Annotated in this window: 50 protein-coding genes and 2 pseudogenes (2 of these 52 running past the window's edge); 20 read left to right on the top strand and 32 right to left on the bottom strand. The window is 60.7% G+C overall.

Annotated elements, in window-relative coordinates:
* The 5 genes and pseudogenes from CCGE531_RS25600 to CCGE531_RS34915 form a co-directional block, all read left to right on the top strand.
* Positions 1–1,302, top strand: partial view of an ABC transporter ATP-binding protein gene (locus CCGE531_RS25600; RefSeq protein ID WP_120668963.1) — the 3' portion only. It extends 402 nt beyond the left edge of the window; 1,302 of the gene's 1,704 nt are visible here — the last part of the coding sequence; its start codon lies beyond the left edge, outside the window; the stop codon is at positions 1,300–1,302.
* Positions 1,299–2,390 carry an LLM class flavin-dependent oxidoreductase gene (locus CCGE531_RS25605; RefSeq protein ID WP_120668965.1) on the top strand — a complete coding sequence of 364 codons (1,092 nt, stop codon included), beginning with the start codon at positions 1,299–1,301 and terminating at the stop codon, positions 2,388–2,390. Before CCGE531_RS25600 ends, CCGE531_RS25605 begins: the two co-directional genes overlap by 4 nt.
* A 144-nt stretch (positions 2,391–2,534) precedes the next feature.
* Positions 2,535–3,638 (top strand): LLM class flavin-dependent oxidoreductase, encoded by a 1,104-nt coding sequence (locus tag CCGE531_RS25610; protein ID WP_120668967.1) that lies wholly within the window; start codon positions 2,535–2,537, stop codon positions 3,636–3,638.
* Positions 3,638–4,834, top strand: a complete 1,197-nt coding sequence (locus tag CCGE531_RS25615; protein ID WP_120668969.1) for an acyl-CoA dehydrogenase family protein — start codon at positions 3,638–3,640, stop codon at positions 4,832–4,834. The genes CCGE531_RS25610 and CCGE531_RS25615 overlap by 1 nt, the downstream gene beginning before the upstream one ends.
* 2 nt (positions 4,835–4,836) lie before the next feature.
* Positions 4,837–5,098 (top strand): annotated as a pseudogene (locus CCGE531_RS34915) (2-dehydropantoate 2-reductase N-terminal domain-containing protein); the annotation flags it as partial.
* Positions 5,099–5,424: 326 nt separating this feature from the next.
* On the opposite strand, the gene CCGE531_RS25625 reads toward CCGE531_RS34915, so the two are convergent.
* Positions 5,425–5,997 carry a TetR/AcrR family transcriptional regulator gene (locus tag CCGE531_RS25625; protein WP_120668971.1) on the bottom strand — a complete coding sequence of 191 codons (573 nt, stop codon included), beginning with the start codon at positions 5,995–5,997 and terminating at the stop codon, positions 5,425–5,427.
* A gap of 108 nt (positions 5,998–6,105) precedes the next feature.
* On the opposite strand from CCGE531_RS25625, the gene CCGE531_RS25630 reads away from it, so the two are divergent.
* The 3 genes from CCGE531_RS25630 (at position 6,106) to CCGE531_RS25645 (ending at position 8,633) form a co-directional block, all read left to right on the top strand.
* Entirely contained in the window at positions 6,106–6,792 is a 687-nt protein-coding gene (locus CCGE531_RS25630) for a glutathione S-transferase (RefSeq protein WP_120668973.1), read from the top strand.
* A 377-nt stretch (positions 6,793–7,169) separates the two neighbouring features.
* Complete coding sequence (locus tag CCGE531_RS34405; protein WP_162944006.1) at positions 7,170–7,937, top strand: hypothetical protein; 768 nt, start codon at positions 7,170–7,172, stop codon at positions 7,935–7,937.
* A gap of 255 nt (positions 7,938–8,192) precedes the next feature.
* Positions 8,193–8,633: a DUF4189 domain-containing protein gene (locus CCGE531_RS25645; protein ID WP_120669443.1), complete on the top strand. Its 441-nt coding sequence runs from the start codon at positions 8,193–8,195 to the stop codon at positions 8,631–8,633.
* 87 nt (positions 8,634–8,720) lie between these two features.
* On the opposite strand, the gene CCGE531_RS25650 is transcribed toward CCGE531_RS25645, so the two are convergent.
* The 13 genes and pseudogenes from CCGE531_RS25650 to CCGE531_RS25710 all read right to left on the bottom strand — a co-directional run bounded on the left by CCGE531_RS25650 (position 8,721) and on the right by CCGE531_RS25710 (position 26,984).
* Entirely contained in the window at positions 8,721–9,116 is a 396-nt protein-coding gene (locus CCGE531_RS25650; RefSeq protein ID WP_120668977.1) for a DUF805 domain-containing protein, read from the bottom strand.
* 431 nt (positions 9,117–9,547) lie between these two features.
* Positions 9,548–10,275 (bottom strand): annotated as a pseudogene (locus CCGE531_RS25655) (IS6 family transposase).
* Between the two features lie 459 nt (positions 10,276–10,734).
* Positions 10,735–11,211: a Crp/Fnr family transcriptional regulator gene (locus CCGE531_RS25660; protein ID WP_120668979.1), complete on the bottom strand. Its 477-nt coding sequence runs from the start codon at positions 11,209–11,211 to the stop codon at positions 10,735–10,737.
* Between the two features lie 53 nt (positions 11,212–11,264).
* A complete protein-coding gene (locus CCGE531_RS25665; RefSeq protein ID WP_120668981.1) occupies positions 11,265–13,979 on the bottom strand; it encodes an ABC transporter ATP-binding protein in 2,715 nt (904 codons plus the stop codon).
* A gap of 243 nt (positions 13,980–14,222) precedes the next feature.
* Positions 14,223–15,368, bottom strand: a complete 1,146-nt coding sequence (locus CCGE531_RS25670; protein WP_120669445.1) for a glycosyltransferase — start codon at positions 15,366–15,368, stop codon at positions 14,223–14,225.
* Positions 15,365–16,630 (bottom strand): glycosyltransferase family 4 protein, encoded by a 1,266-nt coding sequence (locus tag CCGE531_RS25675; RefSeq protein WP_205586517.1) that lies wholly within the window; start codon positions 16,628–16,630, stop codon positions 15,365–15,367. Before CCGE531_RS25675 ends, CCGE531_RS25670 begins: the two co-directional genes overlap by 4 nt.
* A gap of 11 nt (positions 16,631–16,641) precedes the next feature.
* Complete coding sequence (locus tag CCGE531_RS25680) at positions 16,642–17,856, bottom strand: glycosyltransferase family protein (RefSeq protein ID WP_120668985.1); 1,215 nt, start codon at positions 17,854–17,856, stop codon at positions 16,642–16,644.
* 99 nt (positions 17,857–17,955) lie between these two features.
* Positions 17,956–19,131 (bottom strand): ABC transporter permease, encoded by a 1,176-nt coding sequence (locus CCGE531_RS25685; RefSeq protein WP_120668987.1) that lies wholly within the window; start codon positions 19,129–19,131, stop codon positions 17,956–17,958.
* Positions 19,128–20,126, bottom strand: coding sequence for an ABC transporter permease (locus CCGE531_RS25690; RefSeq protein WP_120668989.1), 999 nt, complete (start codon positions 20,124–20,126; stop codon positions 19,128–19,130). The genes CCGE531_RS25685 and CCGE531_RS25690 overlap by 4 nt, the downstream gene beginning before the upstream one ends.
* Positions 20,119–22,041, bottom strand: a complete 1,923-nt coding sequence (locus CCGE531_RS25695; protein ID WP_120668991.1) for an ABC transporter substrate-binding protein — start codon at positions 22,039–22,041, stop codon at positions 20,119–20,121. Before CCGE531_RS25695 ends, CCGE531_RS25690 begins: the two co-directional genes overlap by 8 nt.
* Positions 22,035–23,945 carry an ABC transporter ATP-binding protein gene (locus CCGE531_RS25700; protein ID WP_120668993.1) on the bottom strand — a complete coding sequence of 637 codons (1,911 nt, stop codon included), beginning with the start codon at positions 23,943–23,945 and terminating at the stop codon, positions 22,035–22,037. Before CCGE531_RS25700 ends, CCGE531_RS25695 begins: the two co-directional genes overlap by 7 nt.
* Before the next feature lie 160 nt (positions 23,946–24,105).
* Positions 24,106–25,446: an adenylate/guanylate cyclase domain-containing protein gene (locus CCGE531_RS25705; RefSeq protein WP_205586999.1), complete on the bottom strand. Its 1,341-nt coding sequence runs from the start codon at positions 25,444–25,446 to the stop codon at positions 24,106–24,108.
* A gap of 362 nt (positions 25,447–25,808) precedes the next feature.
* Positions 25,809–26,984, bottom strand: coding sequence for a DUF3095 domain-containing protein (locus tag CCGE531_RS25710; RefSeq protein ID WP_120668997.1), 1,176 nt, complete (start codon positions 26,982–26,984; stop codon positions 25,809–25,811).
* 143 nt (positions 26,985–27,127) lie between these two features.
* Here CCGE531_RS25710 and CCGE531_RS25715 point away from each other — a divergent pair, with 143 nt between their 5' ends.
* Complete coding sequence (locus tag CCGE531_RS25715) at positions 27,128–27,607, top strand: class I SAM-dependent methyltransferase (RefSeq protein WP_120668999.1); 480 nt, start codon at positions 27,128–27,130, stop codon at positions 27,605–27,607.
* A gap of 33 nt (positions 27,608–27,640) precedes the next feature.
* Here CCGE531_RS25715 and CCGE531_RS25720 read toward each other — a convergent pair whose 3' ends face one another.
* Both CCGE531_RS25720 and CCGE531_RS25725 read right to left on the bottom strand, forming a co-directional pair.
* Complete coding sequence (locus CCGE531_RS25720) at positions 27,641–28,519, bottom strand: FkbM family methyltransferase (RefSeq protein WP_120669447.1); 879 nt, start codon at positions 28,517–28,519, stop codon at positions 27,641–27,643.
* A gap of 81 nt (positions 28,520–28,600) precedes the next feature.
* Complete coding sequence (locus CCGE531_RS25725) at positions 28,601–30,325, bottom strand: adenylate/guanylate cyclase domain-containing protein (protein WP_120669001.1); 1,725 nt, start codon at positions 30,323–30,325, stop codon at positions 28,601–28,603.
* A 200-nt stretch (positions 30,326–30,525) separates the two neighbouring features.
* Here CCGE531_RS25725 and CCGE531_RS25730 point away from each other — a divergent pair, with 200 nt between their 5' ends.
* The 6 genes from CCGE531_RS25730 (at position 30,526) to CCGE531_RS25755 (ending at position 37,052) form a co-directional block, all read left to right on the top strand.
* Positions 30,526–31,623, top strand: coding sequence for a glycosyltransferase family 4 protein (locus CCGE531_RS25730; RefSeq protein ID WP_120669003.1), 1,098 nt, complete (start codon positions 30,526–30,528; stop codon positions 31,621–31,623).
* Positions 31,613–32,359, top strand: coding sequence for a polysaccharide deacetylase family protein (locus tag CCGE531_RS25735; protein WP_120669005.1), 747 nt, complete (start codon positions 31,613–31,615; stop codon positions 32,357–32,359). Before CCGE531_RS25730 ends, CCGE531_RS25735 begins: the two co-directional genes overlap by 11 nt.
* A gap of 135 nt (positions 32,360–32,494) precedes the next feature.
* Positions 32,495–33,358 (top strand): tyrosine-type recombinase/integrase, encoded by an 864-nt coding sequence (locus CCGE531_RS25740; RefSeq protein WP_120662595.1) that lies wholly within the window; start codon positions 32,495–32,497, stop codon positions 33,356–33,358.
* A 5-nt stretch (positions 33,359–33,363) separates the two neighbouring features.
* Complete coding sequence (locus CCGE531_RS25745; protein WP_120662594.1) at positions 33,364–34,551, top strand: IS91 family transposase; 1,188 nt, start codon at positions 33,364–33,366, stop codon at positions 34,549–34,551.
* Positions 34,552–34,944: 393 nt separating this feature from the next.
* A protein-coding gene (locus CCGE531_RS25750; protein ID WP_120669007.1) for an IS630 family transposase occupies positions 34,945–35,893 on the top strand; the annotation gives its coding sequence in 2 pieces (ribosomal slippage) (positions 34,945–35,280 and positions 35,282–35,893; 948 coding nt in all).
* Between the two features lie 211 nt (positions 35,894–36,104).
* Positions 36,105–37,052 carry a transposase gene (locus CCGE531_RS25755; RefSeq protein WP_120669009.1) on the top strand — a complete coding sequence of 316 codons (948 nt, stop codon included), beginning with the start codon at positions 36,105–36,107 and terminating at the stop codon, positions 37,050–37,052.
* Between the two features lie 53 nt (positions 37,053–37,105).
* Here CCGE531_RS25755 and CCGE531_RS25760 read toward each other — a convergent pair whose 3' ends face one another.
* The 14 genes from CCGE531_RS25760 to pcaD form a co-directional block, all read right to left on the bottom strand.
* Positions 37,106–37,936, bottom strand: coding sequence for an MBL fold metallo-hydrolase (locus CCGE531_RS25760; protein ID WP_120669011.1), 831 nt, complete (start codon positions 37,934–37,936; stop codon positions 37,106–37,108).
* A 308-nt stretch (positions 37,937–38,244) separates the two neighbouring features.
* Complete coding sequence (locus CCGE531_RS25765; protein WP_120669013.1) at positions 38,245–38,772, bottom strand: winged helix DNA-binding protein; 528 nt, start codon at positions 38,770–38,772, stop codon at positions 38,245–38,247.
* An 86-nt stretch (positions 38,773–38,858) separates the two neighbouring features.
* On the bottom strand, positions 38,859–42,485 hold the full coding sequence (locus CCGE531_RS25770; protein ID WP_120669449.1) for a hydantoinase B/oxoprolinase family protein: 3,627 nt from the start codon (positions 42,483–42,485) through the stop codon (positions 38,859–38,861).
* A gap of 137 nt (positions 42,486–42,622) precedes the next feature.
* On the bottom strand, positions 42,623–43,015 hold the full coding sequence (locus tag CCGE531_RS25775; RefSeq protein ID WP_120669015.1) for a GFA family protein: 393 nt from the start codon (positions 43,013–43,015) through the stop codon (positions 42,623–42,625).
* 138 nt (positions 43,016–43,153) lie between these two features.
* Positions 43,154–43,870: an ABC transporter ATP-binding protein gene (locus CCGE531_RS25780; RefSeq protein WP_120669017.1), complete on the bottom strand. Its 717-nt coding sequence runs from the start codon at positions 43,868–43,870 to the stop codon at positions 43,154–43,156.
* Positions 43,851–44,615 carry an ABC transporter ATP-binding protein gene (locus tag CCGE531_RS25785; RefSeq protein WP_120669019.1) on the bottom strand — a complete coding sequence of 255 codons (765 nt, stop codon included), beginning with the start codon at positions 44,613–44,615 and terminating at the stop codon, positions 43,851–43,853. Before CCGE531_RS25785 ends, CCGE531_RS25780 begins: the two co-directional genes overlap by 20 nt.
* Positions 44,612–45,616 carry a branched-chain amino acid ABC transporter permease gene (locus CCGE531_RS25790; protein WP_120669021.1) on the bottom strand — a complete coding sequence of 335 codons (1,005 nt, stop codon included), beginning with the start codon at positions 45,614–45,616 and terminating at the stop codon, positions 44,612–44,614. Before CCGE531_RS25790 ends, CCGE531_RS25785 begins: the two co-directional genes overlap by 4 nt.
* A gap of 1 nt (position 45,617) precedes the next feature.
* Positions 45,618–46,481: a branched-chain amino acid ABC transporter permease gene (locus tag CCGE531_RS25795; protein WP_120669023.1), complete on the bottom strand. Its 864-nt coding sequence runs from the start codon at positions 46,479–46,481 to the stop codon at positions 45,618–45,620.
* Between the two features lie 91 nt (positions 46,482–46,572).
* On the bottom strand, positions 46,573–47,745 hold the full coding sequence (locus CCGE531_RS25800; protein ID WP_120669025.1) for an ABC transporter substrate-binding protein: 1,173 nt from the start codon (positions 47,743–47,745) through the stop codon (positions 46,573–46,575).
* 145 nt (positions 47,746–47,890) lie between these two features.
* Positions 47,891–48,943 carry a 3-carboxy-cis,cis-muconate cycloisomerase gene (locus CCGE531_RS25805; protein WP_120669027.1) on the bottom strand — a complete coding sequence of 351 codons (1,053 nt, stop codon included), beginning with the start codon at positions 48,941–48,943 and terminating at the stop codon, positions 47,891–47,893.
* A 3-nt stretch (positions 48,944–48,946) separates the two neighbouring features.
* Positions 48,947–49,561, bottom strand: coding sequence for a protocatechuate 3,4-dioxygenase subunit alpha (gene pcaG, locus CCGE531_RS25810; protein WP_120669029.1), 615 nt, complete (start codon positions 49,559–49,561; stop codon positions 48,947–48,949).
* Positions 49,561–50,310, bottom strand: a complete 750-nt coding sequence (gene pcaH, locus CCGE531_RS25815) for a protocatechuate 3,4-dioxygenase subunit beta (RefSeq protein WP_120669031.1) — start codon at positions 50,308–50,310, stop codon at positions 49,561–49,563. Before pcaH ends, pcaG begins: the two co-directional genes overlap by 1 nt.
* Before the next feature lie 12 nt (positions 50,311–50,322).
* Positions 50,323–50,727: a 4-carboxymuconolactone decarboxylase gene (pcaC, locus tag CCGE531_RS25820; RefSeq protein ID WP_120669032.1), complete on the bottom strand. Its 405-nt coding sequence runs from the start codon at positions 50,725–50,727 to the stop codon at positions 50,323–50,325.
* On the bottom strand, positions 50,727–51,533 hold the full coding sequence (gene pcaD / locus CCGE531_RS25825) for a 3-oxoadipate enol-lactonase (RefSeq protein ID WP_120669034.1): 807 nt from the start codon (positions 51,531–51,533) through the stop codon (positions 50,727–50,729). The genes pcaC and pcaD overlap by 1 nt, the downstream gene beginning before the upstream one ends.
* Positions 51,534–51,627: 94 nt before the next feature.
* Between pcaD and pcaQ the strand changes: the two genes are divergently transcribed.
* Positions 51,628–52,554 carry a pca operon transcription factor PcaQ gene (gene pcaQ / locus CCGE531_RS25830; protein ID WP_120669036.1) on the top strand — a complete coding sequence of 309 codons (927 nt, stop codon included), beginning with the start codon at positions 51,628–51,630 and terminating at the stop codon, positions 52,552–52,554.
* 7 nt (positions 52,555–52,561) lie between these two features.
* Here the strand turns inward: pcaQ and pobA are convergent, their stop codons facing one another.
* A complete protein-coding gene (gene pobA / locus CCGE531_RS25835) occupies positions 52,562–53,734 on the bottom strand; it encodes a 4-hydroxybenzoate 3-monooxygenase (RefSeq protein ID WP_120669038.1) in 1,173 nt (390 codons plus the stop codon).
* 113 nt (positions 53,735–53,847) lie between these two features.
* Between pobA and CCGE531_RS25840 the strand changes: the two genes are divergently transcribed.
* On the top strand, positions 53,848–54,735 hold the full coding sequence (locus tag CCGE531_RS25840) for a helix-turn-helix domain-containing protein (RefSeq protein ID WP_120669040.1): 888 nt from the start codon (positions 53,848–53,850) through the stop codon (positions 54,733–54,735).
* 182 nt (positions 54,736–54,917) lie between these two features.
* Here CCGE531_RS25840 and CCGE531_RS25845 read toward each other — a convergent pair whose 3' ends face one another.
* Positions 54,918–55,673: an IclR family transcriptional regulator gene (locus CCGE531_RS25845; protein ID WP_120669042.1), complete on the bottom strand. Its 756-nt coding sequence runs from the start codon at positions 55,671–55,673 to the stop codon at positions 54,918–54,920.
* Positions 55,674–55,825: 152 nt separating this feature from the next.
* Here CCGE531_RS25845 and CCGE531_RS25850 point away from each other — a divergent pair, with 152 nt between their 5' ends.
* The 3 genes from CCGE531_RS25850 to pcaF form a co-directional block, all read left to right on the top strand.
* Positions 55,826–56,533, top strand: a complete 708-nt coding sequence (locus CCGE531_RS25850) for a 3-oxoacid CoA-transferase subunit A (RefSeq protein WP_120669044.1) — start codon at positions 55,826–55,828, stop codon at positions 56,531–56,533.
* Positions 56,530–57,219 carry a CoA transferase subunit B gene (locus tag CCGE531_RS25855; RefSeq protein ID WP_120669046.1) on the top strand — a complete coding sequence of 230 codons (690 nt, stop codon included), beginning with the start codon at positions 56,530–56,532 and terminating at the stop codon, positions 57,217–57,219. The genes CCGE531_RS25850 and CCGE531_RS25855 overlap by 4 nt, the downstream gene beginning before the upstream one ends.
* Positions 57,220–57,333: 114 nt before the next feature.
* Positions 57,334–57,671 carry the 5' portion of a 3-oxoadipyl-CoA thiolase gene (gene pcaF / locus CCGE531_RS25860; protein WP_120669048.1) on the top strand. It continues 868 nt past the right edge of the window, so 338 of the gene's 1,206 nt are visible here — the first part of the coding sequence; its start codon is at positions 57,334–57,336; its stop codon lies beyond the right edge, outside the window.

Consider the following 57,671-nt stretch of genomic DNA (forward strand, 5'->3'; position numbering starts at 1 on the left):
GTGGTACGCAAGGCGCTCGTCCTGGAGACATTCGCTGAGGTCGGGCTCGACAATCCCCAGCGCGTCTACGATTCCTACCCCCATCAGCTCTCCGGCGGCATGCTCCAGCGCGTCTTGATCGGCCTTGCGGTTCTGCCGCGTCCGTCGCTGCTCGTCGCAGACGAGCCGACCTCTGCGCTCGATGTGACGATCCAGAAGCGCATTCTCGACCTCCTGTCGAAGTTGCAGGAGGAGCTGCAGATCAGCCTTCTCCTGATCACGCATGACCTGGCGATCGCCGCCGAGCGCGCCGATGCTCTCGTCGTTCTCAAGGACGGCGCCATCAAGGAAGCCGGCAGTACTGCTGCGGTATTTGCAGCCCCCTCCTCGTCCTATGCCAAAAAGCTCCATGGCGATGTGCCGTCACTCAATCCGGACCGCTACCGGCCATTGCGGGAGCCTGGCTTCCGGCTTCTTGGCGACGCGCGCAAGAAGACACCGAAGATCGAGGTCAGCGGGGTGACGAAAAGTTTCACCGTCGACGGCAAGGTTCTGACAGCCGTCAACGACGTATCATTCGATGTTCAGGCCGGCACGACCCATGCGCTCGTCGGCGAATCCGGATCTGGAAAGACGACGGCGATCCGGCTTCTGCTCGGGCTGGAGCAACCCGACACTGGAAGGATCGCGGTCGGCGGCGAGCAGGTCAACGGCCGCTCGCCCGGGCAATTGCGGGCTGTCTGGCGGCACCTGCAGCTCGTCTACCAGAACCCCTTCACATCGCTTGATCCGACCTGGAATGTCGAGAAACTCGTGCGCGAGCCGCTGGACCGCTTCAAGATCGGAACACATCAGGAGCGGGCGCTCGCGGTGCGCAAGGCGTTTGCGGACGTCGGGTTGGCGGAGCATCTTTTGTCCCGCAAGCCCGCCGCCTTGTCCGGCGGCCAGCGCCAGCGCGTCGCCATTGCCCGGTCGCTTGTCCTGAAACCCGATGTGATCGTCCTCGACGAGCCGACCTCCGCGCTCGACGTCAGTGTTCAGGCCGACATTGTCGAGGTGCTGCTGTCGCTGCAGGTCAAGCTCGGCCTTACCTATATCTTTGTTTCGCACGATCTGGCTCTCGTGCGCCAGCTTGCCCACACGGTATCGGTGATGCAGCACGGATGCATCGTCGAGCATGGCACCGTCGGTGAGATCTTCGACACGCCCCGCCAGCCCTATACGCGCTCGCTGCTGGAATCGATCCCGTCGGGAGCGGCACGTTTTGCACGCTCCCAGCATCAGCAACACCGGCAGATCTTCCACGAGGAAAAGATCGCATGAACCTCATTGCCCCCGCCATGACGCAGTCGGCATCATTCCGCCCGAAGAAGCGGCTTGGTTTCAACACACGCGTGTCGTTCAACGACGAGACCGGCGCGGCCCACGCCTTGCGGGAGGGGATCGAGCTTTTCAAGGCAGCTGAAGGCCTGGGCTATCAGTCGGGCTGGGCCTATCAACGGCATTTCGACCACTATCTGTCCTCGCCGCTCCCCTTCTTCGCTGCGGCGGGCCAGCATACCAGCCATATCGTGCTGGGGTCGGCTGTTATTCCGATGCGCTATCAGGATCCGATCCTGCTGGCGGAAGCCGCAGGCACGACTGATCTCCTGATCGGCGGCCGGCTGGAACTGGCGATCTCGACCGGCTCCAATGCGGCCTTCGATGCCGTCTTCGGTACGGTCGAAACCGATGCCCGGACAGAGGCCAAGCGCCGTCAGGCTCGATTTCTTTCGGCGATCTCGGGCGAGGTCCTACACACCGTCGCAGGATCCGGCCAGGGTGCTGCGCAAGGCAGCGAGCTCAGGGTGACGCCGCACAGTCCGACCCTTCGCTCGCGCATTCGCCAAGGCTCCGCCAGCCTTGGATCGGCAATACAGGCCGCCGAACTCGGCATCGGACTGATCGCCGGAACCGTACAGCACGACCACGACGAGGGCGAGAGCTTCGGAGACTATCAGGCCCGCTGCATCGAGGCCTTTCGCGCCGCCTGGCGCAACCAGCGCACAACCGAGCCGCCGCCTGTTGCCGTGGCGGCCTCGATCCTGGTCGGCACCACGCCGGAGCTTCGCGAAAAATACGCCGCCTATGATCTGGAGCGCCGTACACAGGGGATTGCCGCATCGCGGCCGAAAGGCGCGCTCGAACCGAGCGCGCGGACCAACCAGCCGCCGGGAAGCCAGATCTCGCCGGTTTTTCACGGCACGCCCGATCAGGTTATCGAGGCCGTCCTGAACGACCGTGGCCTTGCCGCCGCCGACGAGGTCGTCCTCTTCCTGCCGCCGGCCTTCGGCCTTGCCGACAATATCCGGCTGCTGGCCGATCTTGCCGGAACTATAGCTCCGAACCTCGGCTGGTCCCCCGGCTGGTAAGGCTTCCGCCGCACTTTGAACCTTCCGCAACCTGCGATTAGAGAATATTTTCTATAGTTTCAATAGAAATAGAAAGACCTGTCTTCCTTACCCCGAGGCCGCCGCCTAACTTTTGTCCATCATTCGACAATCAGAGGAGCTCCCATGTCCGCGGAATTCATCAGCGTCAGCTTTCCCAACGCCTCGAACGATCTCAACCCCATCCCGGACGCTCCGGTCGATCCCCGCTACCTTGAGCGTTATTCACGAGCACTCGATGATTACGGCTTCAACTACACGCTGATCCCCTACTCGTCCTCCTCCTTTGACCCCTTCACCCTTGGCGCCACCGTCCTTGCGCATACCAAGAATATCAAGATCATCGTCGCGCTGCGGCCCAACACCGTCTACCCGACGGTCGCGGCCAAATCGCTTGCCACGCTTGATCAATTGAGCGGCGGGCGTGTCGTCGTCCACTTCATTGCCGGCGGCAGCGATGATGAACAGGCCCGTGAAGGCGACTTCCTCAACAAGGAGCAGCGCTACGAGCGCCAGGAAGAGTATATCCGCATCCTGCGCCTCGCATGGACATCGACAGAGCCCTTCGATTTCGATGGGAAATACTACCAGTTCAAGCAGTTCCGCAGCGCCGTTCGCCCGACGAATGGGCTGATCCCCATCTCGCTCGGTGGATCGTCGGACGCCGCCTACCGGATCGGTGGTTCGCTGTGCGACATCTTCGGACTGTGGGGTGAGCCCTTGGCGGAAACCAAACAGCAGATCGAGCGGGTTTATGCCGAAGCCGCTAAAGCCGGCAGGACCGACCGGCCGCGGATCTGGGTCACCTTCCGACCGATCGTTGCCGAAACCGACGAGCTCGCATGGCAAAAGGCCCACCGGGTGCTCGACCAGCTCAAGGGCAACCGAGAAAAGGGCCTCCATCGGGCTCCGCCCTCGGCCCCTCGCCCCGCCAATATCGGATCGCAGCGACTCCTCGACATCGCTGCGCGCGGCGACGTCCACGATCGTGCCCTTTGGTATCCGACGGTCACGGCGACCAATGCCTCCGGCGCCACCACCGCGCTCGTCGGATCGCCGCGCACGATTGCCGATTCGATCCTGGATTATATCGATCTCGGTGCCGATCTCATCTCCATCCGCGGCTACGACAACTTCAACGATGCCGTCGACTACGGCCGCTACATCCTGCCGCTGGTGCGCGAGGGGATACGCGAACGGGAAGAGGCAAAGAAGAAGGCTGCGGCCTGATGCTTACGGGTAACACGCCTTTCGATCCAAGCTTGTTGATCGCCACGAGCCGCGCTCTTGCAGACTCGGCCCCCGAGGCAGACCGGACGGGGGATTTCCCATGGGTAGGCATTCGTGCGGTTCATCAAAGCGGCCTGCTCGAAAGCACCGTCGCCTCGAGATATGGGGGCGCCGGCGCAACCCTCCACGAGGCTGCAACGATACTGGCGGCACTAGGCAAAGGCGATCCATCGGTCGCGCTCATCAGTGCGATGACGATCTTCAACCATCTCGGACAGGCAACAAAAGGCCATTGGCCTGACGATCTCTACATGAGCTTGCTTTCGCAGGCCAAGCAGCATCCGCTGCTTCTCAACGCCGCGCGCGTCGAACCGGAACTCGGTTCGCCCGCGCGCGGCGGCCTGCCGGCCACTGTTGCCCGTCGTGCCGCCTCCGGCTGGTCGATCACCGGCGCTAAGCGTTTCGTCACCGGCGCGCGCGGTCTGACACATTTCCTGGTCTGGGCGCACACGGACGAAGCGCCCGCCCGCGTTGGGACATTCGTCGTGCCGAACAAGCTCCCGGGCATTCGCGTCATCGAGAACTGGAACAGCCTTGGCATGCGCGCCTCCGGCTCTCACGATGTCGAATATGCCGATGTCGAAATCCCGCTCGAGAATGTCATCGATCTCGTCGATCCATCCATTGCCCAGCAGGACAACCGCGCCCATGCGGCAATCACGCTCGCGCTGACCGCACTCTATCTGGGGGTAGCCGAAGCTGCACAGGACGCGTTCATCCGCTTCGCTCACGAGCGAGTTCCGACGAACCTCGGCCATCCGATCGCGCGCACCGAGCGCTTCGTGACGCTCTCCGGCGAAATCGACCTGCTGGTCTCCGGTGCCCGACAGATCATCTTCGGCGCCCTGAGCGACAAGCATGCCGATGCCGAAACGCACATGAGGGCCCGGCTGATCGCCGGGCGGCAACTGCGCGACGCAGTCCAGGTTGCTGTCCGCGGCATCGGCAATCCCGGCCTCGGGAGCGAGCTGGGGCTGGAGCGCCACTTCCGCGACATTCAGTCGGTGCTCGTCCATGCCCCGCAGGAAGACACATCCATTTCCATTCTCGGGCGCGCAGCCTTCGAACATTGGAAGAGCGAAAAGGACACGCCGTCGGCCCCTCCGGTCAATCTCACCGTATTGAAAACGGCCTGACCATGACACGCTACATTATCATCGGTGCCGGTGCAGTCGGCGCGAGCCTTGCCGCTGAGTTCGAAACGCATGGCATTCCCTATGTGCTCGTTGGGCGCGGCGCTCAGATCGCACATATTGCCGCCTACGGTCTCGTATCGCCGCTCGGCAATAAACAAGATTGTTCGGCTCAAGACTGCCGACACGGCCACACCGCCGGTGCCTCAGCGAGGCGATATCCTCATCCTTGCGGTCAAGGCGCAGGACGTCGAGGCGGCGACGGAACAGTTGCCGTGGGCACGGCGGCTGAGTAGGACGCTCTCCGCGATAATCTTCACTTCATCTATAGCAAGGCCGTCAGAGCCAATTCTCGATGAAAATATCCGGCAATTCCGGGTGAAATCAAGCGCATTCTGCCGATCAGACAAAGCGCTAAAAGTGCAATACACAAAATGGAAGCGGGATGATTGTGCAATTGCACACTGTCAAGTCTGTTTCAATGTAGCCGCTCGCTGGAAATGTGCCCGCACGGAGGTCGGCCGGCAGTTCAAATAAACCGCCGCGGGCACTCGATCAGCCGCGACCGCCGTCGTATTCGGTGCCGTAACCAATCACGGGATAAGACCTGCCGCCCGATAGGATCGGATCGTCCGGTCATAGATGCCGATATCCCTGCAGCCGCGCGCGACCAGCTGGGCGCCCTCGATGGCTGCGAAAATTGCCATCGCATGCTCCTGCAGGTCCTGGTCGCTCGCTGAAGGCTTTACCCGCGAGAGCACCTTGGCAAGCCAACCGACGTTCATGACGGCGAATTTGTCAACCTCGGTCCGAACCTCTGTGGGAAGATCGTCAAGTTCGGCACTCATGATGCCACACAGACACATGCGATTGTCGTTGGCCAGGGCAGAGCGGAAGATCGCCGTGTATTTGTCCATGCACCACGTCGCATCTTCGGGCGTCGCCAGGAGCTCAGCGAGATAGGCTGCCCCTTCCTCGGTATAGCGACGCGCCAAGGCGGCGCCAAGGTCACCCTTGGTCGGAAAATGATAGTGCACGCTCGCACTTTTGATCCCGACCTCTTTGGCAAGCTCACGAAAGCTGAGTGCATTGTAGCCGCGCGCCTGCACCGTCGCCTTTGCGGCGGTCATCAGCGCCTCGTGCATATCAGTTTTGGTTTTAGCCATCGTCGTTCCCTACCTATCACCCGATAGATAGTTGTTGACGCCGGAAAATGGAAGGGATAAACGGCATAGCGTTATCTATCTATCGATAGACAGTTAAAGGAGTCTTTGATGAAAATCTTCGATCGCCCCGGCTTTCCCAATCCGGCTCGCATCCGCATCGTCCTCGCCGAGAAGGGGCTCGAACAGCAGGTCGAGTTCGTCTCCGTCGACCTCATCGCCGCCGAACACAAGCGGTCGGCCTTTCTTGAAAAGAACCCGTCCGGCGTGCTGCCGGTCCTTCAGCTCGACGATGGGACCTACATCAGTGAAGCAACGGCCATCACCGAGTATCTCGACAATCTCGATGGCGATCCGCGGCTCACGGGCAAGACGCCGAAGGAAAAGGCCGTTATCCACATGATGCAGAAGCGGGCGGAAACCGAGCTGCTCGATGCGGTCGGCAACTACTTCCATCACGCGACGCCGGGCCTCGGCGCCGAGCTGCAGGCGTTCAAGAGCCCGGAATGGGCCGGCCGTCAGAACTGGGGCAATCGCCAGCGCGATAAAGCGCTAGCCGGCATGAGGTATTTCGACGGGGTGTTGCAGGACCAGTCGTTCGTTGCCGGCGATGTGTTCTCGATGGCCGACATCACGGTGTTTGCCGGGCTGATGTTCGCCGACGCCGCCGGCATTGCCATCCCTGAAGATCATTCCGCGCTCAATTCCTGGCGCGCAAAGGTCTCTGAGTTGCCGAGCGTCAAGAATCGCAGCGGGCAGATGTTCGTCGCCGAGGATCTGCGTAGGCTTGGCTTCTAATCCCCCGAACGAAACCGGTCTGAACACGCACCGACACGCCCAACCTTGAACGCGGATCTGCTGACGTTCCTTCGCGGCTGATGGCGTGCGAAAGGCCGGGGGCCGGCCATAGCTCGGCCCCCGGCGCCTTTGCGTGCGATCGCATGCGGGGGCTGGCAATCAGGACGCCGCGATCTCGTTCACCAACGTTGTGTAAAAGAGATTGTCCCCAAACCCCTTCCCGACGATGTCGCCCAGTCCTGCCGACAGTGACACCGCGGCATCCAAAGGCGCAAACGTCATCGTCACGCGCCGCACGAGCTCGGTCTCGTCGCGCTCGATGACCTCACTGCTTCCAGATCGAGGCCGGAGCGAAGTGTTGCCTTGTATTGCAGAAAATGGCGCTGATCGATCGCCCCGTAGAACGTGGGCGTCTGAGAGGCGTAGACCGTGCCGACCGCCTCCACCAGGCGCTTGATGTTGTCGCGACCGGAAACCGGACGGCGCAGAACTGTCCCACTCAGTTCGGAGGCTATTACACCGAGGCAGCTCTCCAGCATATCGAAGTTGACCGGCAAATTGCTGCATTCGGCTCGCGGCCTATCGATCGCCTCAAATTCGATGCCAAGGATACTGCCATCAACGTGGATCTTTCAGGTGACGAAATCGGAGACAATCTCCTCACACGCTACAATGTACCCACCGTCATACGTGGCGGGATCGGCAAAGACGGACTTGCCGATGTCTATCGATTGAAACCAGAATGCACACTCGATCAAGAAGGCATGTCTTCCAGACCTGGCCGTAATGAGTTTCAACGACGCTCCCTCATCTTCGATCCCTGTATCGCGCACCTCAGAGAGGCCTATATCGGACCGATCGTGAGCATCAGATCAAGCGAGGATGCAAGGGCAGGAAACAACACCGTGGCGGAGGATCGGATCGTCCTGACCGATCCCGACGGAAATCACGTCGCGATAGACAATGACTGGTATTCTCCGCTCTCGTGGTTTCCGATGCCGATCATCGGCTGTGGGCTGAATGACCAGCCACCGGCGTGGAAATGTGTCGTGAATTTCAATCACGATCGGATACCCGTGCCGACGTCGGCAGACGGCGTTCGGGATCCGACAGCTGCGGTTGCTCGGGCGCTTGGGCTCGAATGAGGATAACAGCGCCGCTTGAGGGGTCGCTCCGCGCTCCAAATTCCATGGGTTCTCGCATTGCCGATGATCCGGTGATCACAGGACGTGTGAAATTCGATGGCCCTCCGCTCCCAGGGAGTCGATGAGAATCGAACCAACAGTGCACCACACGACCTAGTCGCTGCTGGGTGAAAATTCCGTGGCAGGTCACTCTTCCTATTGCGCGAAAAGACGTCCCAAAAATATTCATCCGGACACCATTGAAGACGGCGAAGTATGGGCTATCAGATATGCTTTCCATCGGTCATGTGGCGGGTGGAACGTGTTCAAGGGATCGTCACCATTATGAAAAGCATCGTTAGAATCGTCCTTCTTACCGCCTTCGCCACGACCGCTATTGCCGGTGGCGCGCTCGCTGGCGACAGCAAGTGGGGCGCATTTGCAGTTGATTCATCGGACAAGACCAAGGAGCCCTATTACGGCGTCGGTGGTGGTGACACGGAAAAGGAAGCTTCCGACTATGCCATGAAGTTCTGCAACGAAGAAGGTGGCAAAGACTGCACACTCGCCATGACCTACGAACAGTGCGGGGCGCTAGCGTCGGACGGTAAGTCGATCGGCTGGGGTAAGGCTCCGACGAAGAAGAAAGCAGAGGAGCAGTCGATCCAGGGCTGCGATGGCGACAGCTGCAAGATTGTGGCCTCGGACTGCAACTGAAAGCAAAAGCGGTGCCGGGCACGTCCCGGCACCGTTTCTGGCGTGAGTTTCACTTCGTTCGAATACTCTAATTGTGCTCTGGGCGTATCAGGCGGCGATCGCGTCCTCGCCAAAACGGTTCGAGCCCGTGGTGCCCTTTAGAAGCAGGACCTCCACCAGATACCAGACGCTACCAATCAGCGGGACGAACTGGATTAAGAAGAACCAGCCAGACTTGTTACGGTCATGTAGTCGCTTGACGGCGACGGCAAGACCCGACCAAACGCTGAAGATGACATAGGCAAGGCCAAGCACGATATAGGGAACGGCTGCGGCCCCTTCAACGTGGTACGTGCCATCCTCGCTGATGGAGCCGGGAATCACGGACCAAAGGAGCGTGAAAACAAGGCCAACAACGGCAGCGGCGATAATGTGAATAAGCACCGCGAGCCACATCTTCTTGCGGGTGATGCGGCCCTGGAATGTAAAAAGAAGTTTTTTCATGATGTCACTCGATTGCAATATTTTCAAACTACTGACAGTTACTCGATAATTGTCAAAAAATAGATAACATGGTTCTTCGGGGCAGAAACCACTTCTGTTTTGAGTTCATCCAGACCAGATTTATCACATTTCCTTTAGATAAGCGCAGACGAGAAGACACCGACCTCGCTTCCATTTACATCATTGATACTATCAATTAGTATCTTATCTTGTTCACCAAACATAAAATACTGCTAAATCCGCAGGAGGCCGGCCGTGCGATCCTGCGGCAACATGATCATCGTCCCTGCGATGGTATCGGACATCGTGGTGGTTGTCCCGACCACTCCATTAAATGGAGGAAGGCTTCCGCAAGGTCGCTGCCGGGCAAGGCCTAGGCGGCTCTGTTGCAAAAATTCCGGTTGGTTGGAGAGATCCTGAGTTCTCCGCCGTCACGCGGCCTGGCCTTCGGAATTCGAAGCGAGCAGGGCTATGGCTTCTGTCAAGGCGCTCGGTCCGGTTCCGAAAGACCGTTCAACGATGCGTGCTTCTCCACGGACGTCCCCCGTCAGGTTGAAAATTGCAGTCTGGCCCTTGCGTAGAGCGCGCATGACCTCGAATCCTTTGATTGTCGCATAAGCCGTTTTCAAGGTTTTAAACCCTCTCACCGGACGGATCAGCTGTTTCAGCTTGCCGTGATCTGCTTCGGCGACGTTGTTCAGATATTTGACCTGCCGATGCACAAGCGCTGCGGGGCATTTGCCATCGGTCTTCAGTTCCGAAATCGCGATGCCGTAAGTCGGCGCTTTGTCGGTGTTGATCACGGTTGGCTTCTCCCAGTCCTTCAGGCCATTCAGGGCCTTGCCGAGAAAGCGCTTGGCCGCTTTGGCGTTGCGCGTCGGGGACAGATAGAAATCGATGGTGTTACCGAATTTGTCGACGGCCCGGCACAGGTATGTCCATTGACCACGAACCTTCACATAGGTTTCGTCAACGCGCCAACTCGTCGACTGTGGCCGGCGCCAGTGCCAACGCAGCCGTTTTTCTATCTCCGGTGCATATTTCTGGACCCAGCGGTAAATCGTCGATCTACGGGCACACCCCGCTCACCCATCATTTGTTCAAGATCGCGGTAGCTGACCCCATAGCGGCAGTACCAACGGACCGCTCAAAGGATAATCTCGCCCTGGAAATGCCGCTACTTAAAATCATTCATCAAAAGTCTCGCTGAAAATTGCCGGCACTCTAAAATTGCCGGCACTCTTTCGGCTATCAACGGAATTTTTGCAACAGAGCCGATAGTTATCAAGTACCGATAGTAACAGATTTGAAACCGAGAATGCGGCGCGTCGGTTTGGGCTGGATCGGTGGATTTAACCGGGAATTTGGCCTTTCTTGTCAGCCTTCCTCCAAGTTCAACGAATTCCCTCGCCCGATCGAGTGTCCTGACATGTTCCAGCCAACTGGATCAAAGCCCCTTTTTGATCCACTCTATCGCGTTGTTCTCACACTATTCCGGACGGAAAGCCGTTGCGCACTTTTCCTGAAATTGCCTCAGAGACTTGACGGCGACCACCCGTCCAAATTTCAATGGTTTGTTCGGCCCTGCCTGAAAGCACAGACACCGAGCGTTGCGATCTCAATGCGTGGACATCGACTGCGGCTGGTTGAGGCGGCTGCGGACGGCGGTCAGTTCGGAGGTCGTATGGTTGAGGCGGTCGGCAAGCACGCGCATGATCTCGACGGCCATTTCCGGAAAATCGCTAAGCAGCTTCAGGAAATGCTCCTTGCTGATCTTCAATGCTTCAAGCCTGGAAGTGGCCTTTACCGTGGCGGTACGGGAGACGTCACAGAGAATGGCGATTTCGCCGACGATGGAGTTTACGTCGACTTCGGCAACCTTGATCTCCCCGGCCGGGCTATCGACTAGAATATCAGCGGTTCCGGAAAGAACAACATAGGCCGCATCACCCTGATCCCCCTGATGAAACAGGGTTTGACCAGCATTATAGCTGACACGATCGGACGTAAACGCCAAGAGTTTCAATTTCGCGGGCGCAATGCGCGAAAAAATCGGCACTCGCTTCAGCATTTCAACTTCGTCTTTCAGAAGCATGAGCTTCGGTACCCCCAGTGTTCGGCCCCAGACGCCACTGTCGAGATAGGATATTACGATAACAGTTCTTTGAACATACCGTTTTTCTCTAAAAGATCCGTGCTTGATCCGCTTTCGACAAGACTCCCGTGGTCGAAGACCAGGACACGGTCGAACAATTCGGCAAAACTCGGATTGGACAACACCCAGATGATTGCCGGCGCGTATCCGTCGCTGTCGAATTCGCCCAGGATGGCTCTCGCAATCTGGTCCTGGACGCGATGATCGAGCGCCGGCAGCGGGCGGTTGCAGATAATGTAGTCCGCGCGTTTCAAAAGCGCGCGGCCGAGATTGAGCTTCTGGCGCTGCACGTTGGTCAGACGCTTGCCGCCCGAGCCGACATCGAAATCCAGGCCGATCGACAGGACGCTGTCATGCATGCCAAGGCGGCCGAAGACATCGTACATGATCTGATGGATGCTCTCCGGCGCATTGGCCTGCTGATGGGCGATACGGCCGAACAGCACATTGTCCATCAAGGTCGCCGACGCGGTAAAGCGTTCCGGATCATAACGTTCGATGACGCTGGTAAGATCGGCCGGTATGTTCTCGTAGAATTTCGCCCGCGCCTGGACGATCTTTTCCATCAGCATCTGGGTCAGAAGGCCGAAGCGGTGACGCGGCTCGATATAGGAAAAGCTCAGGCGGATGATGGCCGCGCGTTCATCGTCGCTCGCCGCCTCATATCCCTTGCCGTTCAGCTTCTGCAGCAACGCCTCGTAGGTCGGAATATCTTCCGCCGTCATGAAGGTCAGCTGCTGGAAGAACGGATGGTCCGGCGGCAGGTCGGTGAAAAGCTCGACCGCGTTTTCGGCGATCTCCAAGCCCATGTCGTAAAGATCGGACACGAGCCCGGTTTCGGCGAATATCTGCCGGAAATAAGGATGCGCGGCGAGCTTGCGATTGGTCATCTGCGGCCGCTTCAGCGTGCCGAACAGCAGATTTTCGCCGACCGTCGCCTGCAGGTTATAGACATCGAACTGGAAGGGAACGACGAGGTCCTCCAGCTTCTCCTCCTCAAGCCGCAATCGCAGAGCCTGACGCAACTCGACGATGCGCGACGTCAGATCCTCGTGCGCGGCCGCATCGACATTCGAGCGCAGCGCCATGTCGAAGATATCCTGCGACATGGCAACGGCATCGAGAACCGGGCGGATCACCGAGTAGATATCATCCGGCCCCGTGGCCCCCGCGGCCGCATAATCGACCCAGTCGCTGTTGAGATCGAATTCCGGATTGGCCGCGCGCCGCGCTTCCGTCACACGCCATTTGGCCTTGGTGGCCTCGTCGTCGGTGTAGACGGGCGCAATGAACGGCGCATGCTTGAGGCCATAGAGCAGATTGCTGCGCAAGGTGCCATGGAAGAAGAAGGTTTCGGACGAAGCGTAAGCGATGCGTCGCCCGGTCATCGATTCCGGCAATTCCAGGATATCGCGACCGTCGATCGAGATGCGGCCGCTATCCGGCCAGGTCAGGCGCCCGAATGCCTCGGCGAGATATTCACCACCCGCGCCGCTGTCGCCAACGATCGCCACTCTTTCCCCGGGATGGATTTCGGTCGAGACGTGATCGAGCACGCGCGCGCCGCTGTCGTCGAGGACGGTCACATTGGTCGCAACCAGGGCATGGGTGATGCGTCCTGCCGGCGCATGCGAGACGACCTGGATTTTCGGATCGATCAGATGGTCGACGCTGAACTGCTCGACCACCTGATTGTATTTGACCTGCACATCCTGACGCGACTGGTCCCAATCGATCAGTTCCTTCAGCGGTCCCGGGAGGTCCTTGTAGGCATTGATGACGGCGACGAGCTGACCGATGTCCAAGCGGCCCTGCAAGGCAAGGAAACCACCGATCAGATAGAACAGGAAGGGCGTGACCTGCGCGAGGAAATTATTGATGAATTTCACCAAAAACTTCCACTGATAGAGATCGTAGCGGATCGAAAAGATCAATCCGAGCCGATGGGCGATATCGGCGCGCTCCAAGTTCGTGGTGTCGTTGGCGTGGATAGTGCCGATGCCGTCGACGATCTCGCCGACGCGGCCGGAAAGCTCGCGCGCCGTCAGCTGACGCTGGCGACCAAGCTCCAGAAGCCGCTTGCGCATGCGGGGAATGATGATCGCCTGCACGGCGACGATGGCGGCGGCGATCATGCCGAGCCAGAAATTCTGCATGACGATAAAGACGAGCGCCGTCACCGCCTGGCCGCCGAGAAGGGCGGGCTGCACGAAGGCATCGCCGGTGAAGCCGCCCATCGGCTCCACCTCGTCCTTGATCATGGTGGCGATTTCCGCGGGCTTCACGCGTTTGAAATGGATCGGGGGAAACCGCAGCACGCGATCGATCAGTTCGAAACGGATGCGTCGCAGCATGCGCTCGCCCAGCCGCCCCTTATAGGTATTGATATAGAGCTTGAAGAGGCCGTTGAGGACGACAAGCGCCAGGAACACCATGCTCAGCGCGACGAGCATCCACATGCGGGTCAGCTGGATGCCCTGAAAGGCCTCGATATGACCGATCAGCGGCACGTTGAACGCGATGTGCATAAATGTCTGGGTATCGCCAGGATGCTCGAAACCCTTGCCCTGGATCGGCCCGTTGACGATCTGCTTGGGCAGGTCGAAGGACAGAAAGTATGGGATCATCGAAGCCGCAACGACCAGCAGTATCCAGATCTGCTCCAGCCGGGTGTTCGACCAAATGTAACGCGCTAGGCTTTTTTCCATTGCTTACTGCAGGCTTTCAGATTCAACGCCCCGCGCCGGTCCGACGCCGGCACCTATGTTGCAGAGATGCGGGAAGATTTCGTTGCGGATACGTGGCCCCATTTGTGAAAAGGGAAACCGCCTGGTCTTTCGTCCACGCTCCCCCCCCCCCCGAGTCATCGATTTTTCGATTTATATCACAAGATTGCAGGAATCCAGGAGGATAAAACGACGGCATGTCTCCGATAGCCGCCGCGCCTTCCTCTATGTGACTTGGCGCAGAATAGCCGAGGTTCTGGCGGCACCGCCGAGATCGATGTCCGGGTTGCTCGGCTTGGGCCGCGACAGCGCGGACTTGACGGCTCCGGCCAGCAATTCGGTCGTCAATCCTGCCTCCGGCAGGGTCAATGCCAAGCCCAGTCTTTCCAGCCGCTCGGCCCTGACCGACTGCTCTGTTTCGCCGCCGGCCGTGAAGGGAACCAGAATGGCGCGGCAGCCGGCGACGAGAAGATCGCCGACGGTATTGTAGCCGGCTTGCGAGATCGATAGCTCCGCTCCCCGCAGGAGAGATGGAAAATCCTTGCGAAAGCGAACAAGCCCGACATTGCCGGGCGCGTCCTTGGCGAGATCGGCATAGTCCTGTTCGGGCAGGTTCGGCCCGGCGATCAAAAGCCAGCGGCGATCGGTCGCCACGCGGCTTGCCGCCTCCAGCGATGCGCGGATGAGATGGCGCCCGACAGCGCCACCGCCCGCCGATACGACGATATCGAAGGTTTCGGCAGGCTCCGGCGGCAAGGCTGGCGCGACGAGGCCCGTATAGGCGATCTTGTCGACGATCGCCCCGGTCAAGGGAAAGGTTTCCTCCAGCCGGACGAAATGCGGGTCGCCATGAACGAGCACGCCATCGAAGTGATCGCGAAGCAGGCCCACGGTCTCCTCGTCACGGCCCGGCTTCTTCTGCTGCTGCAGGATATCGCGCACCGAGGTGTAAAGTTTCGGCTTCGGATTTGCCTTCGAAACGGCATCGAGCAGCGGCAGAAGCTCGAAACGCATCTGCCTGCGGCCGAAGGGAAATGCCTCGATGACGACGACATCGGGCGCAGCCTGCCGGAAAGCATCGATCAGCAGATCGCGGCGGCGCGACAGAAAATCCTCGCCGACGGGATTGCCAGCCTGATCGGCCAGGCCGGAAAACCCGGCGCTGCTGGCGACCACGGCAGGCAATGTGACCGAGGTGACATCCGCCCCGGGGAAGCCATTCACCGGTATGCCGCCGGTGACAATAGTCACCTGGCAGCCATCCTTCGCCAAGGCACTGGCAATGCGGCTCGCGCGCGCCAGGTGGCCGATGCCGAGCAGATGCTGAACGTAGAAGAAGACGCGCAAGGGCTGGGAATGCGAGGCCGTCATGCGGATTTCCGCCATTGATCTTCCCTTTGCCATTGCTCCTCGAACAGCCGCGTCAATTGCCGGATGCTGGCATGATAATCAAAGTGCTCGCGCACCCGCGTTTCGGCCGCCTCCCCGAGCCTGTGGCGTAGCGCCGGGTTGCGAATGGCAGATTCCAGCACTGCTGCGAGCGCCTGCGGATCCTCGGATGGAACGACAAGACCATTCTCGCCATCCTCGAGCAACTCGGGAACACCGGAGATATTGGTGGAAACACAGACGAGACGCTGGCTCGATGCTTCCACGAGCACGTTCGGCAGGCCGTCGCGATCGCCATCGGCGGCCACGCGGCAAGCGAGCGCGAAGATATCGGCCTGACGATAATGGGAAAGCACATCCTCCTGTGCCAGCGCTCCCTTCCAGGTGATGCGATCGGCAATGCCGAGCGTATCGGCCAATGGCTTCAGCTTTGCCAGCCCATCGCCACCGCCGATATGGGTAAAGCGCCAGTTGAGATCGCCAGGCAACCGCGCCAGCGCCTTCAGCAATACGTCGTATCCCTTCTTTTCCACCGCGCGCCCGACGCTGAGAATGAGGGCGGGATTGGAAGCATCCGTGCCATCCCGATCGGAATGTTCGCCGGCGAAGGGGGCGAAGCGATCGAGATCCAGGCCGTGATAGCTCAGATAAACCTTATCATCCGCCTGGATCAGATCGCGCATGTGCTCGAAGCCGGTGCGCGTGCAGGTTACCGTCCAGCGGGCTCGGCCGAGCTTTTCCGAAAGCTCCCAGTCCGGCGACGTCCAGATATCCTTGGCATGCGCCGAGCAGGTCCAGGGGACGCCGGTCATGATGCTGGCATAGGAGGTCACGGAAGCCGGCGTATGGATGAAATGCGCATGCAGCCATTCGCCGCCATCAGGCCATTCATGCGCCAGAACCAATGCCTGGCCGAAACGCCGCACGCGGTTTGGGGCGATATCCCGCTTCAGGTCGGCCCAGAATTGCTTCAGGAGCGGTTTGAAGCCCGGCTTGCCGATGCCTGCAAAGAAGGCCCGCAGCACCCTCAGCGGTTCGTTGTGCAGATATTCCGGCAGATAGACCACGCGCGCCCTGATCTCGTCATGGACGGGATGGCGCTTCTTGTCCGTCGGCTTGCGCATCGAAATCAGCGTCAGGTCGAAGCCGGCCTTTTCCAGGCCAAGCAGCTCCTGCGCAATGAAGGTTTCCGACAGGCGAGGATAGCCCTTGAGGACCACCAGTATTTTCTTCCGCATCGACAGCTTCCGACGATCTATTCGGCAACGATAGACAGCGGCGTGTAGCGCTCGCGATCATCGAACCACTCGCCGATGGTGCGCGAAATATGCACCAGTCCTTCAAGGCGCATATTGCTGCTGCTCGCCGAGGGCGGCGCACGGTTCGGCAGGCGCTTCAAGGCGGCGGCAAGCTGCTTCGGATCGGCGGATTCTTCCGGCAGCAGCATGTCGACAAGGCCGAGCTCGCTGGCGCGCTGAGCGCGGATCAACTGCTCCTCACGCGGGCGGGTGCGCGGAATGATCAGCGCCGGCTTGTCGAAAGACAGGATTTCGCAATAGGTGTTGTAACCGCCCATGGCGACGACAGCCTTGGCGCCGGCGATCAGCTCTTCCATCTTGTTGTCGAACTCGATCACCTGCAGACAGTCGATCTTGCTGGCGCGCTCCAAGAGCTGGCTGCGCTCCTTGGCCGGCATGTAGGGGCCGAGGACGATCAGCGTCTTCTGCGTCAGGGAGCTGTCCTGCTCGAAAGCGCCGACGACATCGCTGACGAGATCGGCGCCATCGCCGCCGCCGCCGGTCGTCACCAGGATATAGTCTTCGTCGGGCACATGCTCGGACTTCGTCCCCAGAGTGGAAACGCTGCGCTGCAGGAAGCCGACAAACTCCATCTTCCGGCGCACGCCCGCGGGCACGTCGAGGCCGATAAGCGGGTCATGGAAATCCGGCGGACCGTAGACCCAGACACGATCATAGAATTGGTCGATCTTCTGCAGCACGTTGTTCTTCTTCCACTCCGCTTCCAGCAGGTGCGGCGCGTCCATGACATCGCGCATGCCCAGCACGAGCGTCGTGCCGCGCGCCTTGAGATAGGTCAGCGTCTCCTCGACCTCGCCCTTGAGGCCCAGCGGTTCCTTGTCGACGATGAAAACATCGGGCTGAAAGGTTTCCGCCGTATGGCGGATGATCGATTGACGCATCTTCAGCGTTTCCTGCAGGGCGACATGGCTCGCCATCGACGTATACTCGCCGTCACGCAGCTTGATCACGCTCGGCACTTTGACAAAATCCACGCGGGATCGATAGTCGAACGCCCCGGCAATCGTCGCGCCCGAGATAATCAGCACGTTCAGTCCGCGATAATCCTCCACGAGCGCATGCGCGATCGTCCGGCACCGCCGCAGGTGGCCGAGACCGAACGTGTCGTGGCTGTACATGAGGATTCGGGCATCTTCTAAGCGCCGCTTCATTGGCAAAACCTCTGGGGTAAAAGTCATAACGCGGTGTGTCGGCAAACGACATCCGCGGCCGCTCGTCGAATTTGCAACCTGTCTTCGCTATTCACCCTGCTATTTGTAGGGATCGGCGGCATCGCGCAAGCCGTCTCCTAAAAAGTTGAACGCCAGAATAACCAATATCACGGGGACCATCGGAAAAAGAAGCCACGGATAGAAGGCGATCACGCTGACGTTCTTGGCTTCGGTCAACAGGATGCCCCAGCTCGTGATCGGCGGTCGAAGGCCCAATCCGAGGAAACTTAGGGCAGTTTCACCGAGAATCATGCTCGGAACCGAAATCGTCGCGGTCGCGATCAGATGCGACATGAAGCCGGGGACGAGGTGACGTCCGATGACGCGCGGCGTGCTTGCGCCCATCAGCTGCGCGGCAAGCACATAGTCCTCCTCGCGCAAGGATAGAAGCTTGGAGCGCACGGCGCGCGCAAGCCCGGTCCAGTCCAGGATGCCGAGGATGATGGTGATGCCGAAGTAGACGATGATCGGGCTCCAGCTCACCGGCATGATTGCCGCAAGCGCCATCCACAGGGGTAGGCTCGGCAGCGACTGCAGCACCTCGATCACGCGTTGCACGAGAAGATCGAAAAGGCCGCCATGATAGCCGGCCAGACCGCCGATGACGATGCCGAGCACGAAGCTGATTGAAATACCGATCAAACCGATCGTCAGGGATATGCGTGCGCCATAAATGATGCGCGACAAGACGTCACGACCCAGCCGATCGGTTCCGAGCAGATACATCTGGCCGCCGGCGGCCGGGCAAACCAAATGAGCGTTCGAATCCACCAGCCCCCAGAAGCGATAGGCGTCGCCGCGACAAAAGAAGCGGATCGGCTGCACGTCAGCGGGATTGTCGACATAGATCCGGCGCAGCGTATCGATATCGAGCGTCATCTTGCGGCCGTAGACGAACGGTCCGACGAAATTACCCTTGTCGAAGAGGTGGATCATCTGCGGCGGCGAATGAATATAGTCGACATTGCGGGTATGCAGCCCGTAAGGCGCCAGGAACTCGGCAATCACGATCATGCCATAGGCCAGCAGCAGGAAAATGCCGGACGCAAGCGCAAGTTTGTGCTTCTTGAACTTCCACCACATCAGCTTCTTTTGCGAAGCCATATAGTAGCGTTGCTGGCCGGCGGACATGGCCTCGAACTGATTCGGATCGAAATCCGCATTCGAGACATAGTGCTCCAGAGGGGCACCGGGCTTTGGCAGGGATACGCTCACTTTGTGCTCCTGCCTTGCAAGCGGATGCGGGGATCGAGAAAGCCAAGGGCGATATCGGAGATCAGCACGCCGATGACGTTGAGAAACGCCAGGAACATCAGGAAGGAGCCGGCAAGATACATATCCTGGCTCTGCAACGCCCTGATCAGCATCGGGCCGGTCGTCTCCAGAGACAGCACGATGGCGGTGATCTCGGCGCCGGAAATGATCGACGGCAGGATCGATCCGATATCGGCGACGAAGAAATTCAGCGCCATGCGCAACGGATATTTCACAAGCACCCTCAATGGATGCAACCCCTTGGCGCGCGCGGTGACGACATATTGCTTCTGCATCTCGTCAAGCAGGTTGGCGCGAAGGCGGCGGATCATGCCCGCCGTGCCGGCCGTGCCGACGATGATGACCGGAATCCAAAGATGCGACAGGATCGAGCGCGCCTTTTCCCAGCTCATCGGCTGCGACAGATATTTCTGATCCATCAGATGGCCGATCGATACGCCGAACCAGACATTGGCGAAATACATCAGGATCAGCGCCAGCATGAAATTCGGGATGGCGATGCCGAGCAGCCCAAGGAAGGTCAGCCCGTAATCGCCCCAGCTATATTGATGGGTGGCGGAATAGATGCCGATCGGGAAGGCGATCAACCAGGTCAAAAGGATCGTCGTCATCGACACGAGGATGGTCAGCCAGAGCCGGTCGCCGACGACTTCCGACACCGGCAGCTGATATTCGAAGGAATAGCCGAAATCGCCGTGCAGCATACCCCCAGCCCAGTGCAGATATTGAAGCGGCAACGGCTTGTCGAGCCCGTATTCGTGGCGAAGATTCTCCATGTCCTGAAGATTGGCGGTGTCGCCCTGAGCGCGCAGTTCTGCGATCTGGCTATCGAAGAAGTCGCCAGGCGGCAGCTGGATGATCGTAAAGACCAGCATCGAGATGACGACGAGGGTCGGAAGCATCACCGCAGTGCGCCAGAGAATATATCTAAGCATTGGGGCGATCCTCCTTCATCCAGAAGGTGTCCGGCATATAGACGCCGAGCAGGCAGGTCGGATCGAAGCCGTAGAGTGCCTTTTCCGGAACATTCTGCATGCGGGCCGAATGCACGATGGGCTGGAAAGTGCCGTTGATCAGACCGATGGAGAAAACCTGGTCCGTATAAATCTTCAGCATCTTGTGCCAGACCTCGGCCCGCTCGAAGGAGGAGGCAGCCTCTTCCCATTCGCCCAGCAGCCTGACCAGCTCGGCGGCTTCCGGCACGTCCGGCGCCACCCCTTGCGTCTGACGCGACAGATAGTACATGCCCCAAAGCGGCCATTGCATCTGGTCATTGGCCGTCGGCGCCAATTCGCCCGGATTCATGTCGGCCGTTGCCACCCCATTGTCGAGGCCGTACCACAGCGACATCAGAATGCGGCCGCCCATGGCGCGGCTGCGGAAAATATCACGCTGGGACACGCGAATATAAAGTGCAATGCCAATCTTGCGCCAGTGATCGGTGACCAGCTCCAGCACGTCGGAATCGAGCGTACTTTCGCCCGGTGTCTCCACGGTGATTTCCATTCGCCGACCGTCTGGCAACAAGCGGACGCCGTCTTCATCCCGCTTGTCAAGACCGACAGCGTCCAGAAGAGCATTGGCCTGATCCGGATCGTGCTCGATCCAGGCAGAGGCATATTCAGGTTTGAAAAGCGGGCTATCGGGCAACACCGTGTTGGCGCTTGCCGTTCCGAGACCGTAGAAGACAGCCATATTGATCTCGTGACGATCGATCGCAAGCGACAACGCTCTGCGCACCCGAATATCGCGCAAGAGGTCGCGCCAGACGGCGTCGGCGCTGTTCAGATTGGGGTACAGGGCAACACGCGACCCGCGCGCCGCTTTCCAGAGATTGACCTTGATCTTGCTTGGGTCGCGCTTCTCCGCCTCCTTCAGGAAGGTATAGTCGTTGAAGTCTATGCCGGTTGCCTGCAGGTCGCTCTCTCCCGCGCCGGTCTTGGCCGGAATGATCGACGAGGAACTGATGTTCAGGATCATACGATCGATATAGGGCAGTTGCCGGCCGTTCTCGTCGACGCGATGGAAATAGGGATTGCGCTCGAACACGAACTGCTCGGCCGGCGGTGCCGTCATGTTTCGCCAGGGATCGAGCACCGGCAGATTGGGATTTTCAGGGCGGTACGAGCGGCCCATCTTGATATGCAGATCCTGCCATTTCTTCGTCCGGTTTTCCTGCATCAGCGAGGAAAGACGGATCTTGTCCTGATATTTCTTGTGGAACTGCTTTAGGTAGTGGGCGGGCCCGGCAATGACGAGCGGCTGCGGAGCGGCGAGGATCGGCAGGAAATTCGGATTGGGGTCATCCCAGGAGTAACGCACCGTCAGTTCGTCGAGCATCTCGAAACGCGGCAGGCTTCCGTGCGGACGCAGTTCGAGCGCTCCGCCGCCTGGTGTCAATTCCTTGTTGAGAATGACATCCTCCCACCAGTAGCGGAAGTCGTTGGCGGTAAACGGATGTCCATCGGACCATTTGTGTCCGTCACGCAGCTTGAAAGTGAAGACTGAGTCGTTGACGGCGGAATAGGATTCCAGAATATCCGCCTGCAGTGTCAGCGTGCGATCATAACCCACAAGGCGCGCATAACCGTAGATCGTCATGAAACGGATATCGTTCTGAGTGCCGATGATCGTGCGAATGGAACCGCCGTAGCGGCCGGGCGTGCGCCCCATGGCGGCGACGTTGACAACGCGCGGAAATTTCGGCAGCCGCTTCGCAAGATGCGGCATCTGACCGGCCCGCAGCCAATCGGCGAGATAATCCGGTTCGTTATCGACCTCCGCCGCGGCAAGAGGCGGCGCCAACATGGTGGAAGCCAGCAGGCTCAGGAAGGTTCGACGCGTTACCATTTGCGCAGCTCCTGGGCTTCGACGCCCCGGCGAGCGCGGACGAAATGGCCGCCCCCCAGATCAGCATAGGCAAGTTCTCCGTCCGCACCTTCAGAGAATTGCGGTCCCCATTTCTGTTTGGCTGCCGGTCCCTCGCTGTTCAAGGCGGAGAAATCCAGCGGCCGGTCGAGATCGGGGAACGGGACGGCGGCGAGCAACGAGCGCGTATAGGGGTGGACAGGATCACGCAGAATGATTTCGCGCGGCGCGATTTCGACGATGCGTCCCCGCGCCATGACCGCGATCCTGTCGGCCATGTAGTCGACCACGGCGAGATTGTGCGAGATGAACAGGTAGGTCAGGCCGAGTTCCTTTTGCAAGTCCTTGAGGAGGTTCAGGATTTGCGCCTGAACGGACACGTCGAGCGCCGAGACCGGTTCATCCAGGATGAGAAGCTTCGGCCCAAGTGCCAGGGCGCGCGCAATGCCGATACGCTGGCGCTGGCCGCCGGAGAAACTGTGCGGGTAGCGGCTGAGAAAATGCTTGTCGAGGCCGATCGCCTGCATCAGCGCCTCGACTTTCTCCTTGCGCTCGGCACTGTCGCCATGCCCATGGATCTCCAGGGGCTCGCTCAGGATATTGCGGATCGTCATGCGTGGAGAAAGGGACGAAACCGGATCCTGGAAGACCATCTGTATCTTCGTGCGCAGATCCATCAATTCGTCGCCCCTGACGGAAAGCACGTCGATCTTGCCGCTGCCATCGTCGAAGCTGACGGAACCGCTGTCGGCCGTGATGCCGCGCATGAGGATCTTGCTCACTGTCGTCTTGCCGCAGCCGCTCTCGCCGACCAGGCCAAGACATTCGCCGCGGCGGATATCGAAGCTGACATTATCGACCGCGCGGAACTTCGTGCCGTCCCGCCTGCCGAACAGTCCGCCAGCCTTCGATGTATAGGTCTTGGTCAGGTTGCGCACGCTGAGCAGGACATCGGGCGCCGTGCCGGCGGCTGGTGCGCCGTGGCCGATCAGCTTCTTCTTGCCGGAGAAGGTGCCGAGATTGACGGGGACATCCCGCAAGGACTTCAACCGCTCCCCGGGTTTCATGTCGAAATGCGGCACCGCCGACATCAGGGCCTTCAAATAACGATGCTGCGGCTGGCGGAAGATCGTTTCGACCGGCCCGGCCTCCATGATCTCGCCGTGGTAGATGACGACGACCTCGTCGGCCATATTCGCGACGACGCCGAGATCATGGGTGATCAGGAGCATCGCCATGTTGAATGTCTGCTGGAGATTGCGCAGCAAACCGAGAATTTGCGCCTGGATGGTGACGTCAAGCGCGGTCGTCGGTTCATCGGCAATCAGAAGCGCCGGATTGCAGATCAGCGCCATCGCGATCATCGCACGCTGGCGCATGCCGCCGGAGAGCTCGAAAGGATACATGTCGAAGGTATGGTAAGGATCCTGAAAGCCGACGAGGTTCAGCATTTCCTCCGTCTTCTCGCGCTGCTCCGCCCTGCTGCTGCCAGGGCTGTGAATGCGGAGCACTTCGCTGATCTGGTTGCCCACCGTATGCAACGGCGACAGCGACGTCATCGGCTCCTGGAATATCTTGGCCATGCGCGCGCCGCGCAGCCTGCGCATGGCGACGCCGTCACGCGGCAGTTGGAGAAGATCGGTGGTCTCGCCGTCGAGCGGGTCGGTAAAAAGAATCCGCCCCGTCGCAGTCGCCGGCGTCGGCAGAATGCCCATGATCGACTGGCTGATAATGGATTTGCCGGAGCCGGACTCGCCCACGAGTGCCGTGACCTTGCCGGGAAGCACTCTCAAACCTGCATTTTTGACGACGCGCAGATTGTCCCCGTAAAGGGAAAACGAGACGTCGAGGTTCTCGATACGCAGTAGATCAGTCCCTGACGCCATACATATTACTTCCCGCTCACATGACCTTTGTGGCCTTAAGCGGCACACTAACGTAGGGCATAACGGGTGTCTAGCTGGTCAAAGCGATGCAAAGACTGTAAAAAATCTGTCGTCTTTCCAGTGATATATCGGCCTATGCTGACCTAGCTGGCAGCAGGGGTCACTGGATCAGGTTTTCGACTTGAACGCGGCCCTCGAACTTCTTGGCATCCCTGTGCAACAGGATAACCTGCTCGGCTTCGGAGAGCCCGTCCGCCGCCGTATCGTGGAAAACCTCCGCGATACCATTGGTGACAGCTGCGGCCATCGGAGAGACCACGGTAAAGCGCTGGCGCACTCCGCGCAGCTTTTCCTCGCCGAGCGTTCCCCACTCGCAGTCGGTGTAGCCGGAAAAGGCCTGGCTCGCGACGACCTCCGTCGCATATTTCTTGGTCAGGGACTGCAACCGTTCCACCTCGTTGACGGCGGCGCCGAAGGCCGAGAAGGTCAGCCGATCCTTCAAGCCGACATTGCCGAACATGACATTGCCGACATGCAGGCCTATTCCGTAACGCACTTCGCTCAGGTTGCGCGATTGGCGATCCTTGTTGAGGGCGGTAACGCGGCGCTGCGCCTCGAAGACGGCCGATAACGCCGCCTCGCAGGCCACCTTGGACGGATCCTTGTGCCGCCCGCAGGGATAGACCGCCAGAAATCCGTCGCCGAGAAAGCTCAGGATTTCGCCGCCATTGCGGTTGAAGGGCGCCGCGATCGCATCGAAGAATTCGTTCAGCGTATCGATATAGGCCTGTCGCCCCTCCTTCTCGGCATAGACGGTGGATTGCCGCATATCGCCCATGACCAGCGCCGCGCGGATCGTCTCGCCGTCGCCGCGGCGGACCTGCCCGTTCAGCACGCGGTTGCCGGCATCGCCGCCGAGATAGGTGGTCAGCATGTTGTTGGCGAGCTTACCCAGAACCGCCATCTTCGCCGCCATGGCGAGATGGTTCTGCATGCGCATCAGCGCTCCGATCATCTCCTCGCTGAAGCCGCCGAGGCTGTCGGTGGACCAGGAGCCCATCATGCCCTGGACCGAGCCGGCCCCGAAGGTCTGCACGAAGGCCAGGTAGTCGGTCACCTTCTCCTTGCGCAGATCCTCGAAAATCGGAAACTCCGCGGCTCCGTCCACATCGATCCGACGACGCAGATGCAGAAGATTATTGGACAGGAGATAGTAATAAGGGCTCTGCATGAAGCGTTCCGGCTTATCGTTTACATGGCGATAGCCTTCGATCGTCAGACCGCCGGCCCGCCGCCAGGTAAAGCCGAGGGCGTCATACAGCGGATGTAGCATGGAAAAGGTGAGATGCACGCGAATGAGCGGCATTCCCGTCGCCGCCATGCGCTCGCAGAAGCCCCGCAAGATGGTCTCGAGGTTTTCGCCGGTCAACGCCGCCTGCGTCAGCCATTCCGCCACTTTGTCGAGAAGAATATCGGAAACACTCGAACGAATAGTCATTATTCTCGCGGTCCATCCTTAATGCCTGATGTTTCGCCCCAGCCATGAAAAGCCGTCAGTTCCGCCTGCCGCCATCTCGAAACCCCGGCCTATCGGCTCAGGTCGGATGAAATCACCATGCGACAGCGTCGATGCCGTTCTTTGCCAGGTCATGTCGACGTCAGAAAATTCGGCTGCATTTCTCCCGCGCCCCCGCATCTGAAATACAGCAAAAAACAATCGCCGCAAGCGACGACTCTCGTTTTGTTCTCTTTGAGATAAGGCGCATATGCCGCTGAAACAATGGGTAAAAACGAAGCGGATCGATAAAAATCGCAACTGCAACCCAAGCGAGCCGAATGCGTCGTCGCTCCATCACGCGAAAATCACTCGCCCGCGGCAAGCTCGGGCGGCCTCTTTTCCCGCAAGGCCGTAGCCGCCATTGCATACCCCCCGCTCGCACCATCGATGAAATGCATATGGTCGCGCATGAGCGGGGTGGGCACGAAGCAGGTCATCAGGGCACTGTCCTGCCGGTGCAGCCCGAAGCGACAGACACCTTCGGCCTCGGCCTGCAGCAGACGCGCCTCGATGCGTGCGAGATGCGCGGCATCGACGTCGATGGTCATTTTCAACCCGTCGTCGAATTTGCGGAAATCGGAATTTGCGGCAAGGTCCCGCCGATAGATCTTGGCATCGAAGGTCGCGGTCCTGACGCCGAACTTGTCGAGAACCCAGACGAGGACGATCTGCGCATCGATGGCCAGCTTGCGCCACCAGCGATCGGCGGGGGCTGCCACGGCGCGCGCTTCGATATCCGCGCCGCCGAAGCTCAACACGGGCGTTGGGCCTTCGACCGGCACCGGATGGCCGTCGCGGTTCTGCTCCGCGGAAATGGCGATGATGTCGGCGACAAGCCGCTGGAATCCTGCGTCGTTGCCGGCATCGCCGGGAATGGCGATGATGGAGACGATCTCGCCATTTTGCGCCTCGATCGGGTTCCAGCGACAGGAAAGGCCGGTCAGATCCGGTTCCACCTTTGCCGACAGCGCCTCGACGACGAAGTTCCCTGCCTTCATCTGCCTTTCCGCCCAACTCGTACCGCCACCGGAAAACATGGCATAGGAAACGTAGCTGCTCGGGTTGAAGCGGGCGACCCGCACGTCCAGGCCCTCGCCGCGGATCACCGTCATCGGTACCAGGGCCGTGCGCAGATCGAGTTGCAGTTCCTCCTTTACCCACGCCCGAACGGCCGCCAGCGCATGGCGCACCCGCTCCTCGCCCGACGGCGGGATCGCCACCAATGCGCCGTCGCCTCCGAAGGCGAAGGGATAGTCGCCTCTGTCCAATGCGTTGAGCACGGCGGAAATCACGCTGGCGCCCGCCATGTTGACGGATTTGTAATGGCCGGCGGCAATCGCCTTCGTCGAGCTGACGATATCGGCGACCGCGATCAGCCAGTCGTCCGGCAGCGGCTGATAATTGGCGCTGTCGGTCACGCCCTCGAAACGGGCAAAGCCCGTGAGCTTATGGAAGAAATCATCTTTGGATGGCTCGACCATGATATTTCCCCCTTCACTGAGCGCCGCGACGATCTATCCCTACAGCAAATGCGCCGAAAAACCAGCGGGCGGTCGACGCCGCGACGCGGGCCGTGCTACTCCGGTCGAGAGAGGCACAAGACGCCAAGGATATTAGAAATACGATGAGCCGCCTGGATAGTTTCATTCGCCGCCTGAGCGCGCAGCGCGACATCCTCAACGCCGTTGCCGACGAGGTCAGAGCGCTTGACGGTCCCGTGCTGGAACTGGGGCTCGGCAATGGCCGCACCTTCGACCACCTGCGCGAACTTTTCCCGGATCGCCGCATCATCGCATTCGATCGGGCGGCCAATGCCTACGGCCCTTCCATGCCGTCGGCCGACAACCTCATCCTCGGTGAAATCAAGGATACGGCCAAGAGCTTCGTCGGCGCGAAGGCCTCTCTTGCCCACGCCGATATCGGCACCGGCTACGAGGACAAGGATGCGGTGACCTTGACCTGGCTGCCCGGGATCATGGTCGGCGTGCTCGTTTCAGGCGGGATCGCCGTCAGCGGCCTTCCTCTGGATCATCCAGATCTTCAAGCACTGCCCCTGCCCGCAACCGTCAAGGAAAGGCGCTATTTCATCTATCGGCGTCGCTAAGGCATTTTCCAGGAAAAGTGAACTGCTCTGGTTTCAGCGCAGAAACAGAACATCGAACTGCTCGCCTTCGCTGGGCAGTTCGACGACTTTCATGGTCTGCTCGCCATCTTCGAAAAATGCCAGACATTCGCCGTAGTGCCTGGCGAGATCGGCAATGAAAGCCTTGGCCTGATCCTTGCCGTAGAAGCTAGGGGTAAATTCCATATAGAGCGGCACCTTGCGCGCCATCAACGCCTGCATCGAGCGGCATGCGACCGGCTCATAGCCTTCGATATCCATCCAGATCAGGCCGATATCGGCGGGATCGATGCCGGCCTGCTGCAGAATGTCGGGAACGGGCAGGACGGGAACCGAGATTTTCTCGTCGGTTGCGCTTTGGCGCAATGCGCTGCTTTTGCCGTGATTCTTGTGATTGAGATAAAAGTCGAGCTGCCCGCCGCGATCGCCGGCGGCGCAGTTGACCGCGGTTACCATCCCCTGCAGGCCGTTGTCGGCAATGTTGATCGCCAGCAGCCGGAAATTGCGCGGGTCCGGCTCGACGCTGACAATGCGGTCATAAGCGCCGCTGAGGGCGAAATAGCAGGTTTGCGTGCCGATATTGCCACCGAGTTCCAGAAGAACAGAGCCCTTGCGCACCAGGCCGCGCTCGCGCAGCACGCTCAGCAGCCGGTCGACATGATCGCGCTCGAAATGCCCTTTGCGAAACACCTTGCGGCCGATGTAATCGGCCGGCGAGAAGCTCAGGACATGGTCGCCGCAGTCCACCGTCATCGTCTTGACGCGCGGGCCGAGCGCGCTGACGAGGATGTCCCGGCCCAGGCGCGTGTCGAACAGGCGGGTGGCGATCGCATCCCGTTTCCTGCGAAATGCGCGGCGCCAGTATTTTCTTGTCAGCATCTTGCGGTCGAACATGCCGAGCATCCCTACACCAGGGCCGTCCCGTTGCAAACGGAGAACATCGGCTGATGCGCTGCCGGCGCCCTGTCCGGGACATCAGGCAAAGCGGCTGCTCGTTTCCTTCGAAACGATATAGACCCGCAGGGGCTCGCCGCGGCCTCGAACGGCAATCTCGCGGCTTTCGATGCCTTCCATATCGACCTCTGAAAGCCGGGCCACCGGCTCGGAAAAGACGAGCGCGCTGTTGAATTCCTTGGCGGCGCTTTCCAGGCGGCTGGCGACATTGACTGTGTCGCCGATCGCCGTCACGTTCTTGACGCTGCCATATCCCATCGAACCGACCACGGCCGAGCCGCTGTGAAGGCCGATGGCGATTTCAAGCGGAGCGGCCAGCTCGTCGGCCAATTCCGCGCTGAGCTTGTCGATCTCCTGAACGATCGCGGCCGCGGCCTTCAATGCCTGCCGGTTTGCCTCCTTCGGTGTGGTGCGCAGGCCGAAGAGCGCCATGGCGCCATCGCCGATGAACTTGTCCATACGGCCGCCATTCTCCTCGATGATGCGGCCGACGATGGCGAAATAGCGGTTGAGCAGGAAGACGATGTCGAAGGGCAGGCGCGATTCCGTCAGCGAGGTGAAATGGCGCAGATCGCAGAAGAAGACGACGATCTCGCGCTCGCGGCCGGGGCTGGCGGTCTGGCTATAGACGGGGATCGTCGCCTCGGCCATCGGCGTCAGGAGCGGGAGGACGCTGACATTGCCGGTCGGGCGCAGCTGGCAGGCAAGCCTGACATCCGGCGTGGCACCGATCCGGTTCAAGGTCTTCTGTTCCAGCGGCTCCGGCAGCGGCAGGTTTTCCGCGCCCTCGATGATCTGGACACGGCAGGTGGAGCACTGGCCCTTGCCGCCGCAAACCGAGTAATGCGGGATGCCGCCAAGGCGGCTCGCTTCGAGCACGCTGAAGCCGCGCGGCGCGTGCACGACCTCGCCGCCCGCATAGCGGATGGCGACCTGATATTGCCGCTCGCGCAATCTGCGATGCGCACGAAAGCCGAAGAGAGCGACGATCGACAGGCTGAAGGCGCCATAGAACCCGGCGCGATAGGGCCATAGAGTCTCGGCCATCTGGCTGCCCGGCACCGATCCCTTCTCGCCATAGCTTCGCACGTCGCTATAGTAGCCGCCTTTGTAGCCGCGTTCATCTTCCTGGGCAGCCTCGTGCGTCACGGCCTTGCCCATTGCGGCAAAGCCGAGCAGGGCAAGAACCGGCAGAACGATGGCGAACGACAGTATCACGGGCGCGATCGCCATGTACCAGGCACGATAGCGCAGCCAGAAATGAACACCGATGCAGCCATGAAGCCAAACGATCAGAAGCACCAATGACTGGCGCACACCGTTGACCGGCGACGTAACCCACAGACTGTGCACGATCGCGCGGTAGGTGTCGTGATAGCCGTAAATCTCATGCACGATTCGGGTGCCGACGATGTGATCGATCAGGAGCAGCGGCACCAGCAGGCCCGTGACGATCTGGAAGGCCTCGCCGGCGGGCATGACGAGCGTGCGGCGCCTGTAAAGCATCCGCAGCACGAGCAGAATATGGACGATCAGCGCTCCATAAAGAAGCACGGTTCCCACGGGGTTGCGCCAGACCGCCATGAACCAATGTTGCGCGTGTTCGGCCACCCCGAGCGAAATCAACCCGAGGGCATGATTGGCCAGATGCATGATCACGAAGGCGAATACGATCAAACCGGAGCCAAGGCGCAGCTTTCGCACAAGGCGATCGGACATGATTGGCTTTCTTGCCTCGATGGTCATCAAACCCAATGTATATTGCCCGTTCACAACAGGTGAGAAAACGGCTATCGCCTATTCATCTAGCCGCAACGCCGCACACTGTCGAGGATGCGGCTTTTTGAAGCAGGGACCTTATTGTCACGCAACCGGTCGGAATTCGGGCAATCCTCTCACAATTCGGGCTCGTACCATCACTTAATCGTCAACCACGCGCCGGCAGCATGAAGATCGTCTTTTACGCCCCCTTGAAATCTCCCGGCCACCCGGTCCCTTCGGGCGACCGGCTGATGGCGCGCCAGATCATCGCGGCGTTGGAGATGGCAGGACATCAGGTTGAGGTCGCTTCCGAATTGCGAAGCTTCACGCCGACGCCGGAAGCCGCCCCACGCATGGAGATTGCCCGGCAGGCGGAGGGCGAAGTGGCTCGCCTGGTCGAGCGCTGGCAGGACGAGACGGCGCCCGACCTGTGGTTCACTTACCACCCCTATTACAAGACCCCCGATCTCATCGGCCCGTCGATCGTGAGAAGGTTCGGCATTCCCTACGTCACGGCCGAGGCATCCTATTCCCGCCGCCATGATGAAAGCGGCTGGGGTAAAAACCAGCGCCTCATCGCCGACGCCGTACGGCTTGCCGCCGTCAATCTGTGCTTTACCAAAAGGGACCGGATCGGCCTTGAGGATGCGATCCCGGACGGCCGCTACGAGCGCTTCCTGCCCTTCATCGATGCCGCGCCCTTTGTCCGCTCGTCCCCGGATCCGCGGCGGCTGATCACCGTGGCAATGCTGCGCAAGGGCGATAAGTTCGACAGCTACAGCATGCTGGCCAAAGCGCTCGATCTCATCCGCGATCGGGATTGGACCCTCACCATCATCGGCGATGGACCGATGCGGGCCGAGGTAAGGTCGCTGTTTTCCACCTTCGACGAAAGCCGGATAGAGTGGCTCGGGCAACGGTCCACCGCGGAGATCGCTGAGGAGCTTGCGACCGCCGGCCTCTATGTCTGGCCCGGTTGCAACGAGGCTTATGGCCTCGCCTATCTCGAGGCGCAGGCGGCAGGCCTCCCCGTGATCGCGCAGGCGACGGCCGGCGTGCCGGAAGTGGCGATGGCGGGCAAAACCGGATTGCTGACGCCGGAGGGCGATCTGGAGGCCTATGCCGATGCGATTTCGCGGCTTCTCGGCGATCAGCATCAGCGACAGGCCATGGCGGACGCCGCCTACAGCTTCGTTCATCAGGAGCGTTCCTTGAGCGCCGCATCGAAGCGGCTCGAAACCATTCTTCGAAACTATCTGGGAGACACTCATTATGAACGATAGAGCCGAGTGGCAGCCCCTGCGCGACGAGTTGCGGCGCTGGAGCGCGGCCGGGCGAACGGCGAAGCTATGGTTCCGCGACGACGACGCCATCGAGCCGACCCCTGCCCTCGATCGACTTCTATCGCTTTCCAATCGGTTCGACGTGCCCATGGCACTCGCGATCATTCCGGGGCCAACGGGCAAGCCTCTGGCCGAACGGCTGGCGGGCGATAGCCGCATCACGGCGACAGTGCATGGCTGGACGCATCAGAACTATGCTCCTGATGACACCAAGAAGCAGGAGCTCGGCCTGCATCGGCCAAAGGCTGTCGTGCTTGATGAGCTTCATCGCGGCTTCGACAAGCTGCAAGCCCTTTATCCCGCGCAGTTCGTCCCGCTGCTGGTGCCGCCGTGGAACCGGATCGACGATGGGCTGCTGCCGCATCTCGAACCCTTCGGCTATCGTGCTGTCTCGGTCTTCGGGCTGGCTAAACAGGCACCTATTGGCTTGGTCAACACGCATATCGACATCATGAGATGGCACGGTGTGCGTGGAGGCTTGCCGCATGCTGAAGTGATCGGGCGCCTCGTGGAAGAACTCCAGAACCGCTTCGATGGCAATGACGAGCCGATCGGCGTGATGACCCACCATCTCGTCCACGATGATCTCGCCTGGGATTTCGTCACGGCACTGTTTGCGGAAACGGCCGGCCATGCCGCCATCGAATGGCGGCCGGTCGGCAATTTCATCCACTAGAGCGCTTCTGATTATGTTTGAATCGTGGATTCGAACTAAGCCGCTGATCGCGGCGATTTGAGGCAGGCTTTGACGAGAGCGCCCTGACTGAGAGGATGGTTGTGTTGCAACCCACCCTTCAGACAGGAGGCCCCGATGGCTGAGATGAGCCCTCTTCGCCGCCGGATGATTGAGGACATGACGGTCCGCAATTTGTCCCCGGCGACCCAACGATCCTACATCAGTGCAGTCCGGAAGTTCAGCCGCTATTTCGCCCGATCGCCTGATCGGCTCGATCTTGACGATATTCGTAGCTTCCAGGTTTACCTCGTCTCAACCGGGATATCCTGGGCATCGTTGAACCAGATTGTATGCGCTCTTCGGTTTTTCTATGGGATCACTCTGGGTCAGGACGATGTCCCCGAGCGGATCCCGTACGCGCGCGAGCCACGGAAACTTCCTGTTATTCTGTCGGCGGACGAAGTGGTGCAATTTCTTGAGGCCGTCTCCAGTCTGAAGGCGCGCGTGGCGCTGACTACGGCTTATGCTGCTGGCCTCAGGGTCGGTGAGGTCTGCGGACTGAAGGTCGAGGATGTCGACAGCTCCCGCATGGTGATGCATGTTCGCCATGGTAAAGGCGCCAAAGCCCGATACGTTATGCTGTCGACAGAACTGCTCGGCATCCTGCGCAGCTATTGGCGTCTATCGCGCCCCACGGCATTCCTTTTTCCAGGGCGTGATGCCGACAAACCGATCGAACCGACAGTCTTGAATGCCGCTTGCCGATCGGCGGTTGCCGCAACGGGTCTTTCAAAACGCGTCACCGTTCATACGTTGCGGCATTCCTTTGCCACTCACCTACTGGAGAATGGCACTGACATCCGGATCATCCAGGTCCTGCTCGGCCATGCCCATCTGTCGAGCACGGCACACTATACGCAGGTTTCCACCGACACGATCCGATCAACAGCCAGCCCACTTGATCTGTTGCAGCTGGAGGTGACGCCGCCGGGATCGTAAATCGGTTGCGCCCGACCTTCGAAGTCGCCGACATCTTCCGGCGACATGGGGACTCTTATAGGTGGGAGAACGTCGGTCATCTTGGCCGCGGCGAACGACGCGTCATGGGCGCGATAGAAGCTTGCCGGACACCCAGGCTCGGGGGTCACGTCGATGCCTGCGACGAGTGCGGCAAGACCCGCATCTCTTACAATTCCTGCCGTAACCGCCACTGCCCGAAGTGTCAGGGCGCGGCTCGCAAGGAGTGGGTCGACGCACGCGTCGCCGATCTCTTGCCAGTCCCATACTTCCATGTGGTCTTCACGCTACCGCGTGGCGTCGCCGAGATCGCCTTCCAGAACAAGGCGGTCGTCTATGCATTGCTGATGCGGATCTCAGCCGAGACGCTGCAGACCATCGCGGCCAACCCCAAATGGCTGGGCGCCGAGATCGGCGTCACCGCCGTCCTTCACACTTGGGGCCAGGCGATGACCCACCATCCCCATGCCCATTGTCTCGTGCCGGGCGGCGGTCTTTCACCAGACAGATCAAGGTGGGTCGCGTGCCGACCGGGCTTCTTTCTACCCGTTCGGGTGTTGTCACGCCTGTTTCGGCGACTCTTTCTGACCGCCCTCGCTGAAGCTTTCGCCCAAGGTGAGCTGCACTTCGTCAACGAACTCGCTCATCTCAACGACGACAACACATTCACCTGCCATCTCTCGCGCGCTCGCAGCATCGAATGGGTCGTCTATGCCAAGCCGCCCTTCGGTGGGCCGGACCAGGTGCTTGCCTATCTCGGCCGCTACACCCATCGTGTCGCTATCGCAAACAGCCGTATCGTTCATGCCGATGGCGACCACGTCGCCTTCCGATGGAAGGATTATCGTGGCAATGGTCGCGACCGTGACAAGATCATGCGCCTTCGTCCCTACGAGTTCATTCGGCGCTTTCTCCTTCATGTAATTCCGGATGGTTTCCACCGCATGCGCCACTTCGGCTTTCTCGCCAATTGTCATCGGCGGGATCGTATCAGTCTCTGCAGAAGCCTCCTCGGCCAGCCATCACCAACAGGCGGGCAACCCCATTCAGCCAAATCGCAGCAAACGCACTCCTACGAATGCCCCGACTGCCGGCGCCCCATGCGTAGGACAGGCGTCAACGTTGCACCAGTTGCGCCCCTCCGACCTTCATCCTTCCGGTGCGATACATCATGACGCCCGACAATCCGCGCCACGTTATACGACCACAGACCCAGCGCATCTCCAGCGTGCGATATCGCTTGACCTTAGCCAGGTCAAAAGACCGCCGGTACCGACCCATTTCGCAAATAGATCCCCGAAACGTACGGCAAACCGCTCCTGAAAGCGTACATTCGACCTATCTTCCCGATGGACCGGCCGTGGCTAAATTGTTCCCGGTACCGCTCCGGCGGGCGTGCTCTAAAATTCCCCATAGCAGCGTCAAACTACCCGCGCCTTAGTTCAATCCGGCTTACATGAGGTCGCCCGAATTCGCCGGACCGCCTGATGCGCCCTCAAATAACCCTCCAGATTCCCTTTTGGGTTCGAATGTGATTCAAGATGTTGGCTGAGAGGAGGTCAGCATCGATGGTCGCACCTCTTTCGAATGATCTGCGTGAACGTGTCGTGGCTGCTGTCACGGCGGGAGAGAGCTGTCGCTCGGTGGCCGCGCGGTTCGGTGTCTCAGTCTCGTCTGTCGTGAAGTGGTCGCAGCGGTATCGCCGCAGCGGTTCCGTCGCGCCCGGTCAGATGGGAGGGCATCGCAAGCGCCTTTTGGAACCGCATCGTGCTTTCATAGCCGAGCGGATTGCTCAGAGCCCGCAAATCAGCCTGCACGGTCTCAAGGCCGAACTGGCGGTGAGAGGCATCATCGTCTCGCATGACGCCGTTTGGCGCTTCCTGCGCCGCGAGGGGCTGCGCTTCAAAAAAAACGATGTTTGCCCTCGAGCAGGCGCGCACTGATATCGTCCGTCGACGCAAGCGCTGGCAGTCATGGCAGACGCGGCTCGACCCTCAAAGGCTCGTGTTCATCGACGAAACCTGGATCAAGACCAATATGGCGCCGCTCTACGGCTGGGGTTTCAAGGGTAGGCGCCTGCGTGGCTTTGCGCCGCATGGTCATTGGCGCACTTTGACCTTCGTCGGCGCGCTCCGGGCCGATTGTCTCACCGCACCCTGCGTCTTCGACGGCCCGATCAATGGCCAGTGCTTCAGGGCCTATGTCGAACAACAACTCGTCCCGACGCTGCGGCCAGGCGACATCGTCGTCATGGACAATCTGGGCAGCCACAAATCCGCGCAGATACGCCAGTTGATCAAGGCCGCCGGCGCAAGGCTTTGGTTTCTGCCGCCCTATTCACCAGACCTCAATCCAATCGAGCAGGCCTTCGCCAAGATCAAGCATTGGATGCGAAAAGCGCAAACGCGCACCATCGAAGACACCTGGCGATATATCGGCTCACTCGTCCAGACAATCGGCCCAGACGAGTGTGCCAACTATCTTGCCAACGCTGGCTATGCTTCAAACAAAACATGAAACGCTTGTCTTATGACTTTTGCTGCCGAACAGGCGAAGAATGAGCCGCTGAGAGAGGGTAGCCGCCCTCCCACAGCGGCGAGGGTCGGATCGTTGAAACGCAGACCGTTTGACGGGTCGAGCTAGAGTCGGATCGCCCTCGTCTTTCTCTTTGGTCCTGAACGGATACCCGGAGTTTGGCTCCGGACGACAAGCAGAGGACAAGCGAAAGATGACAAAGGATACCATTGGCGTCGATATCTCGAAAGATCATCTCGATGCCCACCGGATGAGCGACGGCGCGATCCGCCGCTTCGCCAACGACAGTGTCGGCCACGGAGCTTTCATGAGCTGGCTCGGCCAGCTTGAGACCATTCATGACACACGCATCGTCTATGAACCGACAGGCCCTTATCACCGGGCCTTCGAGCGTCGGCTGGCTGCGGCAGGCGCGGCCCTCGTCAAGGTTAATCCACGCCAGGCACGGCGTTTTGCCGAAGCCACGGGCAAGCTCGCCAAGACCGATCGGCTGGACGCCGCTATGCTGGCGCGCATGGGGGCACTCCTTGAACTCGAAGCACGGCCGGCACGCAGCCCGATCCTCAACGACCTCAAGGACTTGCACATGGCCCGCGAGGCGCTGGTCAAGAACCGCACCGCCGCCAAGAACAGGGCAAAGAACCTGACTTTGACCGTGCTCAAGCGTCACAACGCCGAGCAACTCAGGCAGATCGAACGCCAGATGGCCGCGATCGAAAGGGAGATCATGATGCTCATCAAGGACAATCTCGTCCTCGCAAGACGCTTCGAAAGCCTCATTTCGATCCCCGGCATCTCAGCAACCACCGCCTTCGCGCTTCTCATCGACATGCCCGAACTCGGCACGCTCGCCCACGGCCAAGCAGCCTCGCTTGCTGGCCTGGCTCCCGTCGCACGGCAGTCCGGGACATGGACCGGCCGTGCCTTCATCCGCGGCGGCCGGGCAAAGCTGCGACAGGCACTCTACATGCCGGCGCTTGGCGCTATGCGCTTCAATCCCGACCTCAAGGCAAAATACGACCAGCTCAAAGCTGCCGGAAAAGCACCGAAGGTTGCCATCACAGCCATCATGCGAAAGCTCATCGTGCTCGCAAACGCATTGCTCAGGGACGGCCGAGAATGGACGGCAACCCCTACTTGACCAACACGGATACTCTAGCGCAATTCCACCGAGCCCAGCCGTCGCGGCAAGCTTCAGAGCTGCAGCGACTGCCCGTCAAAGGCGACGAATGCACCGGGGAAGCTTTTCTGCGCATCGCGCTGCATGTCGTCCAGCTCGCGGTCGGTGCGGCCGGGAGCATGGTGAAACAGGGCCAGCCGCTTGGCGCCGGCCTTCTTGGCGAGCTTGATGCCCTCCTGCCATGTGGAATGGCCGAAGCCCAGATATTTCGGCATCTCGGCTTCGAGATAGGTCGCGTCATATACTACGAGATCGGCATCGGCCATCAGGGCCAGCGCGGCTTCATCGAGCTTACCGGCTATATGCTCGGTATCGTAGACCAAGGCGATGACCCTGCCCGACCATTCGATGCGATAGCCGATGCAGCCGCCCGGATGGTTCAGCCTGGCCGTATGCATCACGATGCCGGGATGCGGCTTCAGCGTATCGCCGGCGGCGAAATCGCGAAAACCCATCTCGGCGCGACAGATATCGGGTTCGACGGGGAACCATGGCGGCCGCATGAACTGGCCGATCAACTGCCGGGTCGTCGTCTTGCCGGCAAGATGACCAGACCAGAGATCGACACTGACCCTCGGATCATAGATGGCATTGAAGAAGGGCAGCCCGATAATGTGGTCGTAGTGCGAATGCGTGAAGAAGAGATCGATGTTGCGGACCCCTTCCTTGGCCAGATACGACGCCGCTTCGCGCAACCCCGTCCCGGCGTCGAATAAGATATGCCTGCCATCATGCCGTAACTCAATGCACGACGTATTGCCGCCGTACCGCTCAAATTCCGGTCCCGATACAGGGATGCTTCCCCGCACGCCCCAAAATTTCAGCTCGAAACTATCGTTATTCATGGAAGTTTTTACACCATTCCCCTTTCGGTCAAAAAAAGCACACTTTTGCTGTCGTGCGAAGCCAGCAATTTTCCAAAAGTCGCGCGGTGGTAAAAACTGGATCTCATCGTTCGACCGATACAGATCCTTGGACGAACGAACACCGCCAGCGGATCGCACAGATCCTAATATAGGTATGGCGTGGCAAAATAGATAAGGGGCCGGGATTGACGCCCCGGTTCGAGGGTCAGGCACGAGATGCTGATATTGACGGAAAGAGGTCCTTCAGGGGGCCAATAATCGCGGCGGTCGGCTGCTCTCTTCGCTGCTTACAGCGTCGCGGCCGACCGGGCGGCCTGTTCGTAATAGCCGGACAATGCCCTGAGATGCGAAGCGATATCGGACAGGCCATCCTGCGACAAGCCGGAGACCTTGGTCGCCTCCACCAGCAGACGCTCGCGAATTTCAGTATAGCGCTGCAATGCATCCAGGCCCTTGTCGGTGACCCGAATCGTCTTTTCCTTGCCGGCCTTGCCGCTTTTGACAAGCCCCGCCGCCTCCAGTTTCTTGACGGCGTAATTGGCGACATGCGTGTCCTCGATATCAAGGACGAGGCAGAGATCGGCAAGCGTTTTCGGCCGGTCACGATGCCGCACGGAATGAATGATCAGGATTTCGACCGGTGAAAGGCCGGGCACGCCTGCCGCCGCCATGCAGCGCACCAGCCAACGATTGAAGGCATGGGAAAAGAGGATCGACCCGTATTCCAGCTCCGAAAGGGCCGGCGAACTGCCGCCCGCAAGATGGGCTGACGATACGATCAATTCGCGTCGCTCGGTCTTTTCCTCGGACGTCACCTGAAAATCTCCTTCGAACCGGATCGAGGCCCTGCAGTTACGACAGGCCGAGCGACCAATCGCCGCCCGGCTCCCGCATTACATTCCTATTCGTCCCGCTTTCCGTAGCCGCCGCCGGTGGGGGTGACGACCGTGAAGGCCTCGCCCGCCTCGAGCACGGTATGGGCCGAGCCGATCAGCTCCTCGATCTTGCCATCGTTGCGACGGACATAGTTGCGGCCGGTCTGCCCGGCTTCGCCGCCCTTGACGCCGAAGGGCGCGACGCGCCGATGGCCCGAGAGAATGGCGAATTCCAGCTTTTCGCGGGTGCGGATGGTGCGCTGCGTGCCGTTACCGGCATTCCACTTGCCGCGGCCGCCCGAATTCGGACGAATGTGGAAATCCTCCAGCACGACGGGGAAACGCGTCTCGAGGATTTCGGGATCCGTCAGGCGCGAATTGGTCATGTGCGTGTGGACGGCATCGGCGCCATTGAAGCCCGGCCCGGCCGGAGCGCCGGAGCAGATCGTCTCGTAATATTGATAGGCGTCATTGCCGAAGGTCAGGTTGTTCATCGTGCCTTGCGCGGCGGCGAGCGCTTCGACCGCGCCGAACAGGCAGTTGGTGACAGCCTGGCTCACCTCGACATTGCCGGCAACGACGGCGGCCGGATATTCCGGCGTCAGCATCGTGCCTTCGGGGATGATGATGCGGATCGGCCTGAGGCAGCCGGCATTCATCGGAATATCGGCCTCGACGAGAACCCGGAAGACATAGAGCACGGCGGCGCGCGTCACCGGCCGCGGTGCGTTGAAATTATCCGGACGCTGCGCCGACGTGCCAGTGAAATCGACCGTCGCCTCGCGCTTGTCCTTGTCGATCGAGATCCTGACGACGATCTTGCAGCCCTGATCCATTTCGTAAGTGAACTCGCCATCCGGCAGACGATCGAGAACGCGGCGCACGCTTTCGGCAGCATTGTCCTGGACATACCCCATATAGGCGTCGACGACATCTTCGCTGAAGTGGACGATCATCTTCTTCAGCTCGGCAACGCCCTTCTCATTGGCGGCGACCTGGGCCTTGAGATCGTTGATGTTCTGCGCGAGCGTGCGCACCGGATAGCGCGCGCCCGTCAGCAGCTTGGTAAGCTCCGCCTCACAGAAGCGGCCGCGATCGAGCAGCTTGAAATTGTCGATATAGACGCCTTCCTCCTCGATATGGGTGGCGAGCGGCGACATGGAGCCCGGCGAAATGCCGCCGATATCAGCATGATGGCCGCGGCTGGCGACCCAGAAGCGGATATTCTTACCGGCGTCGTCGAAGACAGGGGTGCAGACGGTGAGGTCGGGCAGATGCGTGCCGCCATTGTAAGGCGCGTTGATCAGGAAGACGTCGCCCGGATGGATCACGGCATTTTCACGGATCGCGGTTGCGACGGACGCGTCCATCGAACCCAGGTGAACAGGCATATGCGGCGCGTTGGCGACCAGATTGCCGTCCGCATCGAAGACCGCGCAAGAGAAATCCAGCCGTTCCTTGATGTTGACCGAATAGGCCGTGTTCTGCAGCGTCATGCCCATCTGCTCGGCGATCGACATGAAGAGATTGTTGAAGATCTCCAGCATGACAGGATCGGCCCTGGTGCCGATGGCGTTGCGCTCCGGCAGCGCCTTGATGCGCTTGAGGACGATGTGATCCTTGACCGTCAGCTGCCCCTGCCAGCCATCCTCGATGACGATCGTCTGGTTCGGCTCGATGATGATGGCCGGGCCGGTCACGGTCTGGCCGGGCCTGATCACCTGACGCAGGACAACGGCTGCATCGTGGCTCTCGCCGCTCGAATAGAAGGCGGTGCGCCTTGCGGCCTGTGCCTCGCCCTCGGCCGCCGCTTCGAGCTCGACTGCGATATCGGCAGCCGCGCCGCCGATCGTTTCGATCTCGACGGCCTCCACGACCAAGGGCTTGTCTTCGGCGACAAAGCCGAAGCGGCGCTTGTGCAGTGTCTCAAACTGGCTGCGCAGCCGCGAAGGATCGTCGGTCTCGGGGAAGGTCGTCTCCACCGCCAGCAGGGTATCGGTGCCGGCATAGCGGATATGGGCGCGCTGGACCGTCTTGATTTCGCTTGCCGGGACACCCTGCGCTTCCAGCTCGGGCACGCATTCGCCGCGCAATTCGCTGCCGAGTGCTGCAATGGCGGCCGGCGCCGCATCATCGAGGGAAACGCCGAGTGCCTTCTGGCGCGTTGCCCTGATATCGGCAAGCCCCATGCCATAGGCGGAGAGAAGGCCGGACATCGGATGCAGGAGGATACTCTTCATGCCGAGCGCGTCGGCCACCAGGCAGGCATGCTGGCCGCCGGCGCCGCCGAAGCAGTTGAGGGCATAGCGCGTCACGTCATAGCCGCGCTGCACCGAGATCTTCTTGATCGCCTCGACCATATTGGCGACGGCGATGCGAATGAAGCCGTCGGCGACATCTTCCGGGCTGCGGCCATCGCCGATCTCGGCCGCGAGTGCTGCGAATTTCGCCCGCACGGTCTCGACATCGAGCGGCTGATCCTGGTCGGGTCCGAAGATGGAGGGGAAGAATTCCGGCAGCAGCTTGCCGGCCATGACGTTGGCATCGGTCACCGCCAGCGGGCCGCCGTTGCGATAGCAGGCCGGCCCCGGAAAGGCGCCGGCGGAATCCGGCCCGACGCGGAAACGATCGCCGTCGAAATGCAGGATCGAGCCGCCGCCTGCGGCCACCGTATGGATCAGCATCATCGGTGCACGCACACGGACACCGGCCACCTCCGTCTCAAAAGCGCGCTCATATTCGCCGTCGAAATGCGCCACGTCCGTCGAAGTGCCGCCCATGTCGAAGCCGATGACATTGGCAAAGCCCGCCTGCTCACCGGTCTTTGCAAGCCCGACCACGCCGCCGGCCGGACCGGAGAGGATAGCGTCCTTGCCCTGGAACATATCGGCCGCCGTCAACCCGCCAGACGACATCATGAACATGACGCGCGCGCCGGTGCGCTCAACGTCGAGCTCATAGCAGACCTGGCCGATATAGCGGCCGAGTACCGGCGAGAGATAGGCGTCGATGACAGCAGTATCGCCACGGCCGACGAGCTTGATCAGCGGCGAGACCTCGTGACTGACCGAGACCTGCTCGAAGCCGAGGGATCTTGCGATCCTGGCAACGGCAGCTTCGTGCGCCGGGAACTTGTAGGCATGCATGAAAACGATCGCGACAGAGCGATAACCCCTAGCGAGAAGATCGCGCAGCGCCGCCTCGGCCGCCTTTTCGTCCAGCGCCAATTCGACAGTGCCGTCGGCAAGCACTCGTTCCTCGATCTCGACGACATCTTCGTAAAGCGCTTCCGGCTTGACGATCTCGGTTGCGAAGATCTTCTTGCGCTCCTGATAGCCGATGCGCAGCGCATCGCGGAACCCTTTCGTCGTCACCAGCGCAAGGCGCTCGCCCTTGCGCTCGAGCAGCGCATTGGTGGCAACCGTGGTGCCCATGCGGACCTCGCCGATCGCGCCCTCGGGAACCGGCTCACCCTTGCCGAGGCCGAGATGAAGACGGATGCCATGAACGGCTGCATCACGATAGGCGTCGGGATTTTCCGAGAGAACCTTGCGTGCGTGGAGAGCGCCGGACGGATCGCGCCCGACAACGTCGGTGAAGGTACCGCCGCGATCGATCCAGAAATCCCAACGGCCCGAAATGTTCTCCGACAAACCCGCCTCCAGCAGAACGACGCCAATAACGATGATAATATATCGATAAATCGTCAACGTTTTGTCGTCAACATGAATCGCCGATACCGATCGCCATGGACTGTTTTTGTCAGCATAACGCTTGCGGCGAGCCCGATCTATTCCTCGAAGCGGCTCGTTCCCTCACGATCGTGGTCATATCGTCTCGCGAGCGGAAACGGCGGCAGCCAGGATTCGCGGCGGACGGTCCAGAGTTCGTAGGTCGGCCTTAGCTGGTCAGGGGCATCGAGAGATCCGAGGTTCACTTCGATCTCATCCGCGCTTCGCGAGAAAACGGACGAGCCGCAGCGAGGGCAGAAAAACCGGCCGGCGTAGTCGCGTGTTTCGCCTTCGATCGTCACAGCATCCTCGGGAAAGATCGCGGAGGCATGGAAAAGCGCGCCATGATGCTTGCGGCAGTCGAGACAGTGACAAATGCCGACGCGATAGGGGCGCCCCGATGCCGCTATTCGTACCTTGCCGCACAAGCAGCCGCCGGTGAAACGGTCCATCCTGCACCTCCTCAAAAATCAAGCAGGCGGAAAGTTTACGCCAAACGGAACAGTCGCCGCAACCGCAGGCGGCTGGCGAAAGCACAGGGGGGCATTATAAGCCGGCGCTCCATTGGAGCACAGCCGGGAGCGGATGCGCTAATGCAACCCACCGACGCCGAGCAAACGCTCGACCACGCCATGATCCGCTGCCAGAGCCTTCGGCGTCCCCTTCCAGGCAAGCCGGCCGCGCTCCAGAATGATGACGTCGCTTGCAAAATCCAGCGCGCTCTGGATGCGCTGCTCCACCAGCAGGATGGTCATGTCGCCCGACTTGGCAAGCTTGGCGAAGGCCGCCATCAGCTCCTCGCAGATGACAGGCGCGAGCCCCTCCAGCGGCTCGTCCAGAAGCAGAACGGAGGGTCGGCCGAGGATCGTTCGGGCGGTCGACAGCATCTGCTGTTCGCCGCCGGAAAGCTGGCTGCCGAGGTTTTTGCGCCGCTCCTTCAGGCGTGGAAACATGTCATAGGCTTCCTGCAAGGCGCTCTTCGGCCGTCCCTTCAACCCGACGGAGAGATTTTCCTCCACCGTCAGTGTCGGGAAGACGTCTCGCGTCTGCGGCACATAGCCGAGACCTCGATGGGCGCGCCGGGCGCTCGGCAGGCCGGCAATATCGGCCGAGCCCAGCCGGATGCGGCCGTCATAGCGGCGGGTCTGACCGGCAAGGGTGGCAAGCAGCGTGCTCTTACCCATGCCGTTGCGGCCGAGCACGGCCAGCCGGCCGCCCGCCGGCACGGAAAAGGAAACCGCTTCCAGCACCCGCGTCGGGCCATAGCCGGCCGACAGATTTTCGACTTCAAGCGGCGTGGCCGGCATTGGCGTAGCTCCCAAGATAGGCTTCGCGCACACGCGCATCCTGCGTCACGTCTTTCGGCGACCCGTCGAAGATGATCGTGCCAGCGGCCAGCACCACCACGCGCTTGGCGAAGCGGAAGACGAGGTCCATGTCATGCTCGATCATCAGCACGGCAAGATCGGCGGGTAGATCGGCGAGCGCCTGCTCGATGCGGCCGGTATCGCTCTGCGGCACGCCGGCGGCGGGTTCGTCGAGCAGCAGCACCTTCGGCTTCAGGGCCATGGCGACGGCGATCTCCAGCAGCCGTTGCTGGCCATAGGCGATCTCGCTGACCTTGCGATGCATGAGATCGACCAGGCCGAGCGTGCCGAGCAATTCCTCGGTCTCGGCCATGACGTCGCGCATCGATAGGAAATTACCGAACATGCGGCCGGAACGGCCTGTACGCTGCAGCACCGCCATGCCGAGATGCTCGGCCGGCGTCATGTCCTGAAACAGCCTGGTCACCTGGAACGAGCGCACGAGGCCGCGCCGGACCCGGCCGATGGCGTCGACCTTGTTGACGTTTTGCCCGGCGATGCGAACCTCGCCGGAATCGACAGGCAGATTGCCCGTGACGAGGTTGACGAAGCTGGTCTTGCCGGCGCCGTTCGGGCCGATCAAGGCGACGCGAGCTCCCGGCGCCATCGACAGGCTGACATTGTTCGTCACCGTCAGGCCGCCGAACGCCTTCTTCAGATTGCTGACCTCGAAGATCGCGCTCATGTCCGCGCCTCCCTGCCACGGGCAACATAGGCGGCGGCCGTACCGTAAATGCCCTTGGGCGCGAAGAGAACGACGAGGATCAGCAAGGCTCCGACGATCGTCAGCCAGTGGAAGGGATTGGCGGCGGAGACGTAATCCTCGAACAGCATGAAGATCAGCGTGCCGGCAAGCGCGCCGAACAGTGATCCGGTGCCGCCGAGCACGAGCATGACCAGCGCCTCGGCCGATTGCGTGAAGGACAGGCTGTCGAGGCCGACGACCTGCGTCGAAATCGCACTCAGCGCACCGCCGATGCCAGCAACGGCGCCGGAAATCACATACATCTTGATCAGTGCCATCTTTGGCGAGGCACCCATGGCGCGGATGCGCAGCGGGTCCTGCCGGATACCGCGGCAGAGCATGCCGAAGGGCGAACGCACGAGGAATCGTAAGAGCACAAGCACGATCAGCAGCAGCGCCACGCCATAGATGTAGGCCGTATGCCCGTAGAGATCGAACTCGAACATGCCGAACAACGGATCGGCTGAAATGCCCGACAATCCGTCGCTGCCGCCTGTCCAGCTCGATGCCTTGTTGGCGAATTCATGGAAGAGATAGACCAGCGCGATCGACAGCACGAGTTGCGGCAGCCCGTGCGCTCTGAGGATGACGACGGAGCAGACCAATCCGGCAAGCGCACCGCCGACAACACCGGCAAGCGTCATCAGCAGCGGATCGTTGATGCCGTAATGGGCCGATGCGATGCCCGCCGCATAGGCGCCCGCACCAAACAGCGCCGCATGACCAAGGGTTGCGACGCCGCAATAGCCGGTGACGAGATCGAGCGAGAGAACAAGAAGCGCAATCGCAATCAGACGGGTCAGGAGAGCGAGGTTGTCCGGAAACAGCAGGTAGCCGACGGCGGCCACAACGACGATGACCACAACCGCGATCAGATCCTGCCCGAATGTACGATGTCTGGTCACGGTCGCGGCCGCCTCTCTTTGAAGGGTCAACGCCATGCTACTTCATTCTCCCTGCAAAGCCGCGCGGGAAGACGCAGATGATGGCAATGACGGCCAGATAGAAGAAGAATTCCCCATATTCCGGCATGAGATAACGGCCCGTCGTATCGATGCAGCCAAGGATGAGACAGGCAAGCAGCGCGCCGGAGATCGAGCCGGCACCGCCGACGGAGACGACGACGAGGAAGGTCACCATGTAGCGCAGCGCATAATAGGGTTCGACCGGCAGGAGCTCGGCCCCCACGACGCCGCCGAAGGCGGCAAGCCCGACGGCAATGGCGAAGCTGACCGCATAGACGATTTCCGTTCTGACGCCTAGTGCGGCGGCCATCGGGGCATTGTCGACGGAGGCGCGCAACTTCACGCCGAATGTGGTCTTTTCGATCAGGTACCAGAGCGCCAGCGCAACCACCAGACCGCAGACGATCGCGAAGATCCGATGGGTGCCGATGGTCCGGAAGCCAAGATCGACGGAGCCCTGCAGGCTGCCCGGCAAGGGTATGGTCTTCAACGTTGGGCCGAAGACATAGTTGGCAATGCCGATGATACAGAAGGTGATGCCGATCGTCATCAGCACCTGCGTCAGTTCCGGCGCGCCGTAGATGCGCCGGTAGAGCAGCCGTTCGATCGGGATGGAAATGATGACTGTCCCGACCACTGCCAGCAGCACGGCCACACCATAGCCCAAACCCAGATCGCGCGTCGCATAAGAGGCGATATAGCCACCGATCATGGCAAAAGCGCCATGGGCCAGATTGACGACGCGCATCAGCCCCATGGTGACGGAAAGGCCGATGGAGATGACGAACAGTACCATGCCGTAAGCGAGGGCATCGACTGCTATGCTGAGCACGGTTTGCATTGAAATCGCTGGTCCGGTTGTTATTGCGCAGCTGCTGCCATCAAACGCCTGAACGAAAACTTCCGCTCAGGCGTTTGAAGCTCAGGAGCGCTTACTTCGCGGCGGCAAGACCGGGATCGCCCTGCTTCTCGAAGGTCTGGATTTCCTTGTTGTAGTATTTGCCGTCATCACCCTTGGCGACTTCGCGCAGATAGATGTTCTGCGTGATATGCCGGCTTTCCGCATCGATTGTCACCGGACCGCGCGGGCTAACCCAGGACAGGCCCTTCACGGCATCGACTGCCTTCTGCGCGTCCTGCTTGCCGCCGGTCGCCTCGATCATCTTGTAGATGACATGCATGCCGTCGAAGGCACCGACGGCGGGGAAGGTCAGCTCGGCGGGATTGCCGATCGCCTTGCCGGCGGCCGCGACGAAAGCCTTGTTTTCGGGCGAGTCATGCGACACCGCATAGTGGAAGGTCGTCTGCATGCCGAGTGCGGCGTCGCCGAGCGCCGGCAAATCGGATTCCTGCGTCAGGTCGCCCGGCGCGAACAGCTTGATGCCGGCGGACTTCAGGCCGTTTTCATTATAGGCCTTGACGAAGCCGAGCGTCGTCGGGCCGGACGGCAGGAAGGCGAAGACCCCTTGCGCGCCGGAATCCTTGATGCGCTGCATGATCGGGCTGAAATCATTGGTCGAGAGCGGCATGCGGATCGCCTGCACCACTTCACCGCCCTGCTTCTCGAAGCCGGCCTTGAAGGCATTTTCGGCATCGACGCCAGGACCATAGTCGCTGACGACGGAGATGACCTTCTTCACGCCGGCATCATAGGCGACCTTGGCGATCGGCGTCGAAGTCTGCCATGTGGTGAAGGAAGTGCGCACCACGAACGGGCTCTTGGTGACGATCGCAGAAGTCGCGGCATTGAAGATCACCATCGGCACATTGGCCTGCTTCAAGATCGGCGTCACGGCCATCGCGTCCGGCGTGAAGTAGAAGCCGGCGAGATACTGGACATGCTCCTTGACGACCAGTTCCTGGGCCAGCGCCTTCGACTGAGCGGGATCGGCCTGTGGCACGTCGCGGTAGATCACCTCCACCTCGTCATTGCCGACCTTCTTGCCATTGACAGCCATATAGGCGTCGATGCCGGCCTTGAAATTCTTACCCTGCAGCGCGAACGGGCCGGAAAACGGACCGACGACCCCGACCTTGATGGTGTCGGCATAGGCAGCGCCGCCAAGAGCAACGGCCGCGATGGCGGCCAAGACAAACCGTTTCATTTTTTCTCCTCCCGGCAGCCATTTCTTGTGCCGCCCTTGATCATCTAAAATGCTGATCACCGCCAATTTCTCATAGGAAATGGTGATGTAAAATGAAATAAAACCTTCTATCCATGCCTATCTGGTTATGAATAGCGCGAATATCCTACTCCGCTGCCGTTCCCAGACGCTTGATCATGCCGGTGAGTTGCAGGGCATGACGCAGCGACGCCGCCGTCGCCACCACCATGGGCGGCAACAGCAACCATTCCAATGTCCATGCAGCCCCGGAGCGTTCCTGCTCGTGCACGAGCGATTGATGAATGCCCGAAAGCTGCACCGCATTGAAGCGGGCAAGCGTGACCAGCGTTTCGGCCGCAACCGGATTCTGCTTGTGCGGCATGGCCGAGGAGCCACCGCCACCGCCAAGCTCGATCTCATCGCCGGCCTGCGCCAGAAGTGCTGTATCCTGACCGATCTTGCCGAGACTGCCCGAGATCATGGACAAGAGCCCGGCGAGCTCGGCAATGCGGCCTCGCTGGCTTTGCCATTGCGGCTCGTCCGTCAGACCCAGCGCCTGTGCCAGCGAGCCCCTGATTTCGGCCGCCTTCGGCCCGAATTTTTCCAGCGTGCCCGCCGCACCGCCGAACTGCAGCGGGAAAGTCTCCTGCGTCAGCCGGTCGCGATACTGATCGAGCGGATGGCGCCATGCCCGCAGCCGATCGGACACGGTAATCGCGATCGCCGCCTGCATCCGGGTGCGGCCCATCAGTCTGTTCGAGCCGAAACGATCCTCCAGTTTGGAGAGAGCGGACGACACGGCGAAGAGACGGCCTCCAAGGATAAAGGCCGCAGCCTTCAGCCGCAGCATCAGGCTGGTGTCGATGACGTCCTGGCTGGTGGCGCCGAAATGGACATGGCTGCCCGCATCCCCGTCGACCGCCTTGCGCAGCTGCCGGACAAGCTCCGGCACGACGACGCCGTCCGACGCCGCTGCCGTCTTCAGACTCTGCAGATCGGGCTCGAAACCGGTGCAGACTTCAGCGATGCGCGTGGCCGCCGCCTGCGGGATCACGCCGTGCTGCGCCTCGACCTTGGCAAGAGCAGCTTCGAAAGAGAGCATGGCGCGAATATCGGCGCTGGCGGAGAAATATCCTGCAACCTCCTCGTCACCGAGGAGACCGGACAGGAAAGGATGATCGAAGGGAGAGACGCTCATGGCCTATATATCGAGGAAAACCGTTTCCTTGTCGCCCTGCAAATGGATGTCGAAGGTGTAGACGGAGCCCTCCTTCGCGGCAATCAGCGTTGCGAGGCGATCCCTGTGTTCGATGCGCGCAAGCAAGGGGTCTTCGGCATTGGCCTCGGTCTCTTCCGGGAAATACATGCGCGTGTGCAGGCCGATATTGATGCCGCGCGCCACGATCCAGACAGTGATGTGCGGCGCCATCTCGCGGCCGTCCTTGAAGGGGACACGACCGGGCTTGATCGTCCCGAAACGGAAAACGCCGTCGGTCGAGCTGGTCGGGCAACGCCCCCAGCCGGTAAAATTCGGGTCGGCCGTGCCACGCAGTTCCGACGGGCTGTTGTAAAGCCCGGCGCTGTCGGCCTGCCAGATCTCGAGGACGGCATCCTTGACCGGCGCTCCCGCGCCATCGATCACTCTTCCCGTCACCGTGATGTGCTCGCCGAGCGTCTTGTCGTTGACCATGACGGAGCCGAGATCGGTTTCGTAGACGCCGCCGATCTCGCTGTAGTTCGGCGTCAGGCCGATATGAACGTAAGGCCCTGCCGTCTGCGACGGCGTTTCCTTGAGATAACCGAGATCCTGTACCATCAATTGCCCTCCAGCCGGTTTTCGAACAGCGTCGAGCGGCGACCGCGCAGCACGATATCGAATTTATAGGCGCGGGCATCCATCGGGATCGTGTTGCCCCAGTCGAGCGGCGCAATCAGCTGCTCGATCGCCTGTTTGTCGGGGATCGTGCCGACGATCGGACATTTCCAGATCATCGGATCGCCCTCGAAATACATTTGCGTGATCAACCGCTGCGCAAAACCATGGCCGAAGACGGAGAAGTGAATATGCGCGGGGCGCCAGTCGTTGACGCCGTTCGGCCAGGGATAGGCGCCGGGGCGGATAGTGCGGAAGGCATAGTGCCCCTCGTTATCGCTGATGGCTCGGCCGCAGCCGCCGAAATTCGGGTCGATGGCGGCAAGATAGGTTTCCTTCTTGTGGCGATAGCGCCCACCGGCATTGGCCTGCCAGAATTCGAGGAGGACACCTGGCACCGGTCGGCCGCGCTCGTCGAGCACGCGGCCATGCACGATGATCCGCTCGCCGATGGCGCTCTCGCCCGGCTTGGCGAAATTGTGGATCAGGTCGTTGTCGAGCTCATTCAGTATCGAATGACCGAAGACCGGCCCGGTGATCTCGGAGATGGTGCCGTCGAGAGAGAGCAATGCGCGCTGCGGCGAGCGCAGCACGGAGGTCTTGTATCCCGGCGCAAAAGCCGGCGGATGCCAGGCGCGGTCCCTGGCGAAAAAGGCGCCGGTTTCAGGCTTGCTGTTGCTTCCCTTGGACATGTCTGCCTCGCTTCATGCCGCCTGTTCGGCGTCCATCTGTTCGAAAACCTGCTTGGCGATCTTGATCGCGTGGTTGGCGGCCGGCACACCGGCATAGATCGCCACATGCAGAAGCGCCTCGCAGATATCGTCGCGTGTTGCGCCGGTGTTGCGCGTGGCGCGCACATGCATGGCCACTTCATCATCCTGGCCGAGCGCGGCGAGCAGGGCAATGGTCACGATGGACCGTTCACGCAAGCTCAGCGTCGGGCGCGACCAGACATGCCCCCAGGCCGCTTCGGTGATCAGCTCCTGAAAGGGTTGATCGAACTCGGTCGACCCCTGCTGGGCGCGATCGACATGGCTGTCGCCGAGCACGGCGCGGCGTGTCGCCATGCCCTGCAGATAGCGCTCGGACGGCATGGTGGGGTCATTCATCAGGCTTGTTCTCCACGCAGGACGACGTCGATGAAGGCACGGATGACTTCGGTCAACGCCTCGGGTTGTTCGACGCAGGGGATATGGCCGGCGTCCTTGATCACTTCATAACGCGCATTCGGAATGAGCTTTGCCGTCGAAAGCACCAGCTCGGGCGGGGTGGAGCCATCCTGATCGCCGACGATGCAGATGGTGGGCACCGCGATCTTGGCCGCAGCCTCGGTCAGGTCGGCATCGCGAAGCGCGGCGCAAGTGGCGACGTAACCTGCGACCGGCTGGCGGATCAGCATGTTGCAATAGCCTGCGAAGGCGATGTTTTCCGGGCGGCGGAAGGCGGGCGTGAACCAGCGCTCCATGATGGCATCGACGATGGATTCGATGCCCTCAGCCTCGACCTGCGCGATGCGGGCATTCCAGCTCTCGGCCGTGCCGATCTTGTGGGCGGTGTCGCAGAGGATTAGCGCCCGCACCAGATCCGGGCGGCGCTGATAGAGCGACTGCGCGACCAGCCCGCCGACCGACAGTCCGCAGATAATGGCATTCTTGACCGAGAGGAAATCGAGCAAGCCGGCAAGGTCGGTAGCATGATCCTCGATGGAATAGGGCATTTGGCCGAGACCGGAGAGGCCATGGCCACGCTTGTCATAGAGCACGATGGGAAAATCACCGGCAAGCCGCACGATCACATCCCGCCAGATCCGGAAATCGGTACCGAGCGAATTGGCAAAGACAAGAACCGGCTTGTCGGCCGGACCGCCAATGATCTGATAGTGGATCGTGACGTCGTTGATGCGGGCAAACTGCACTGGAAATCTCCTCGGACGCGAGATTGGATGTATAATCCGGTTAGGTAAAATGATATTTCTTTGCTCTACGATAACTCCAGGGTTATGAGTGAGCATGCTCGACGCACGCATCAAGTTCCGCCATCTACAGACCTTTGTCGAGGTTGCGCGCCAGAAAAGCGTGATCAAGGCGGCTGGCCTGCTGAATATCAGCCAGCCGGCGGTGACCAAGACGATCCGCGAGCTGGAAGAGGCGCTCGGCGTCGCCGTCTTCGAACGCGACGGGCGCGGCATCCGCATCACCCGCTACGGCGAAGTCTTTCTCCGCCATGCGGGTGCTGCACTTACGGCCCTCAGACAGGGCCTCGATTCCGTATCGCAGGAGCGTTCCGGCGAAGCGCCGCCGATCCGCGTCGGCGCGCTGCCGACAGTTTCCACACGGATCATGCCGCGGGCGATGGACTTGTTTCTCAAGGAGGAGACCTGGAGCCGCATCAAGATCGTCACCGGCGAGAACGCCGTGCTTCTGGAGCAGCTGCGCATCGGCGATCTCGATCTCGTCGTCGGCCGATTGGCGAGCCCCGACAAGATGACGGGCTTTTCCTTCGAGCACCTCTATTCCGAACAGGTGGTCTTCGCCGTCAGGGCCGGCCATCCCTTGCTCTCCGACAGGCAATCGCTGTTTGCCGATCTCAACCGCTACACGATCCTGATGCCGACGCGCGGCTCGATCATCCGGCCCTTTGTCGAGAGCTTTCTGATCGCCAACGGCGCCGGCGGACTGCCCAACCAGATCGAAACCGTTTCCGACTCTTTCGGCCGCGCTTTCGTGCGATCGAGCGACGCCATCTGGATCATCTCGGCCGGCGTCGTTGCCGGTGATGTCGATGACGGGCTGCTGGCACTCCTGCCGATCGACACCAGCGAGACGAAAGGACCGGTGGGGTTGACTGTTCGCACCGACGCCATCCCCACCCTTCCCCTGTCGATCCTGATGCAGACGATCCGGGAAACGGCGAGCGAGGTTGCCGGCAAGCTCTAAATTCCGTTCAGAACGGAAGGCCGACATAGTTCTCCGCCAGGGCGGTCGAAGCGGCGCGCGAATGGGTGAGATAATCGAGCTCGGCCTCCTGGATCTTCTGGTCGAAATCGCTGGTATTGGGAAAACGATGCAGCATCGTCGTCATCCACCAGGAGAAGCGAACCGCCTTCCAGACCCGGGCGAGCGCACGCACAGAATAGGCATCCAGTCCGGCATTCGAGCGATCCTGATAATGCTCGGTAAGACCCGAAAACAGGTAGTGCACGTCGCTCGCGGCGAGGTTGAGGCCCTTTGCGCCGGTCGGCGGCACGATGTGTGCGGCATCGCCGACGAGGAAGAGACGGCCGAAACGCATGGGTTCGGCCACGAAGGAGCGCAGCGGTGTGATCGATTTTTCGAAGGATGGCGCGGTGACCAGGGCCTCGGCATGATTGGCCGGCAGGCGACGGCGCAGCTCATCCCAGAAGCGGTCGTCGTTCCAGTCCTCGACCTTCTCGTCGAGCGGGCACTGGATGTAATAGCGGCTGCGCGTCATCGACCGCATCGAGCATAATGCAAAGCCGCGGGGATGATTGGCATAGATCAGCTCGTGGTTGACCGGTGCCACTTCGGCCAGCACGCCAAGCCAGCCGAAAGGATAGACCTTCTCGAAACTGTGGACCGATTTTTCCGGAACCGATTTGCGACTGACGCCATGAAAGCCGTCGCAGCCGGCGATGAAATCGCAATCGATGCGATGGGAAGCGCCGCCCTTCTCATAGGTCAGATAGGGCGTATCGCCATCGAAGCCGTGCGGCTGGACATTGGCAGCACCGTAGATGGTCGCAGCACCGCTTTCCTCGCGACGAGCCATCAGGTCACGGGTCATCTCCGTCTGGCCATAGATGACGACCCGCTTGCCGGCTGTGAGACCGTGAAGGTCGATGCGGTGATCGCGGCCGTCGAAGGCGAGCGAGAAGCCGTCATGCGGCAAGCCCTCGGCATGCAGGCGTGTGCTGGACTTCGCCTCATCCAGCAACCGGACGGTGCCCTCCTCAAGGACGCCGGCGCGCACGCGGCCGAGAATGTAATCCTTGCCGACGCGATCGAGAATGACGTTGTCGATGCCGGCCTCCGCCAGCAACTGGCCGAGCAGCAGCCCGGACGGCCCCGAACCGATAATGGCGACTTGAGTGCGCATCGTCTCCTCCCACGCGTATTTCTTGCCTCAAGTCTCTCCGGCGCACGGTCAATCCGCAATGGACATTTCGGCCATGAAATTGCACAAATCGAACATAGCGAGGGAGGAGAGCCGTGACGAAGACTGTGCCGACCTATGAGCTCTACGGCGAAAATACCGGCCGAAAGCCGGATTTCTGGCTGCATTGCGAGACGATTCCCTCCCGCAGCAGCCTTCATCATTGGGAGATCCGCCCGCACCGGCATGAGAGCTTCTTTCAGATCTTGTACATAGATGCCGGATCCGGCGACGCCGTCTTTGACGGAATTCCCCACGCCATTACGCCGCCGGCCGTCATTACCGTGCCGCCACGCGTCAATCACGGCTTCCGGTTTTCGCGCGATATAGACGGCTTCGTCATCACGGTGCTGATCTCGCATCTGAAGGCATCTCCGGGCGATCGCAGCCGGCTCGGCGCATGGCTTGCCGATCCGCATCTGACCTTGCTCGATATGGCCAACGAAGATGCGGCTCATGTCGCCGGCACACTGAAACGCCTGGGCGAAGAATTTGCCAGCCATCGCAATGGCCGCAACGATCTGCTCGATGCCTATCTGACGTCGGCCTTGCTGCTGACGGCTCGGATCGCTCAGAAAGCCGATGAAGGATCAAGCGCGGGCGATGAGGGTGAGCGCCGGATGGAGATGCTGCAGGGCCTCATCCAGCGCCACTTCCGTTCGCACAAGCCGGCTGCCTTCTATGCCGAAAGCCTCGGCATCTCGCCGGCCCATCTCAGCCGCATCGTGCGCAGCCGGACAGGGCACGGTGCGCACGAGCTGATCACCCGCAAGCTGCTCGACGAGGCCAAGCGCGAATTGGTCTTTACCTTCGCGACCGTTCAGGAAATCAGCTATCGCCTGGGCTTTGCCGACCCCGCCTATTTCTCCCGCTTCTTCGTCAAGCAGACCGGCCAGACACCTCGCGCCTGGCGCATCGAAGAGCGGGAGAGACTTGGGATGTGAGCAGAAAAAATCGGGCAACCATCCGTCCTCGTGGTTCGAGACGGCCCTTTGGGCCTCCTCACCATGAGGACTGATCATCTCGCTCTGCGGCCGAAGAGCAGCAGTCTCGTAGAAAAACAGGCCTGCTCCATCCTCATCCTGAGCTTGTCGAAGGACGAGGATGGCCCCGAGGTACCTGAAGTTTAAGGCAGCACCAGCCGCAGCGCCTTTTGCGTTTCCTTCAGCAGCGGCAGAAACCGTTCCGCCATGTCGGACGCAGCGACATAGGCGGCCGGTGCGCCGATATTGATCGCCGCCACCGTCTGGCCGCGATCGTTTTCGACCGGCACGGCAATCGAGCAGAGGCCTATTTCCAGTTCCTGGTCGATGACGGCATAGCCCTGCGCCCTCACCCGGCGGAACTCCGCCATCAGCTCCTCCGGATCGGTCTTGGTATTCGGCGTATTCGCCTTGAGGTCGGTCCGCGCGAGCACCGAGCGCGCCTCGCTTTCCGGCAAGGCGGCAAGCAGGACGCGGCCCATCGAGGCGCAGAAGGCCGGAAGGCGGCTGCCCGGTGTCAGGTTGATCGACATCACCCGGCGCTGCGAGGCGCGCGCGATATAGACGACGTCCGTTCCGTCCAGCACCGAAGCCGAGGCATTCTGCCCGGCCCGCTCGGCAAGCTGATCGAGATGCGGCTGGATGATGATCGGCAGCGGCGTTGCGGCAAGATAAGCATGGCCGAGCCTGAGGATCTTCGGTGTCAGCGTGAAGAACTTCCCGTCATAGACGGCATAGCCGAGCTCGGAGAGCGTCAGCAGCGAGCGGCGCACGGTGGCGCGATCGAGCCCGGTCAGCTTCGATGCTTCGGCAATCGTCAGGCGCTGACGCGTCTCGCCGAAGGCCTCGATGACTTTCAATCCTTTTGCAAAGCCGCTGACGAAATCTGTTTCGCGCATAATACCCTCCAAACCCCACGTGATTTTGTGCGATATATGAACAAATATCAAATAACGCACAAATTATTTGCCGTCCAGTCCCTGCTGATCTATTCGAAGAGAAGAGGACGGATCGTCTTAGTCCGCCGACGATGGCAAATGGGAGAATCCGCATGGACAAGACAATTGCGAGCACGGCGGCCGCCGTCTCGGACATCGGCGATGGTGCGATCGTCATGATCGGCGGCTTTGGCGGCTCCGGCGCGCCGATCGAACTCATTCATGCGCTGATCGACAAAGGCCCAAGAAATCTGACCGTCATCAACAACAATGCCGGCAACGGTCGTATCGGCATCGCCGCCATGATCGATGCCGGCATGATCAGGAAGATGATCTGCTCCTTCCCGCGGTCATCCGATCCGCGCGCTTTCACCGATCGCTATCTGGCGGGAGAAATCGAGCTGGAACTGGTGCCCCAGGGGACTCTTGCCGAACGCATCCGTGCCGGCGGCGCCGGCATTCCGGCTTTCTACACTCCAACCGCCTATGGCACCGAACTCGCCAACGGCAAGGTCATCGCGGAATTCGACGGCCGCCATTATGTTCAGGAGCGCTGGCTCAAGGCCGATTTCGCTATTGTCAAAGCACAAGTCGGCGACGCGCAGGGCAATCTCATCTACAACAAGGCCGGCCGCAACTTTAATCCGCTGATGTGCATGGCTGCGACCAGGACGATCGCGCAAGTCGCGAAAATCGTCGCCGCCGGCGAGCTCGATCCCGAGCACATCGTTACCCCCGGCATCTTCGTCAACGGTGTCGTGGAAGTCGCCGATCCGCAACAAGAGGAAAATCTCATTCGAGCCGGAGTGGCCTACGCATGACCATCGACACACGCGAAGACATCAAACTCTCCAACGCTCAGATCGCCTGGCGCGCGGCCCAGGACATCCAGGATGGCGCCTATGTGAATCTCGGCATCGGCTTTCCGGAAATGGTCGCCCGCTACCAGCCTCCGGGCCGCCAGGCGATCTTCCACACCGAAAACGGCATCCTGAATTTCGGCGAGCCGCCGGCGGAAGGCGAGGAAGATTGGGATCTGATCAACGCCGGCAAGAAGGCTGTCACACTGAAGCCGGGCGCCTCCTTCTTCCATCACGCCGATAGCTTCGCCATGGTGCGCGGCGGCCATCTGGATGTCGCGATCCTCGGCGCTTACCAGGTGGCGCAAAATGGCGACCTCGCCAACTGGCGCGTCGGCACCAAGGGCGTGCCCGCCGTTGGTGGGGCCATGGACCTGGTGCATGGCGCCAAGCAGGTTTTCGTCATCACCGAACATGTGACCAAGGATGGCAAGCCGAAACTGGTGGAAGCCTGCACCTTCCCGCTGACCGGCGTCGGCTGCATCACCCGCATCTATACGAGCCATGCGGTCATTGATATTGCCAAGGATGGTTTCGTCGTGCGTGAAAAACTCGCTGCGATGACGATGGACGAGCTGCAGGCGATGACCGGCGCTCCCCTCCATACCGATCGCCCCGTTGCCGACCTCGTCGTGCCGACGCTTTAAAGCGCTGCGTGATCTTTCAGATTCGCGCGATATGCTTTAAGCTTATAATATTTCGCGGGTCGTTATCGCAAAACCGCCGCACACATTTGCGCGACCTGCAGTAGGGAGAAGACTATGACCGAAGCCTTCATCTGTGACTATATCCGCACTCCGATCGGCCGTTTCGGCGGATCGCTTTCCTCCGTCCGCGCCGACGATCTCGGCGCCGTGCCGCTGAAGGCGCTGATCGAGCGCAACCGCTCGGTCGATTGGGAAGCCGTCGACGACGTGATCTATGGCTGCGCCAACCAGGCGGGCGAGGACAATCGCAACGTTGCGCGCATGGCAAGCCTGCTGGCCGGCCTGCCCATCGCAGTGCCCGGCACGACGATCAACCGGCTTTGCGGCTCGGGCATGGACGCCGTTATCGCGGCGGCCCGCGCCATCCGCGCCGGCGAGGCTGACATCATGAT

The sequence above is a fragment of the Rhizobium sp. CCGE531 genome, assembly GCF_003627795.1.
Taxonomy (GTDB): Bacteria; Pseudomonadota; Alphaproteobacteria; order Rhizobiales; family Rhizobiaceae; genus Rhizobium.

What these genes read in the sequence shown, in the direction of transcription:
- CCGE531_RS25605 (WP_120668965.1), top strand. Translation starts at nt 1,299, where the DNA reads ATGAACCTCATTGCCCCCGCCATGACGCAGTCGGCATCATTCCGCCCG.
- CCGE531_RS25610 (WP_120668967.1), top strand. Translation starts at nt 2,535, where the DNA reads ATGTCCGCGGAATTCATCAGCGTCAGCTTTCCCAACGCCTCGAACGAT.
- CCGE531_RS25615 (WP_120668969.1), top strand. Translation starts at nt 3,638, where the DNA reads ATGCTTACGGGTAACACGCCTTTCGATCCAAGCTTGTTGATCGCCACG.
- CCGE531_RS25625 (WP_120668971.1), bottom strand. Translation starts at nt 5,997, where the DNA reads ATGGCTAAAACCAAAACTGATATGCACGAGGCGCTGATGACCGCCGCA.
- CCGE531_RS25630 (WP_120668973.1), top strand. Translation starts at nt 6,106, where the DNA reads ATGAAAATCTTCGATCGCCCCGGCTTTCCCAATCCGGCTCGCATCCGC.
- CCGE531_RS34405 (WP_162944006.1), top strand. Translation starts at nt 7,170, where the DNA reads ATGGCGCTGATCGATCGCCCCGTAGAACGTGGGCGTCTGAGAGGCGTA.
- CCGE531_RS25645 (WP_120669443.1), top strand. Translation starts at nt 8,193, where the DNA reads ATGGGCTATCAGATATGCTTTCCATCGGTCATGTGGCGGGTGGAACGT.
- CCGE531_RS25650 (WP_120668977.1), bottom strand. Translation starts at nt 9,116, where the DNA reads ATGAAAAAACTTCTTTTTACATTCCAGGGCCGCATCACCCGCAAGAAG.
- CCGE531_RS25660 (WP_120668979.1), bottom strand. Translation starts at nt 11,211, where the DNA reads ATGCTTCTGAAAGACGAAGTTGAAATGCTGAAGCGAGTGCCGATTTTT.
- CCGE531_RS25665 (WP_120668981.1), bottom strand. Translation starts at nt 13,979, where the DNA reads ATGGAAAAAAGCCTAGCGCGTTACATTTGGTCGAACACCCGGCTGGAG.
- CCGE531_RS25670 (WP_120669445.1), bottom strand. Translation starts at nt 15,368, where the DNA reads ATGACGGCCTCGCATTCCCAGCCCTTGCGCGTCTTCTTCTACGTTCAG.
- CCGE531_RS25680 (WP_120668985.1), bottom strand. Translation starts at nt 17,856, where the DNA reads ATGAAGCGGCGCTTAGAAGATGCCCGAATCCTCATGTACAGCCACGAC.
- CCGE531_RS25690 (WP_120668989.1), bottom strand. Translation starts at nt 20,126, where the DNA reads ATGCTTAGATATATTCTCTGGCGCACTGCGGTGATGCTTCCGACCCTC.
- CCGE531_RS25695 (WP_120668991.1), bottom strand. Translation starts at nt 22,041, where the DNA reads ATGGTAACGCGTCGAACCTTCCTGAGCCTGCTGGCTTCCACCATGTTG.
- CCGE531_RS25700 (WP_120668993.1), bottom strand. Translation starts at nt 23,945, where the DNA reads ATGGCGTCAGGGACTGATCTACTGCGTATCGAGAACCTCGACGTCTCG.
- CCGE531_RS25710 (WP_120668997.1), bottom strand. Translation starts at nt 26,984, where the DNA reads ATGGTCGAGCCATCCAAAGATGATTTCTTCCATAAGCTCACGGGCTTT.
- CCGE531_RS25715 (WP_120668999.1), top strand. Translation starts at nt 27,128, where the DNA reads ATGAGCCGCCTGGATAGTTTCATTCGCCGCCTGAGCGCGCAGCGCGAC.
- CCGE531_RS25720 (WP_120669447.1), bottom strand. Translation starts at nt 28,519, where the DNA reads ATGTTCGACCGCAAGATGCTGACAAGAAAATACTGGCGCCGCGCATTT.
- CCGE531_RS25725 (WP_120669001.1), bottom strand. Translation starts at nt 30,325, where the DNA reads ATGACCATCGAGGCAAGAAAGCCAATCATGTCCGATCGCCTTGTGCGA.
- CCGE531_RS25730 (WP_120669003.1), top strand. Translation starts at nt 30,526, where the DNA reads ATGAAGATCGTCTTTTACGCCCCCTTGAAATCTCCCGGCCACCCGGTC.
- CCGE531_RS25735 (WP_120669005.1), top strand. Translation starts at nt 31,613, where the DNA reads ATGAACGATAGAGCCGAGTGGCAGCCCCTGCGCGACGAGTTGCGGCGC.
- CCGE531_RS25740 (WP_120662595.1), top strand. Translation starts at nt 32,495, where the DNA reads ATGGCTGAGATGAGCCCTCTTCGCCGCCGGATGATTGAGGACATGACG.
- CCGE531_RS25755 (WP_120669009.1), top strand. Translation starts at nt 36,105, where the DNA reads ATGACAAAGGATACCATTGGCGTCGATATCTCGAAAGATCATCTCGAT.
- CCGE531_RS25760 (WP_120669011.1), bottom strand. Translation starts at nt 37,936, where the DNA reads ATGAATAACGATAGTTTCGAGCTGAAATTTTGGGGCGTGCGGGGAAGC.
- CCGE531_RS25775 (WP_120669015.1), bottom strand. Translation starts at nt 43,015, where the DNA reads ATGGACCGTTTCACCGGCGGCTGCTTGTGCGGCAAGGTACGAATAGCG.
- CCGE531_RS25780 (WP_120669017.1), bottom strand. Translation starts at nt 43,870, where the DNA reads ATGCCGGCCACGCCGCTTGAAGTCGAAAATCTGTCGGCCGGCTATGGC.
- CCGE531_RS25785 (WP_120669019.1), bottom strand. Translation starts at nt 44,615, where the DNA reads ATGAGCGCGATCTTCGAGGTCAGCAATCTGAAGAAGGCGTTCGGCGGC.
- CCGE531_RS25790 (WP_120669021.1), bottom strand. Translation starts at nt 45,616, where the DNA reads ATGGCGTTGACCCTTCAAAGAGAGGCGGCCGCGACCGTGACCAGACAT.
- CCGE531_RS25795 (WP_120669023.1), bottom strand. Translation starts at nt 46,481, where the DNA reads ATGCAAACCGTGCTCAGCATAGCAGTCGATGCCCTCGCTTACGGCATG.
- CCGE531_RS25800 (WP_120669025.1), bottom strand. Translation starts at nt 47,745, where the DNA reads ATGAAACGGTTTGTCTTGGCCGCCATCGCGGCCGTTGCTCTTGGCGGC.
- CCGE531_RS25805 (WP_120669027.1), bottom strand. Translation starts at nt 48,943, where the DNA reads ATGAGCGTCTCTCCCTTCGATCATCCTTTCCTGTCCGGTCTCCTCGGT.
- pcaG (WP_120669029.1), bottom strand. Translation starts at nt 49,561, where the DNA reads ATGGTACAGGATCTCGGTTATCTCAAGGAAACGCCGTCGCAGACGGCA.
- pcaH (WP_120669031.1), bottom strand. Translation starts at nt 50,310, where the DNA reads ATGTCCAAGGGAAGCAACAGCAAGCCTGAAACCGGCGCCTTTTTCGCC.
- pcaC (WP_120669032.1), bottom strand. Translation starts at nt 50,727, where the DNA reads ATGAATGACCCCACCATGCCGTCCGAGCGCTATCTGCAGGGCATGGCG.
- pcaQ (WP_120669036.1), top strand. Translation starts at nt 51,628, where the DNA reads ATGCTCGACGCACGCATCAAGTTCCGCCATCTACAGACCTTTGTCGAG.
- pobA (WP_120669038.1), bottom strand. Translation starts at nt 53,734, where the DNA reads ATGCGCACTCAAGTCGCCATTATCGGTTCGGGGCCGTCCGGGCTGCTG.
- CCGE531_RS25845 (WP_120669042.1), bottom strand. Translation starts at nt 55,673, where the DNA reads ATGCGCGAAACAGATTTCGTCAGCGGCTTTGCAAAAGGATTGAAAGTC.
- CCGE531_RS25850 (WP_120669044.1), top strand. Translation starts at nt 55,826, where the DNA reads ATGGACAAGACAATTGCGAGCACGGCGGCCGCCGTCTCGGACATCGGC.
- CCGE531_RS25855 (WP_120669046.1), top strand. Translation starts at nt 56,530, where the DNA reads ATGACCATCGACACACGCGAAGACATCAAACTCTCCAACGCTCAGATC.